General features: G+C 44.4%; 35 protein-coding genes (1 of these 35 running past the window's edge). 19 read left to right on the forward strand and 16 right to left on the reverse strand.

The annotated features are described in order from the left end of the window. Window positions 1-204 carry the end of a DUF4382 domain-containing protein gene (locus ACHUFW_RS13980; protein WP_394203959.1) on the forward strand. It extends 831 nt beyond the left edge of the window, so only the last 204 of its 1,035 coding nucleotides appear in the window; its start codon lies off the left edge, out of view; it ends in the stop codon at window positions 202-204. Window positions 205-395: 191 nt separating this feature from the next. On the opposite strand, the gene ACHUFW_RS13985 is transcribed toward ACHUFW_RS13980, so the two are convergent. From ACHUFW_RS13985 to zntR, 3 genes are all read right to left on the reverse strand, one after another. Further along, window positions 396-2,396 (reverse strand): multiheme c-type cytochrome, encoded by a 2,001-nt coding sequence (locus ACHUFW_RS13985; RefSeq protein WP_394203960.1) that lies wholly within the window; start codon window positions 2,394-2,396, stop codon window positions 396-398. Window positions 2,397-2,870: 474 nt separating this feature from the next. Further along, window positions 2,871-4,157, reverse strand: coding sequence for an SO_0444 family Cu/Zn efflux transporter (locus ACHUFW_RS13990; protein WP_394203961.1), 1,287 nt, complete (start codon window positions 4,155-4,157; stop codon window positions 2,871-2,873). Continuing rightward, a complete protein-coding gene (gene zntR / locus ACHUFW_RS13995) occupies window positions 4,157-4,639 on the reverse strand; it encodes a Zn(2+)-responsive transcriptional regulator (protein ID WP_394203962.1) in 483 nt (160 codons plus the stop codon). The genes ACHUFW_RS13990 and zntR overlap by 1 nt, the downstream gene beginning before the upstream one ends. A 714-nt stretch (window positions 4,640-5,353) precedes the next feature. Between zntR and purH the strand changes: the two genes are divergently transcribed. From purH to ACHUFW_RS14010, 3 genes are all read left to right on the forward strand, one after another. After that, window positions 5,354-6,943 carry a bifunctional phosphoribosylaminoimidazolecarboxamide formyltransferase/IMP cyclohydrolase gene (gene purH / locus ACHUFW_RS14000; RefSeq protein WP_394203963.1) on the forward strand — a complete coding sequence of 530 codons (1,590 nt, stop codon included), beginning with the start codon at window positions 5,354-5,356 and terminating at the stop codon, window positions 6,941-6,943. Window positions 6,944-7,119: 176 nt separating this feature from the next. Further along, on the forward strand, window positions 7,120-8,412 hold the full coding sequence (gene purD, locus ACHUFW_RS14005; protein WP_394203964.1) for a phosphoribosylamine--glycine ligase: 1,293 nt from the start codon (window positions 7,120-7,122) through the stop codon (window positions 8,410-8,412). 405 nt (window positions 8,413-8,817) lie between these two features. Next, window positions 8,818-9,570 (forward strand): SDR family oxidoreductase, encoded by a 753-nt coding sequence (locus ACHUFW_RS14010; protein ID WP_394203965.1) that lies wholly within the window; start codon window positions 8,818-8,820, stop codon window positions 9,568-9,570. A gap of 39 nt (window positions 9,571-9,609) precedes the next feature. Here the strand turns inward: ACHUFW_RS14010 and ACHUFW_RS14015 are convergent, their stop codons facing one another. Both ACHUFW_RS14015 and ACHUFW_RS14020 read right to left on the reverse strand, forming a co-directional pair. Further along, a complete protein-coding gene (locus ACHUFW_RS14015) occupies window positions 9,610-10,416 on the reverse strand; it encodes an SDR family oxidoreductase (RefSeq protein WP_394203966.1) in 807 nt (268 codons plus the stop codon). 109 nt (window positions 10,417-10,525) lie between these two features. Beyond that, window positions 10,526-13,114 (reverse strand): EAL domain-containing protein, encoded by a 2,589-nt coding sequence (locus ACHUFW_RS14020; protein WP_394203967.1) that lies wholly within the window; start codon window positions 13,112-13,114, stop codon window positions 10,526-10,528. 333 nt (window positions 13,115-13,447) lie between these two features. Between ACHUFW_RS14020 and ACHUFW_RS14025 the strand changes: the two genes are divergently transcribed. The 4 genes from ACHUFW_RS14025 (at window position 13,448) to ACHUFW_RS14040 (ending at window position 17,173) form a co-directional block, all read left to right on the forward strand. After that, on the forward strand, window positions 13,448-14,149 hold the full coding sequence (locus ACHUFW_RS14025) for a spondin domain-containing protein (protein WP_394203968.1): 702 nt from the start codon (window positions 13,448-13,450) through the stop codon (window positions 14,147-14,149). Window positions 14,150-14,159: 10 nt separating this feature from the next. Continuing rightward, the gene (locus ACHUFW_RS14030) at window positions 14,160-14,900 is read left to right on the forward strand and encodes a spondin domain-containing protein (protein ID WP_394203969.1); all 741 of its coding nucleotides are present in this window, start codon (window positions 14,160-14,162) and stop codon (window positions 14,898-14,900) included. 77 nt (window positions 14,901-14,977) lie between these two features. Further along, window positions 14,978-15,709 (forward strand): response regulator transcription factor, encoded by a 732-nt coding sequence (locus ACHUFW_RS14035; RefSeq protein WP_394203970.1) that lies wholly within the window; start codon window positions 14,978-14,980, stop codon window positions 15,707-15,709. Window positions 15,710-15,718: 9 nt separating this feature from the next. Further along, window positions 15,719-17,173, forward strand: coding sequence for a sensor histidine kinase (locus ACHUFW_RS14040; protein WP_394203971.1), 1,455 nt, complete (start codon window positions 15,719-15,721; stop codon window positions 17,171-17,173). A 113-nt stretch (window positions 17,174-17,286) separates the two neighbouring features. Here ACHUFW_RS14040 and hemE read toward each other — a convergent pair whose 3' ends face one another. Further along, window positions 17,287-18,351 (reverse strand): uroporphyrinogen decarboxylase, encoded by a 1,065-nt coding sequence (hemE, locus tag ACHUFW_RS14045; RefSeq protein ID WP_028773334.1) that lies wholly within the window; start codon window positions 18,349-18,351, stop codon window positions 17,287-17,289. A 662-nt stretch (window positions 18,352-19,013) separates the two neighbouring features. On the opposite strand from hemE, the gene rsd reads away from it, so the two are divergent. Beyond that, the gene (gene rsd / locus ACHUFW_RS14050; RefSeq protein ID WP_394203972.1) at window positions 19,014-19,481 is read left to right on the forward strand and encodes a sigma D regulator; all 468 of its coding nucleotides are present in this window, start codon (window positions 19,014-19,016) and stop codon (window positions 19,479-19,481) included. Between the two features lie 120 nt (window positions 19,482-19,601). On the opposite strand, the gene acnB is transcribed toward rsd, so the two are convergent. Then, window positions 19,602-22,199 (reverse strand): bifunctional aconitate hydratase 2/2-methylisocitrate dehydratase, encoded by a 2,598-nt coding sequence (gene acnB, locus ACHUFW_RS14055; RefSeq protein WP_394203973.1) that lies wholly within the window; start codon window positions 22,197-22,199, stop codon window positions 19,602-19,604. Window positions 22,200-22,591: 392 nt separating this feature from the next. On the opposite strand from acnB, the gene hxpB reads away from it, so the two are divergent. Then, the gene (gene hxpB, locus ACHUFW_RS14060; protein WP_394203974.1) at window positions 22,592-23,254 is read left to right on the forward strand and encodes a hexitol phosphatase HxpB; all 663 of its coding nucleotides are present in this window, start codon (window positions 22,592-22,594) and stop codon (window positions 23,252-23,254) included. Window positions 23,255-23,424: 170 nt separating this feature from the next. Here the strand turns inward: hxpB and ACHUFW_RS14065 are convergent, their stop codons facing one another. The 9 genes from ACHUFW_RS14065 to ampD form a co-directional block, all read right to left on the reverse strand. Further along, on the reverse strand, window positions 23,425-25,479 hold the full coding sequence (locus ACHUFW_RS14065; RefSeq protein WP_394203975.1) for a M13 family metallopeptidase: 2,055 nt from the start codon (window positions 25,477-25,479) through the stop codon (window positions 23,425-23,427). 85 nt (window positions 25,480-25,564) lie between these two features. Continuing rightward, a complete protein-coding gene (locus tag ACHUFW_RS14070) occupies window positions 25,565-27,781 on the reverse strand; it encodes a patatin-like phospholipase family protein (protein ID WP_394203976.1) in 2,217 nt (738 codons plus the stop codon). A gap of 57 nt (window positions 27,782-27,838) precedes the next feature. Further along, on the reverse strand, window positions 27,839-32,290 hold the full coding sequence (locus ACHUFW_RS14075) for an EAL domain-containing protein (RefSeq protein ID WP_394203977.1): 4,452 nt from the start codon (window positions 32,288-32,290) through the stop codon (window positions 27,839-27,841). A gap of 210 nt (window positions 32,291-32,500) precedes the next feature. Further along, a complete protein-coding gene (lpdA, locus tag ACHUFW_RS14080) occupies window positions 32,501-33,931 on the reverse strand; it encodes a dihydrolipoyl dehydrogenase (RefSeq protein ID WP_394203978.1) in 1,431 nt (476 codons plus the stop codon). Between the two features lie 139 nt (window positions 33,932-34,070). Further along, window positions 34,071-36,026, reverse strand: a complete 1,956-nt coding sequence (aceF, locus tag ACHUFW_RS14085) for a pyruvate dehydrogenase complex dihydrolipoyllysine-residue acetyltransferase (RefSeq protein WP_394203979.1) — start codon at window positions 36,024-36,026, stop codon at window positions 34,071-34,073. Between the two features lie 12 nt (window positions 36,027-36,038). Then, the gene (gene aceE / locus ACHUFW_RS14090; RefSeq protein WP_394203980.1) at window positions 36,039-38,705 is read right to left on the reverse strand and encodes a pyruvate dehydrogenase (acetyl-transferring), homodimeric type; all 2,667 of its coding nucleotides are present in this window, start codon (window positions 38,703-38,705) and stop codon (window positions 36,039-36,041) included. A gap of 70 nt (window positions 38,706-38,775) precedes the next feature. Further along, complete coding sequence (pdhR, locus tag ACHUFW_RS14095) at window positions 38,776-39,528, reverse strand: pyruvate dehydrogenase complex transcriptional repressor PdhR (RefSeq protein ID WP_394203981.1); 753 nt, start codon at window positions 39,526-39,528, stop codon at window positions 38,776-38,778. Between the two features lie 402 nt (window positions 39,529-39,930). Beyond that, complete coding sequence (gene ampE, locus ACHUFW_RS14100; protein ID WP_394203982.1) at window positions 39,931-40,782, reverse strand: beta-lactamase regulator AmpE; 852 nt, start codon at window positions 40,780-40,782, stop codon at window positions 39,931-39,933. Between the two features lie 505 nt (window positions 40,783-41,287). Continuing rightward, entirely contained in the window at window positions 41,288-41,827 is a 540-nt protein-coding gene (gene ampD, locus ACHUFW_RS14105) for a 1,6-anhydro-N-acetylmuramyl-L-alanine amidase AmpD (protein WP_394203994.1), read from the reverse strand. Between the two features lie 316 nt (window positions 41,828-42,143). Here ampD and nadC point away from each other — a divergent pair, with 316 nt between their 5' ends. The 9 genes from nadC to mutT all read left to right on the forward strand — a co-directional run bounded on the left by nadC (window position 42,144) and on the right by mutT (window position 50,633). Further along, window positions 42,144-43,028 (forward strand): carboxylating nicotinate-nucleotide diphosphorylase, encoded by an 885-nt coding sequence (gene nadC / locus ACHUFW_RS14110; RefSeq protein WP_394203983.1) that lies wholly within the window; start codon window positions 42,144-42,146, stop codon window positions 43,026-43,028. A gap of 1,087 nt (window positions 43,029-44,115) precedes the next feature. Further along, window positions 44,116-44,547 carry a type IV pilin protein gene (locus ACHUFW_RS14115; protein WP_394203984.1) on the forward strand — a complete coding sequence of 144 codons (432 nt, stop codon included), beginning with the start codon at window positions 44,116-44,118 and terminating at the stop codon, window positions 44,545-44,547. Between the two features lie 12 nt (window positions 44,548-44,559). Further along, the gene (pilB, locus tag ACHUFW_RS14120; protein WP_394203985.1) at window positions 44,560-46,266 is read left to right on the forward strand and encodes a type IV-A pilus assembly ATPase PilB; all 1,707 of its coding nucleotides are present in this window, start codon (window positions 44,560-44,562) and stop codon (window positions 46,264-46,266) included. Between the two features lie 109 nt (window positions 46,267-46,375). After that, window positions 46,376-47,635 carry a type II secretion system F family protein gene (locus tag ACHUFW_RS14125; RefSeq protein ID WP_394203986.1) on the forward strand — a complete coding sequence of 420 codons (1,260 nt, stop codon included), beginning with the start codon at window positions 46,376-46,378 and terminating at the stop codon, window positions 47,633-47,635. 68 nt (window positions 47,636-47,703) lie between these two features. Then, window positions 47,704-48,627: a prepilin peptidase gene (locus tag ACHUFW_RS14130; protein WP_394203987.1), complete on the forward strand. Its 924-nt coding sequence runs from the start codon at window positions 47,704-47,706 to the stop codon at window positions 48,625-48,627. Window positions 48,628-48,636: 9 nt separating this feature from the next. After that, the gene (gene coaE / locus ACHUFW_RS14135) at window positions 48,637-49,242 is read left to right on the forward strand and encodes a dephospho-CoA kinase (RefSeq protein WP_394203988.1); all 606 of its coding nucleotides are present in this window, start codon (window positions 48,637-48,639) and stop codon (window positions 49,240-49,242) included. Window positions 49,243-49,246: 4 nt separating this feature from the next. After that, a complete protein-coding gene (gene zapD, locus ACHUFW_RS14140) occupies window positions 49,247-49,981 on the forward strand; it encodes a cell division protein ZapD (RefSeq protein ID WP_394203989.1) in 735 nt (244 codons plus the stop codon). A gap of 41 nt (window positions 49,982-50,022) precedes the next feature. Then, complete coding sequence (gene yacG, locus ACHUFW_RS14145) at window positions 50,023-50,241, forward strand: DNA gyrase inhibitor YacG (protein WP_394203990.1); 219 nt, start codon at window positions 50,023-50,025, stop codon at window positions 50,239-50,241. Then, complete coding sequence (gene mutT, locus ACHUFW_RS14150) at window positions 50,238-50,633, forward strand: 8-oxo-dGTP diphosphatase MutT (RefSeq protein WP_394203991.1); 396 nt, start codon at window positions 50,238-50,240, stop codon at window positions 50,631-50,633. The genes yacG and mutT overlap by 4 nt, the downstream gene beginning before the upstream one ends. Window positions 50,634-51,032 lie beyond the last annotated feature (399 nt).

Raw genomic sequence — 51,032 nt, forward strand, 5'->3', positions numbered from 1 at the left:
GGCTATGAATTTGGTTTTGTCGTCGCCGACAGTTATGCCCTTGGCTACACCTGTGTGGCTCAAAACGATGATCCTGAGGCCCCCAATAGCCCCGATGATGAAGTTAATCCTTTCTTCATTCACATCGATGAGCAAGCAGTGATTGTCAACGAAGGCGAAACCACTGAGCGTCACTTTCCTCAGGCCTACGTGCCTAGCGCCTAGTCTTAGTGACACATACTAAATAAAAGGGAGCCTAGCTCCCTTTTATTGTCTAACTACACGACAAAAAAAGGCCCCGCAGGGCCTTTTACTACTGATGTTATCTTCATTGAGCCACGCCACTGTAATGACAGCCTGCAGGGTAGCCACACCTAGGAGCGCGACTCAATCAAGTTTCAGTTTTTGACGTCCAATTAACGCTCGAATACGTGGAACTTCTCAATACCGAAGGTCTTACCTTCAGCGTGACAAGTTGCACAAGACTCTGCGGTAGGTTGGGTATACCAAAGCTCTCCAGCGACTGCATCAATCTCACCACCATTTTGCTTCATGTGGTTCAACGCTTGCTCGTCATTGTGACACGCAAAACAGTTCGCCGTGATTGGGCTCGCCATGGTGTTACGTGCACCGCCATTGAAGGCGCGGGCGAGTAGATACTGGTTTGGCACTTCATATAGATCGATACCATCAGCGTGACAAGCAACACAGTTATCTGCGTTCAACTTAGTGGCAGAATTAGGGTTGCCATCTGGATCATTTGCGGTGCTGCCAACGCCCCAGTGCATACTATGTACCATAGGACCAAAGCCTGGTGCAGAGTTTTTCGCACTACGGTTTTGACCGTTGTTATGACACGCTACGCAATCTAGGCCACCCTGTTGATAACTGCCATTTTTATGATAGTTATTCTCACTATTGTGACATGTCGTACAACTATCGTTAGTTACCGCAAGACGACGGTCATAATCACTAACTACAGTAAAGCTTGGTGCTGTTGTATTGATGTCAATATCATAGAAGTTTGTTGATGTAACTTCTGAATAGGTCGTTAACGACACGCCCGTGTAACCTGCGGCATCGCCATCAACTTCACCTAGACCAAAGGTCACACGGCTACTAGCCATAAAGTTACCCGACTTAAAGTCAGTACCATCAGAGCCTTCAAATTCTAGAAGACCAGGGAAACAGACTGAGCGGCTACCATCTTCTCGCTCAACATATTGATCTGAACCACGACCAATTGCACGGCCAGTGATGGTGCTATGGTTGCTATCATAACCATGGATATAGGCACCCGCATAGGTCAAGGTCTTATCGGCATACAGGTCGGCAATATTGAGCTGTGTTTCAGTTTCATCAACCGTTGCGAACAACTTGATGTTGGTACACACGGCACCTGTTGCACCACCATCCCATGATACATTGGCATCCCAATATAGCGCTGAGGTTTCAGTATGGTGAGTTGCGCGAGTCTGTTGACGTTCGGTGATTTTGCTCACATTTGCGTGCATCTCACGAATATCAAACTCGTTGTAGCTGTTGATGTTCAACACTTCAGCAGAACCTGGAGCGTGACAATCAACACAACCATTACCCGTGATACTGGTGTTTCTTACTGGCTCTGCGTGACAGGTGTAACAGTTAGTTGGCTGGAAATCACGGTCAAACTTCTGGTGATTGATGTGGCCAATTTTCTGCAGAGTATTTCTGGCGTAGCCACCATTCTCATCGTTTCTTGAGGTGTTGTTGTGACAAACTAGGCAGCCTGCAACCAGATCAGTTTCACCATCAGTGTTGATCGCTGTATAGCTAGCATGACGACGAGTACCCGCCGCATAATCTACGTGACATGATTGACAGGTCGCCGTAGTGGTAGAGTGAATATTGTCAGCCTTGTTTACCACCAAAGGTAAACTGCGCGCGATACCGCTGTCTGATGCACCACCCACACGTAACCAAACAATACCTTCGTCACCAGCAGATACGTTTTCCATCGGCATCACAAAGCTATAGTTACCCGCTTCATTAAGCTCTAAAGATGCACCTTCTGGGTTGCTGTCACTCGTTGCATCGTAAGTTCCATAACCACCATTAGTTCCTTCGCCCGAACGACTAAGTGCAATGCCTTTGTCGGTATTCACAGCAAATTTAGCTTCCGCTTTTTGCAGTGCATCGATCACCAATCCATCTTCATTCAGTGCCTGAAATTCGAATGAAAGTTGGCCATCAGCGATCACATGATTAATCATCTCAATAGATGTTACAGTAGAGGTATCAACTGTAGGTGGCGGAGTTGGTGTACCTGGCGCACCATCCTCACCGTCCGCACCATCTTTACCATCACTACCACAACCTGTAAGGCCTATAGCCCCTGCAACTATCAAAGCTAAATAACGCTTATTTAAGCCTTTCATCGCCACTCCTAAATTCATCATTTTTATATGTACGATCTAACTCCCCCAATAATTACCTTATAAAAAAGAAGGAAATTAAATTGACCCCTTTGGCGATATAGTGAACTAAGTCATAAGAATAATGAAAAAGAAATCAGACAAAAAACATAACTAGAACAAATGCATAAACAAAAACAGTAAACCACAACACACATAAAACCATTTAGTAACCGCACAAGCATATTGAGAACACCTGTATCAATTAACGTACACTGAAGTCAAGCTGATCAAACCTGAAATGAACTCCATAACAAATTGAAATATAATAATAAACATGAACACCTAATTAAGCCCGGCTTAATTTAAGCTAACCTCGAACCTTGTCAAGCCGAAATTAACTTGATTAGGCTCGTTTAGTTAAAGATGTAATGAAAATATATCAAATAAAAAAAGCACCAACTTGGGTGCTCTTTTAGATCGATTCCTAAAAATTATTTACGAACAGCAATCGCGACGCCACCAACCTTTAGGCAGCTTTTCAAGCAAGACTTTTAACATTAATATTGCTAATACAATACCCGAACCATACACCACTAAATCCGGCAATAGATTATACTCTTCTCCCACTTGTGGCATCACCACAAAGCCAAAGGTATCGACTAAATAATTCACTATAATACCTGACACTAGCGCTACACCGAGCACGCCACCTAAATAACCATAAAGCGCGCGTTTGCCTAATTCTTTGGTCACCACCCCTAAGGTTGCAATATTCGTTGCAGGACCCGCCAGCATAAACACCAGTACCGCCCCAGGTGAAACACCAGCCAATAGCAGCCCTGCTGCAATTGGGGTTGATGCGGTTGCACAAATGTACATAGGTACAGAGATCAATACCATCACCAACATCGCAAGAATGCCATCGCCCCACTTCGCCATAAAATCACCTGGCACATAGGTTTGAACAAGTGCAGCGAAGAACAAACCAATCAACAACCAAATGGTGGTATCACGTACTAAATCCGTTGCTGCATAATGCAAACCTTTACCAATTCGAGCAACCACCGACGTGCCTTTTAGCTCACTGGCAATATCTTTGGTTGACTCACAGCAACTGTCTGCATCTTTACTTGGCGCTTTACTGCAACAAGAAGCCGCTGTCTCGCTGTGTTTGGTTGTGGTGCCCAATTTTAACGCTGTCGCATTACCTGCTTGAGCAGGCATCGCCATCATTGGCGTAGCGGGTGCTGGCTTAAAACTGCTTGTTTGTTTCGATGCACAGCAAGCGCTTTGCTTTGGTTTCTCCACCGGTTTGGTTTTACTGCAACATGATGATGATGATATTGTTGCCGCTCCGTCATCAGTATTGTGTTTCGCAGTGACAGGCGCATCATCTCTGCCAACTAATAAGCCAGCCACAATCGCACTGGTAATGGCTGCGATTGGACGCACTATGGCCATGAAGGGGCCGAGCAACACATAAGAGACACTCACCGAATCGATACCAGTTTCTGGTGTCGATACCAAAAAAGAAGTCGTGGCTGCTTTTGATGCTCCTGAGCGACGTAAGCCCACTGCCGCTGGAATCACACCACAACTACATAACGGTAAAGGCGCTCCCAGAACGGCTGCTTTAACGGTAGTTGTCACCCCGTGACCACCTAATTGCTTCTGCATCCACGCCATAGGGACAAACATTTTCAATAAGCCAGCGAGCACTAGCCCTAGCAGCAACCAAGGTGCTGATTCTAAAAATAGATGAACAAAATTACTTAATAACATTACAACACCTTCGTCTTACAACTGCTTTTATACTGCTCGTCACTATGTTGGTGAGCGTGATTTTCACAGCGAACTTGTTGGCTATTGGTTTCTAACGCTTCTAATATGGAGCAATGCTCAGCACTTTCAGGGCCACCACAACAAGCCTGAGACAAACTGCTTAGTGAGCGCCTAAAACGCTCAAGCTCAGCAATTTTCTGCTCAACATGTGCCAGCTTATCGTCCACCATGCCTTTAACATCTGCACATGCCCAATTGGCTTTATCTAGCTCAATGGACAGCAGCTCTGATATTTCCGACAGAGTAAAACCAACAGCTTTAGCCCGCAGAATAAACCGCAAACGGTCGGCATCACTGTCGGTATACATGCGGTATCCAGATTCAGTTCTTGATGACGGCGCCAATAACCCATGTTTTTCATAGAATCGTAAGGTATCGGTTTTCACTTCACAGGCTTTTGCTAATTCACCAATTCGAAACATACCCCTCAAATCCCCTATTACACTTGGCTTTATCGCCAAGATAGTGATTATACCAATCAGCATAAAGATGTGATCGCTCAGCGAGAGTTTAGCGCTTTTGCGACAAGGTCATTAAATGCTCCTCGATAACTGCTCCTGCGTTACTCTACCTCCTATATCCCTATAGTCGTGCATTAATGACATTCACCACATCTGACCTCCAGGGATGGAGGAAATGTCTTATGACTGTCTGGAACAGTCAAGACCATGTGGCTTGCAACGAATGAAGGACATAGTTACTCTACGTTCAAGTTCGTTTACACAGTATCAGAAGTGCTAAAACTCGCCCTTTGGGCTGCCTACTTCTTCGTTGAATAACTTCCCAACAGAGCCACTACTACTTAAGTTATTCGTCTCGAACTCGTTTGCCAAAAATAGCTCTGAGTAGATCACTTTCTTTTGCCGATTGGTATTAGTATAAACCTTAGAGTTTAATCAAAGGTCAAGCCTTATTATCAACAAAAAATCATCGCTGTGCCTGTTCGCATATGCGTATTGTGAAATCGCGCAGAAAAAAACAGCGTGAAAGGCATTTTTACGGTAAAATACGCGCGCCTCGATGGACGGGAATCAAAATTGAGGGACTTTTGGAAAGCAGAATAACCACTTATGCGAGATCATTTGTTCTGTTTTCCGAAAGATCCTTAAATATAACTACTGGACCCTGTACCCAAAATGAATAATGCCAGACCCATTCGTCGCGCGCTGTTAAGCGTTTCAGATAAAACCGGAATCCTTGAGTTTGCTAAAGCATTGCATGCCCAAGGCGTAGAACTGCTTTCTACTGGTGGCACCGCCCGCTTGTTGGCAGATAATGGTGTGCCTGTCATTGAAGTGTCGGACTACACTGGTCACCCAGAAATCATGGACGGTCGCGTCAAAACATTACACCCTAAAGTGCACGGTGGTATCCTTGCTCGCCGCGGTGTTGATGAAGCCGTGATGGAACAAAACAACATCAATCCAATCGACTTAGTCGCCGTCAACTTATATCCCTTTGCAGACACAGTCGCAAAAGAAGGTTGCACCTTAGCGGATGCCGTGGAAAACATCGATATCGGTGGCCCGACCATGGTGCGCTCAACGGCGAAAAACCATAAAGATACCACTATTATTGTTAATGCTAGCGATTACGACCGTGTTATCGCCGAAATGCAAGCCAATAACGGTAGTACCACATTGGAAACACGTTTCGATCTAGCGATTGCGGCATTTGAACATACCGCTGCCTATGATGGCATGATTGCCAACTACTTCGGCACTAAAGTTCCAGCGCATAGTAAAGATGAGTGCCATGAAGATTCTAAATTCCCACGCACTTACAATACCCAATTAGTCAAAAAGCAAGACTTGCGCTACGGTGAAAACAGCCACCAAACTGCAGCCTTCTATGTTGACACTAACCTTGATGAAGCCTCTGTGGCTACAGCGGTTCAGCTGCAAGGTAAAGCACTGTCATATAACAACATTGCAGATACTGATGCCGCACTAGAGTGCGTTAAGGAATTTGATGAGCCAGCGTGCGTTATCGTTAAGCATGCCAACCCTTGTGGTGTAGCCATTGGTAAAGATTTACTTGAAGCCTACAACCGTGCGTTCCAAACGGATCCGACTTCAGCTTTTGGTGGCATTATCGCCTTCAATGGTGAGCTTGATGCGGCAACAGCTAGTGCGATTGTTGAACGTCAGTTCGTTGAAGTCATTATAGCCCCAACTGTAAGCCAAGCGGCCCGCGACGTGGTTGCAGCTAAAGCCAATGTACGTCTACTTGAGTGCGGCCAGTGGAGCAACAAAACCACCAGCCTTGACTACAAGCGCGTTAATGGTGGTTTGTTGTTACAAGACCGTGACCAAGGTATGGTCGGACTGGACGATGTCAAAGTGGTATCGAAGCGTCAGCCAACCGAAGCAGAAATGAAAGATTTGATGTTCTGCTGGAAAGTCGCCAAGTTTGTAAAATCAAACGCGATTGTTTATGCCAAAAACAGCATGACTATCGGTGTTGGCGCAGGTCAAATGAGCCGAGTATATAGTGCTAAAGTGGCTGGAATTAAAGCCGCTGATGAAGGTTTAGAAGTACAGAACTCAGTAATGGCATCTGATGCTTTCTTCCCATTCCGCGACGGTATTGACGCCGCTGCTGCTGCAGGTATTAGCTGCATCATTCAGCCTGGTGGCTCTATCCGCGATGAGGAGATCATCGCCGCAGCTGACGAGCACGGTATGGCAATGGTATTTACTGGCATGCGCCACTTCCGCCATTAAATAGTAGACGCGAATTAAGTGGTAACCTGCTTCTTTCGCGCATAAACAAAATTGATTTTTAACGTTTAGAGCAAGCCATTTTTCCTAGACCAAAGAAAGCATGTTCACGTATCCCAATACATGAACATGCTTGATGTAAAGATAGGTAAAGTGGCGCAGCTATAAAAGGTAAAGATATGAAAGTATTAGTTATTGGTAGTGGCGGTCGCGAGCACGCGCTTGCTTGGAAAGCGGCACAATCAGCACAAGTTGACACAGTTTACGTCGCGCCAGGTAATGCAGGCACTTCGCTTGAACCTAAACTCGAAAATATCGACATCAAAGTCGAAGACACCGCAGCCCTTGTTGCTTTTGCCCAAGAGCAAGCGATTGCCATCACTATTGTGGGCCCAGAAGTGCCATTGGCACTGGGTGTTGTCGACGCATTTAACGAAGCTAAGCTACCTATCTTTGGCCCAACACAAGGGGCTGCGCAGCTAGAATCTTCAAAGGCCTTCACCAAGGACTTTTTAGCTCGCCATAATATCCCTACTGCGGCGTATTCAAACTTCACTGAAATTGCTCCAGCCAAAGCTTACGTGGCCGAAGTTACCGCCACTACTGGCTTCCCAATTGTGATTAAAGCTGATGGCCTAGCCGCTGGTAAAGGGGTCATCATTGCCGCTGACCAAGCACAAGCTGATGCAGCCATTGAAGATATGCTAGCAGGTAACCGCTTTGGTGATGCCGGTTCTCGCGTGGTCATTGAAGAGTTCCTTAAAGGTGAAGAAGCTAGCTTTATTGTCATGGTTGACGGTAAAAATATTCTTGCAATGGCTAGCAGCCAAGACCATAAGGCCCGCGACAATGGCGATCACGGTCCAAATACTGGTGGTATGGGCGCTTACTCTCCTGCACCTGTTGTTACCCAAGCCGTTCATGACTGGACTATTGAAAATGTCATTCGTCCAACCGTTGATGGAATGGCAGCTGAAGGCAATGTGTACACTGGATTCCTATACGCAGGCCTAATGATTGCACCAGATGGCAGCGCTAAAGTTCTGGAATACAACTGCCGCTTTGGTGACCCAGAAACTCAGCCTATCATGATGCGTCTGAAGTCGGATCTGGTTGAGCTATGCCTTGCTGCAACCCGTGGCGAGCTTGACAAAGTCACGGCTGAGTTCGACTCTCGTGCAGCTGTGGGTGTAGTTATGGCTGCTGGTGGTTATCCTGATGCATACCGCAAGCACGATGTTATTGATGGCCTAAGCTTAGGTAACAACGACGCTAAAGTATTCCACGCTGGTACCGCGATGCAAGACGGCCACGTAGTGACTAACGGCGGCCGTGTATTATGTGCTACAGCACTCGGTAATACCGTCACTGAAGCGCAGCAATCAGCATACGGACTTGTCGATGCTATCCACTGGGATGATGTGTACTTCCGTACCGATATTGCCTACCGCGCTATCGCTCGCGAAAGCTAAAAAATTAGCCACTTAAGCGACGACTTAAAGCCCAGCCAAGTGCTGGGCTTTTTGTTGCCTTAAGGGATACAGTTTGGCTACATTAATACCAATCGGCATAAGAAAGTGATCTACTCAGAGCTATTTTTGGCAAACTAGTTCGGGACGAACAACTTAAGTAATAGTGGTTCTATTGGGAAGTTATTCAACGAAGAAGTAGGCAGCCAAAAAAGCTCCCAAAGGGCGGGTTTTAGCACTTCTGATACTGTGTAAATGAACTTGAACGTAGAGTAACTATGCCCTTCATTCGTTGCCTTGTCTCAGAAGCACTAAACTCTCACTGAGCGATCACATCTTTATGCCGATTGGTATAAAGAGCTAAATAAACACAATGTTTCATTAAATTTAGTCACCCAAGGATAGCTAATGAACAAACAAAAAGTGGTGTTGATTACCGGCGCAGGTAGAGGCATTGGCGCAGCAACAGCTAAGCTTTTTGCTGGCAAGAACTATGCCGTTTGTATTAATTACAAAAGCAATGCCGAGGCCGCCAACACAGTTGCTGAAGAGATTATCCATAATGGTGGAAAATGCATTACAGTACAAGCAGATGTGGCTAGTGAACCTGAGGTAGTAAGACTATTTGAAACCATAGACAAGCAGTTGGGCCCTCTGTCTGTATTGGTCAATAATGCGGGTATATTGCGCCCCCAATCACGCCTAGAAGATATGACTGCTGACAGAGTTAACTCACTGCTCGTCAACAATGTCACTAGCTACTTTATTTGCAGCCGAGAAGCAGTTAAACGCATGTCGACCCGTCATGGTGGTAGTGGCGGCGCTATTGTTAATGTCTCATCGGGCGCAGCCCGTTCCGGTTCACCCAATGAATATATTGACTACGCTGCATCTAAAGGCGCCATAGATACCCTGACCAAAGGTTTGGCATTAGAAGTTGCAGCAGAAGGGATCAGAGTCAACTGCGTGCGTCCAGGGTTTATCTATACCGACATGCATGCCGATGGCGGCGAACCTGACCGCATAGAAAGGCTTAAGCCCATTATCCCCTTGCAACGTGGCGGCTATCCTGAGGAAGTCGCCGAAGCTATCTATTGGCTAGCATCTGATAAGTCCGCTTTTTCTACCGGCAATTATGTAGATATTACCGGTGGTATCTGACGCTATTAACTTATTGAAATCAAAATCTATAAGCTAACATCAATGCCCAGAGGCAATCGCCTTTCGGGCAATGTTGTCGATGAATTTCGGCGCAATAAGTCTAACCCAACGACCTAAACGACCACGTACTGAGGTGATCATGGTGCGGTGACGCTTTGCTATCACAGGTAACATCATTTGCGCGCAGGCATCTGCGGTCATTATTTTTGCTTCCTGCATCGGCGTTGCACCGAGTGGTTGACCTTGTCCATCTAACGCCCGCTTATGAATTTCAGAGACCACAAAATCGGGACAAATCGTAGTGACAGCAACATTGTCATCGGCCAGTTCGATGCGTAACGAATCAAAAAATCCCATCACCGCATGTTTTGAGGCGGCATACCCTGACCGCGTTGGCACACCGGTCAATCCAGCGACAGAAGCCACCACAACCACCTGTCCTTGTGAGGCTTTTAGACTAGGTAACGCGCAATGAGTCAACCGCGCAGGCGCAATATAGTTGACCTGCATAAGCTTATCTAAAATCGATAAGTCACTGAGTTCATCGAATCGCGACCACATGGTCATACCGGCATTATTAATCAAAATATCTAAACGACCGTACGTCGCCATGCAAGTATCAATCAATTGCTGGCACTGTGAGGTATCGGTAACGTCTGCAGAGCAAACCGTTGGCAAGGGGTAACCATTGGTTGCAATCTCGTTGGCTAACGAGTCGAGTCGCTGTTGATTACGGGCGGTGAGCAGCAACTGGCAACCTAAAGGTGCCATGGCTTTGGCTAATGCGCGTCCTATGCCTTCGGAAGCCCCGGTAATGATCACTACTTTGTCATGTAACTGCTGCATCGTTTAATCCCCTTCATGCGTCAAACTCACCCCAATGGGCTAACTTCACACAGGGATTGCTAAACTTCAAGCCTTAGCTAACTGATTGGAATAGTGACATCAATTGAATTTATGCAATCGCTTTAGCTGAGATAGGCACCACTTTCTTCTGATAAAGATCAAGGCTTTGCGGACGACCGATGGCATAACCTTGCGCATAGTTAATCCCAATCACATCGAGCTTATCAATGATCTCTTGATTCTCAACAAACTCAGCAACGGTCTCAATTCCCATTACGCGGCACACATCATGGATAGATTTTACGATAGCAAAGTCCTTGGCATTACTGGCAATGGTTTTTACAAAGCAGCCGTCGATTTTAACGTAATCGACTGGCAGCTCCCGCAAATATCCATATGACGCAAAGCCGCTACCAAAATCATCTAACGCGAACGCGAATCCGAGTTTACGAAGTCGATTAAGCATATCCATGGCACGGTTGCGATTTTGAATGGCACTGGTTTCGGTTATTTCAAAACAGATACAGCTACTGGGAATATCAAAACGTCTTAACTGCTCAGCGATATAGTCCACCATGCCTTCAGCGCCTAGACTATTGCCAGACAAATTAATCGAAAGACAATGATCAGCCCACAGATGTTCATTCAGCGACAACCATAAAAAGGTTTTTCGAATCACCTCTTTATCTACGTCAGTCATCAACTTAAAACGCTCAGCGGCGGCAATAAATTGTGCCGGAGACAATATCCGCCCACAAGGCTCTTGGATCCGCAATAAGATTTCCATGCGTCGCCGAGATGTTGAATCCTGCATACTTTTAATCGGCTGATAATAAAGTAACAACTCGTTGTGCTCGATAGCCTGGGCGATCCGTACCGCCCACTTGGGAGCATTTCGTTGGTAATTAAGATCTTTATCTTTGTCATCATAAAAATGGATTTGATTACAGCCTTTCTGCTTGGCTGCAATACAGGCAATATCGGCATCTTTGAGCAACTCTTTGGCATCAATAAATGGCGCTCTGGCTAATGCCACACCGGTACTAACGCCAACGCGATAATGACAACCTTGATACTCAAGCACTTGTAAGGTGATAGCATGGATGATCTGTTTGGCTAATTGGGCCACCTCAACGGCACTATGATTGCGCAATGCCAAGCCAAACTCATCACCACCTAACCTAGCCAATAATCCATCATCATCAACACAGGACTGAATGGCCTTGGCTACCATTTTCAGAATCTGATCACCGGCATTATGGCCGCATGAATCATTAATTAATTTAAATTGTTCCAAGTCGAAGTAACACAAGGCAACAGTCTGCGAGCCTTGACCAAAATCAGCTAACTTCTGTTCAAACGCGCAGCGATTAAGCAGTGAGGTCACAGGGTCGTAGCTCAAGCGGCGGCGCAGTTGACGGGTTAACAGCTCTTCTTGAGTGATATCTCTAAGCACAATCACCGTGCCAATAACAGCTTGTTGATGATCCCTAAGGTAGTTGATACTGCGCTCCATCACTTTAGGACCACCAGCAAGCACCTTTATTTTACTGACAATCGGTTTAGCCGGTTGTTGCCTTATGGCAAGAAAAATCGCTTGCTGTATATCGCTATCATCGCGAAGCAATGTCGCCATCGAGATGCCACATGCTTGTGCATTGGTGGTCGCCAGTAGTTGCTCCGCTTGACGATTGAGATAAACCACTTTGGCTTGGGTATTAGTAAGGATAACCGCTTCAGCAATCGATTCGAGTGTGGTTTTAGCGCGCTCTTTTTGCAGAAATATTCGCTCAAGTAGCCGATTGACACTGGCCGCCATCACAATGAGTTCGGCGCAGCCTTGGCCTTGTAATTGACGATAATGAGTGGCATTAGGGTCAATTTGATCAAGCTGCTGCATCAAATGTTTAAAGGGTCTAATAATACTCTTACGCAACCATCCATAGCCCAACACTAAAAGTAATATGCCGGCCGCTATGATCAGGTAAGTGACCCAATCATATTTAAGCTCGACTTGCTCAAAGGCGCTTTGTGCAAAGTCGACTTGTAAATGCAAAGTCTCTGTGGAAGTCAATAACGGTACACTAAGATCGGCAGCATAGCTGTGCTGCTTCTTACTGACTTTATCAACCGCCGGCCCAGCTAATAACGCAATATGATTAACTAAACCGGGTAGGCCATATTTTTGCAGCTGACTTGATGCGAGTTTACGCGCCATCAATACCGAGCTAGTACTGGAAATCGGTACGGCACTGACAATAAAGTCACGCTCTTCGCTGCGATATAATCCCGATTTTGGTGCTTGCAGACCGATAAGCTCAGCTGCAATTTCCTCTAATTGGTTAATTTGCAAATCGCTGTAGGCTGAAGAGAGTGCGGTTATTTCGTGGTTTTCATCAACAAGGTATAAACCAAATTGATCACCTAACTGGCTTTGCTGCCACGCCTGATCAAAACCCGCCCGCTGCTTGGAGGGAAGCTTGGCAATAGGCGCGGCATAAATTTGGGTAAGCAATGCAAGCTGACGAATATCACGTTGCAATTGCTCTTCAATATTTTGCAGCTCGGTATTAAAGGCATTAAGGCGTAACTCAGTAATGCGATGTTCAAACCAAAAGCTCAGTGCAGACGAAACCACCACGATTGCGGTTAGACAAAAGCAAACTACAAAAATGCCTAATTTTTTGCCAATGTGCATGTTAAATCATGGTGTCCTAAGTTAGCTGCTACGTCCCCACAGGTGTGAGGAGCCGCAAGCAAAATACAGCAAATACTCAAGGGTTAAAACCACTGAGATTCCGGCCGTTGCTTTAATAGGCAGTAGAGTATGATATTTGACACATTCCGCTTTGATATAGCGCATTAGTTAACTAGATTATGCTGGTTAACTATCGATTTTTAGACCTTTTTCGCAGAAAACTCGCCAAACGCAAAATGTGAAACTTTTGTTATAAATAGGACACAAATCGGTGAGATTGGTCGCGCACACTTAATCCTGTTCTCAAATAAAACATCAAACAGGAGCTCGACAATGAACCTTAAACCTCTATATGGTGCGATGGCCCTTAGTACGCTGATGACTTTCTCTACCGCAGCTGCTGAACTTGAAATCAGTCTAGTTAACCTCACCCATGGCAATCATTTTACGCCGGTACTCGTCGCTGCCCACAATAGCGATATTCAACTTTTCAATGCAGGAGAAATGGCAAGTCCCGCTTTACAGAAAATGGCTGAAGGCGGCGATATTGGTGATTTAGATATGGCAGTTGCCGACGCTGGCGGTGTCTCCATTGCCAATTTAGCTGGAGGCTTAATGGCTCCAGGGCAAAAAACTACCATGATGGCCTTCGACACCCAAACCATGACTCACTTATCTGTTGTTGCAATGGTGCTACCAACCAATGACGCTTTCATTGGCTTAAATAGCTGGGAAATCCCAACCACACCAGGCACCTACACAGTCAACATCAATGCTTATGATGCCGGCACTGAAGCTAATGACGAAATCATCAATGGTGGTGGTATGCCAGGGGTTCCGGGCATTCCTGCGGCGCCAGGTGGTGATGGCGGTGCTAACGGTAGCGGTGTAATGGATGCCAGCAGCAACGATAAAGTTCACGTCCATCCAGGTGTACTTGGTGATACTGATGTCAACGGCGGTATGAGTGATTTAGATAGTCGCGTTCACCGTTGGCTAAACCCGGTCGCTCGCCTGACTGTAACTGTGAAGTAGGAGAGTCATTATGATGCTTACAAACATAACAAGGCGTCCAATGCGCGTGATAATGCTAGCGGCAGCGATCGCCAGTTTATCAGCCTGTTCAGACAATGATAATCCAGCGCCAACTCCACAACCGGCACCCGCTCCAGCACCAGCGCCTGCTGTTGAATATAGCTTTGCGGTCACTGTCACTAACCTTACAGCCAATCAACCGCTTTCACCTGTTGCGGTGCTTGCAACAAGTAGTGACTACAAAGCATGGCAAACTGGCAGTATGGCAAGTACCGCTTTAGAAACACTTGCAGAGTCAGGGAGTAGCGCAGGTTATGAAGCTATGGAAGCCATTAACCAATTGGTTAACGGCACCGGTGTTATCATGCCTGGTATGAGCGAGACGGTAATGATTAACGTGCCAGAGGCGGATGTTGACTCACTGTCGGTGCTAACAATGTTAGTCAATACCAATGATGCATTCACTGGCCTAAACAGCTATTCAGTTAAAGCGTTAATGGTTGATGACTCGGTACGCATGACGGCTAACGCCTATGATGCGGGTACCGAAGCCAACAGTGAGTTCAAAGGCACCATTCCTGGGCCTGCTGATGGCGGAGAAGGCTTTAATGCTGAGCGTGATGATGTCGACTTTGTCTATATACATCCCGGTGTAATAACTGCAGATGATGGCCTAGCAGACTCAGTACTCAATAGCTCACATCGCTTTGATAACCCAGTAGTTAGTATTAGCATTAGCCGAACTGAATAGTAATTTGTTAAAAAAGTTCGTAATAAATATCGCCTAAGGTTGGTCTACTTCAACGTGATCAACTTTAGGAGTTCGATATGCAAACAGGAAATCTGGTATCGGCGACTCAATCCAAGCAAAAAATCTTGCTAGTAGAGGATGAGTTAGATCTAGCCGATCTTATTCAGCTGAACCTGACGTCACTCAACTACCAAGTCAATCACGCAGCAACCTTGAACCAAGCTCAAAAAATGATGGCTAAGCAGCATTATGATTTGCTCTTACTAGATAGAATGCTGCCAGATGGCGATGGCCTCACCTTATGCCAGCAGCTCTATCAGCAAGGGCAATTGCCTCCCTGTTTAGTGATCACCGCCAGAGACAGTGAAGCAGATGTGGTACTAGGACTTGAGTCCGGCGCGGACGACTATTTAGTCAAACCCTTTAGCGTCCTTGAACTTAGAGCAAGGGTCAAAGCAAGACTGCGACGCCAATTTGAGCAACAGGCTGAGCGACATTCTGAGCAGCTAACCTTTGAAAAGCTCACCATTGACTGTAACACCCGAGAAGTCATGGCAGACGACACCAGCCTAGAGCTGACAGCTCGCGAGTTTGATTTACTGCTATTTTTAGCCAGACATCCCAAGCAGGTATTTAGTCGTATGCAACTGCTAGAAGCGGTTTGGGGATACAGCTATTCTGGCTACGAGCACACCGTAAACAGCCACATCAACCGACTACGATCTAAGTTGTCTCGCGACCCATGGACTAAAGAGCTGGTTAAAACAGTCTGGGGCGTTGGCTATAAGTTCTCTCCTCCTGCACATTAAGAACCCACCATGAACAGTTTATTTGGACGCATACTCATCTCCGCAACAGTCACAGTGTTTATTCTGTGCATGGCATTGTGGCAATGGTTTACTCATAACCAAACTCGCAGCGCCCAACTGGTGCAGCAATCCTTGCATCAAGAGTTAGCCAGTCATATGGCACATATCAATCCGCTACTGTCTCAAGGAGTCACCTCCGATGCTGCATTAAAAGAAGCATTTCACGACTTTATGCTGCTAGGGCCAAGTTTCGAAATCTATACCCTAGACTTAAACGGAAACGTCATCGCCTACGATGCGAAAGAGGAAAAAATCAAACGGCAGCAGATCGATGTTGCGCCAATCCAGCAATTTTTAGCTGCTGCTAGTCTGCCGATTTTGAGCCAAGATCCTCGCTCAAATGACAATGACAAAATTTTTTCAGTAACAGAATTACAAACGCCCAGTGGCAACAAAACCGGTTATCTGTACGTTATTATTGGTGGTGAGCTATTTGACAGTTGGCAAAGCTTAACCAGCAAACAGCAACAGCTAACCCATTGGGCATCTGGCGCTGTGATTAGCTTTATCTTTGCAATGACCTTATTTGTATTGCTTATCCGCTATTTTACCCGTCCAACGGATCAACTGGCTAAACGACTACGTCAGCTAAGTAAAGATGGGCAACAAGCGATGCAGCTGACACAAAAAAAGCATGCACCGAAAGAGATTAAGGCTCTTACCGACGACATTAATCAACTCCTCAATCGCGTCCACCAGCAACACCGCGACCTTGCCAATCAGCAACAGGCAAGACAAGAGTTTATGTTGCACCTGTCCCATGACTTGAAAACACCACTGACCTCGCTACAAGGCTATATTGATACTTGGTTACTTCTACCCGAACACAAGCAAGACAGAGAGCTTATTGAGATTGCCGCCCGTTCTGGTGAACAATTGCAGCAATTGCTCAGTCAAATATTACAACTGACAGCACTAGAAAATGGCCAAATCCAAGTGCACAAACAAGTAGTGAACCTGCTACAACTGCTCAATGATTTAAAATTGCAGTTTGCTCCGCGGGCAACCAAACAAAATGTTGAACTCAACTTCAATGCCGATCCACAATTGATGATTAATAGCGATCCACAACTACTCACCCGAGTGCTGAATAACCTGATTGATAATGCCATTCGCTACACACCTAAGGGCGGTTTTATCAACATTAGTTTGACTCAACAACAAGAGCAGCTTTGGTTGCATATCAGCGATAATGGCTCGGGAATGCATAAACATGAACTCAATGCTCTGAAGCAGCTGTCGAGCAGTCAGGCAAGGCTTGAAAGTGCCGATAGCCTGCCACAACTTGGTGTCGGGCTGGCCATCGTTAGACAGCTTGTAGCCTTGCTCGAGTACGACATTCAGATTGATAGCAACCCTGGAAAAGGCAGTACCTTTAAGCTCGCGCTTGAATCCCTCAATTAGCACATACAAAAAAGCCCGCATTAGCGGGCCTTTATCAACAGAGGTTTGTTAAGGGGTCATGGTCAAATTGACTAAAGTATGCCCGAATAAAACAAACCTGCAGTCAGCATCAATTACTTGTGATACTTAGGCGATAACTCATGTACAGAGTTAATGAACGCACCAGCATGCTCTGGGTTAACATGTTGATGGATACCATGGCCTAGGTTAAATACATGGCCTGTACCTTCACCATAAGAAGATAGGATTTGATCCACTTCTTGATGGATGCGCTCTGGCGTACCATAAAGCACAGATGGGTCCATGTTACCTTGTAGTGCAACTTTCTCGCCCACACGACGACGTGCATCACCAATATCAACGGTCCAGTCTAGACCCAATGCATCACAGCCAGTTTCCGCCATCGCTTCTAGCCATAGACCGCCACCTTTAGTGAATAAGGTAACTGGTACTTGGCGACCGTCAGCATGACGAGTCAGACCATCAACGATTTTTTGCATATAGCGTAGAGAGAACTCACGGTAAGCATGGTGCGATAGCGCGCCCCCCCATGAATCGAAAATCATCAAAGACTGTGCACCATTAGCAACCTGTGCATTAAGGTAGGACGTCACTGAATCAGCTAGCTTATCTAGCAACATGTGCAATGTCGCTGGCTCTTCGTAAGCCATTTTTTTGATCTTTTCAAAAGTCTTGCTTGAACCACCTTCAACCATATAGGTTGCTAGTGTCCATGGAGAACCAGAGAAACCAATTAGTGGCACGTCACCTTTAAGCTCGCGACGAATAGTGCTAACGGCATCCATAACATATTTTAGTTCGATTTCTGGATCCGGTACGCATAGCTTTTTGATCGAATCAATGGTATCAGTTGGACGCTCAAAACGTGGGCCTTCACCTGTTTCAAAGTAAAGTCCAAGACCCATGGCATCAGGAATTGTCAGAATGTCTGAGAATAAGATAGCCGCATCAAGATCGTAGCGACGTAGAGGCTGCAAGGTCACTTCGCAAGCAAGTTCTTTGTTTTTACAAAGCGACATAAAGTCACCGGCTTCGGCACGCGTCGCTTTATATTCTGGAAGATAACGGCCGGCTTGGCGCATCATCCAAATAGGAGTTCTATCGACAGGCTGTTTTAATAACGCACGTAAATAACGATCATTCTTTAATTCTGCCATTTGGCTTTATTCCTAACTTGTTGTGATATCCGCATGGGTCGGTAGTTTAGCATTTGCGAGAATAAAGTAACCAGTGTCTATACATTTATGTGACAAAAGCCGCTGCATATTTGTTTGAAGACGATATACGACACAGTTTTTGCAAAATAGTGAGATTTATTGAGCAAAGCCAATAATATTTATGTGGGTATTTGTACGCAGATTGAAAGAAAAAAGTTGCACGGCTATGCAGCCTTTGGTATAAAAAGTCTGCGCTAGCAAGAACAATCAAGAAGCTCGTCGCATCGAGCCCGTAAAAACTTTCCTCGCCCAGCGATAGATTTCTATCGCTGGGCATTTTATTTTTTGCTCAATAAACAATACCTTAAAAGTATATCATCGCGGTCACTTTGTTAGCCATTACCACACAACAACGCAGTCACCACAACAAAACAGTCACTAAATCGCAAGTAAAGCTCAGTGCTAATAGAACCGTAACAGCCATCACTTAGCTTAAGAAAACACAAATATATCGTCACATCATGACATTTTGCTTACCTTACGGAGAAAACCACAGCCAGTTAAGACTAAAATATCAGCCATTAATAGACGAAAATGGTTGATCAAAGCCGCCGTTCTCACCTACATTAGAATCTAAGGACGATTACTTTATGGGGAAGATCATGCTCAGACAGTTAGAAAAGGTCGAACAGAAATGGGGCGGTGCGAACACACTGATTGATCAGTGGCTCAACCATCGTCGCAAACTATTGATTAAATACTGTCAAATTGCGGGCATTCCTCCATACGAGTCGACAGAAAACTCGCTGCCGGAAATCACCACAGTCAAAGCCTTTTGCGATGAGTTAATGGATTATGTCTCTGAAGGGCACTTTGAAGTTTATGATCGCGTCGTCACCGCCTGTGAGAAAAACGGTGAATCCAGTCAATCTTTTGCACAAAACTTAGTGCCAAAGATCAGCGAAACCACCGACATGGCACTGGACTTTAACGATAAATATACCGCAGCAGAAGATGATAAAGGCCTTTATCAACTAGATAAAGATTTGTCTTCGCTCGGTCATGCTATGGAAACCCGCTTTGAGCTTGAAGATAAGCTGCTAGAAGTGCTACACGCCAAGCACTCTTAATTTCGCTTAGTTTTTCATTGAGCTTAGCCACTCGCAGTCACTAACTGCTCAATCGATAACAAAAAGGCCAGCTACATAGCTGGCCTTTTTAGTTGGCATGTTAATCACAATCGTTGGCGATTACACCGCTGATTGGAAAATCACGTTATCCGCTTTGTCGGTGTACGACTTAATCTCATCAAAGTTCAAGTAACGATAAGTGTCAGCTGCGGTTGCATCTAACTCTTTAGCGTACTCTTGATACTCAGCAGGAGATGGTAAGCGTCCTAGCAATGCCGCGACGGCTGCAAGCTCTGCTGATGCAAGATAAACATTCGCACCTGTACCTAGACGATTGGGGAAGTTACGCGTTGAGGTAGAAACAACGGTTGAGTTCTCAGCAACACGGGCTTGGTTACCCATACACAGTGAACAACCAGGGATCTCAATACGTGCACCAACACGTCCAAAGATTGCGTAGTAACCTTCTTCAGTGAGTTGGTCTTTATCCATCTTGGTTGGCGGTGCAATCCAGAGACGCGTAGGCAGTGTCTTAGCAAACTTGTCTAGCATCTTACCGGTAGCACGGAAGTGACCGATATTCGTCATACAAGAACCAACGAATACTTCGTCGATCTTAGTATCAACGACGGATGAAAGTAGTACCGCATCATCAGGATCGTTTGGTGCGCAAAGGATTGGTTCTTTGATTTCATTCAAATCAATTTCAATCACTTCAGCATATTCTGCATCGCTGTCAGCTTCCATTAGCTCAGGGTTAGCAATCCACTCTTGCATCGCTTTAATACGACGCTCAATAGTACGGCGATCACCATAACCTTCACTGATCATCCACTTCAACATTACGATGTTAGAGTTTAGGTATTCAATGATTGGGGCCTTGTCTAGCTTGATTGTACAACCTGCAGCACTACGCTCAGCTGATGCATCAGAAAGCTCAAAAGCTTGCTCTACTTTCAGGTGCTCTAGACCTTCAATCTCAAGTACGCGACCAGAGAAAGCATTGATCTTGCCTTTCTTCTCAACAGTTAGCAGACCCATCTCAATGGCTTTATGAGGGATAGCATGTACTAGGTCACGTAGTGTGATACCTGGCTGCATTTCACCTTTAAAGCGCACAAGAATAGACTCTGGCATATCCAGTGGCATCACGCCTGTCGCAGCTGCGAAAGCAACAAGACCAGAACCTGCTGGGAATGAAATACCTAATGGGAAACGCGTATGCGAGTCACCACCTGTACCGACAGTATCAGGCAGTAGCATACGGTTTAACCAAGAGTGAATAACACCGTCACCTGGGCGTAGCGATACACCGCCACGATTCATAATGAAGTCAGGTAGTGTCTGATGAGTATTCACATCAACAGGCTTAGGATATGCAGCGGTGTGACAGAATGACTGCATGGTCAAATCTGCACTAAAACCAAGACACGCTAAATCTTTTAGCTCATCACGGGTCATTGGACCGGTAGTATCTTGTGAACCCACAGACGTCATCTTAGGCTCACAGTATTGGCCTGGACGAATACCTTGAACACCACAAGCTTTACCAACCATCTTCTGCGCTAAGGTATAACCTTTACCGGTATCAGCAACCGCGCCTGGGCGAACAAAGACCTCAGAAACACCTAGACTAAGAGTTTCACGTGCACGGTCCGTTAAGCCACGACCAATGATCAATGGAATACGACCACCAGCACGAACTTCATCTAGCAACACTTCAGTTTTTAGCTCAAAAGTAGAGATAACTTCATCAGTACCATTTAGCTTAACCACACCTTCATACGGATAGATGTCAATCACATCACCCATATTCATCTTGCTAACATCAAGCTCGATTGGCAGGGCACCAGCATCTTCCATAGTGTTGAAGAAGATTGGTGCAATTTTGCCACCCAAACAGAAACCGCCAGCACGCTTGTTAGGTACATTAGGGATATCATCACCCATGAACCATAGTACTGAGTTAGTGGCTGACTTACGTGATGAACCAGTACCAACAACGTCACCCACATAAACAAGTGGATGGCCTTTTTCTTTTAATGACTCAATTTCTTTAATCGGACCGATAACACCAGCTTCGTCAGGCACAATGCCATCACGAGCATTTTTCAACATCGCTAATGCGTGTAGTGGGATATCAGGACGAGACCAAGCATCTGGCGCTGGTGAAAGATCATCGGTGTTAGTTTCACCAGTGACTTTAAATACCGTTAGGGTCACTTTTTCAGTAAGCTTAGGACGGTTTAGGAACCAGTCCGCGTTTGCCCATGACTCAACTACCTGCTTCGCTGCAGCGTTACCTGCCTGCATTTTCTCTACCACATCATGGTAAGCATCAAACATCAATAACGTATTCGATAGCGCTTTAACTGCTAGCGGTGCTTTTGCGTCATCATCAAGCTGTGCAATCAAAGGCTCAATGTTATAACCGCCTTGCATCGTACCTAGTAGCTCAACTGCGCGCTCAGCAGAAAGGATAGGAGAAGTAACATCACCTTTCGCAACAGCATCTAAAAAGCCAGCTTTAACGTAAGCCGCTTCATCAACACCAGGCGGAATACGGTTTTCTAGCAGGTCAATAATGACCGCTTCTTCACCAGCAGGTGGATTTTTTACAAGTTCGACTAACTCGGCCACTTGATGAGCATCGAGTGGTTTAGGGACTACGCCCTCTGCAGCACGTTCTTCGACGTGTTTACGATATGCTTCTAGCACGGCAACATTCCTCTTTGTTTGGCGTTCTAACAGCGAAACTGCACATCTTCACATTTGAAGCTAACAGTCCGGCAGGCTCTACCCTTTTTTCTGGCTCGCATTATACACTAGCTTTGAAAAAGTATGAATCAGATCACACTCTTGCTGAACAAAATATCCTCATACGTCACAGGGATACTGTTTGAGCTTACTCTGTTGTTGTTTAAATTCTATTAGACATTCATCGAAAACCCTATAAACCAATGATAATTAATAGATTAAAATAATTTAATTCATTTCCTTTTCTCAACTTTGTTACTGATATAAGCTATATTTTTACAGTAAAATAAGCATTGAATGATGTGAATTTAGACTACTATTCATCTAGGTTATAATGAAGATAGGAAATGACTATGACTTCAAACGGAATCAAAGCCATCATTTTTGACATGGATGGCGTGCTCATCGATTCTGAACCTAGCTGGCAGCAGGCAGAATTTGAAACAATGCAAGCCTTAGGTTTACCACTCAGTTATGAAGACACCTTACAAACAACTGGGCTAAGAATTGATCAAGTTGTCAGCTACTGGTATCAACGCTATCCTTGGGCGAATTATGATAACGCGAATACTGCCAAAGCCATTGTAGATAAGGTCGTTGCGCAGATTAAGCAAAACGGCAGCGCAATGAAAGGGGTTGAAAATGCGCTCAATTATTGTAGGCAGCACCATTATCATATTGGGCTTGCCACATCCTCATCCACGGCAATTATTGAGGCTGTTTTAAACAAGCTACAGATTGGCCAGTATTTTAATGCCATCCAATCGGCCGAAGATTTACGCTATGGGAAACCTCACCCTGAAGTCTACCTCCTTTGTGCCCAACAATTAGGCATTGCTCCCCACCAATGCCTCGCTATTGAGGACTCCTTCAACGGCCTAATTGCGGCAAAAGCTGCCAATATGCAAACCTGTATCATTCCAGCCGCAGAGCAGGCACAACAAGCACGCTGGGTTCTCGCCGAACATCAGCTCGCCAATCTAGATCAATTAGCTGAGTTACTATTAGCTAATTGATCTAGGTCGGCCAGTGATCAATTAGCGATAAATTCAGCACGCTCAAAAGAAAAGCAGATCATCTATTCAGCACAATCACATCTTTATACTGAATAACATAAAGCCCACCATGAAAGGTGGGCTTTATTATTAAGGTACGAGTGCCAATTAGGCTTAGTAGCCGTAGCAGGCTACCAAATCTTCACCCTTTGCTCTGGTGCCAAGTACATTTTGTCAGACTCAGTGACACCAAAAGCATCATAAAATGCGGGAATATTCCTTGGTGTCCCCATAGCTCTGAAATGGCTAGGAGAGTGCGAGTCAGTCAATAAACGTCTTCCTAACTCTTCATCACGATAGTTACGACGCCAAACCTGTGACCAACCAATAAACACCCGTTGCTCGCCGGTAAAGCCTTCAATGACTGGCGCGGGCTGGCCATTTAAACTCAGTTGATATGAGCGCGCAGCCACAGTTAACCCACCAAGATCTCCAATGTTTTCACCTAAGGTCAAATCACCATTGACGAACTTGCCCGGAAGCGCTTCATATTGACTATATTGGGCTGATAGTTGGGCACCGCGTTTTTTAAACTCTTCTCGATCCTTATCAGACCACCAATTACGCAGATTACCATCACCATCGTATTTTGCGCCTTGGTCATCAAAACCGTGGCTAATTTCATGGCCAATTACGGCACCAATACCACCATAGTTGATGGCGTCATCAGCTTCCATGTTAAAAAATGGCGGTTGTAAGATCGCAGCAGGGAACACAATTTCATTCATCACCGGATTGTAATAGGCGTTGACCGTCTGTGGCGTCATGTACCATTCGGTGCGATCGATAGGTTTTCCTAACTTATCTTGCATCCTTTGATACTCAAATAAGGCGTATCGTTGGTAGTTACCGACTAAATCATTAGCCTCAATTTTTAGATTAGAATAATCTTTCCACTTGTCAGGGTAGCCAATTTTATAAGTGAATTTAGACAGCTTCTCTTGAGCAGCAACTTTGGTAGCCGGCGTCATCCACTCAAGTTCGTTGATACTGACCTCGAAACCTTTAATCAAATTTTGAATCAATTGCTCCATGCGGGCTTTAGCTTCAGGCTTAAAGTGCTGCTTAACGTATTCCTGACCAACCAACTCGCCAATCACTTGGTCTGCAGCATCCACCGCCTTTTTCCAGCGCGGTTTTTGTTCTTCTATTCCCATTAAGGTTTTACTATGGAAGCCAAAGTGGAGATCAACCATCTCTTTATTCAGCAACTCGGCATAGCTATCAACAAGGTGAAATGCCAAATAGTCCTGCCACTGTGCTACCGAAAATTCGGTAAACTTCTCACCAAACTTTGCTAGATACGATGGCTGACGCACAATGACATCTTCCACTTTCTCTATGTCGGCGCCGACAGCAAACTGCACAAAGTCAAAATTAACAACCAATTCTTGCAGCGCTTGCTTGCTCATCTTGTTGTAACTTTTATTGGCGTCACGAGACTCAACTCGGCTCCACTGACTGTCAGCAATGAAAGTTTCAATCTGCTCCACGCTATCAGCAGCCCGCTTTGAGTCGCCATAATTTGCGCTAGTAAGCAACTGCTCAACGTACGCGTTTAATGCATCTCGGTTGGCGACAAACTTTGCATCATCTTTTAAATAATAGTCTCTATCGGGCAGTGTTAACCCCGATTGATATAAATAAACGGCATATTCACTGGAGTTTTTGGCATCATTGTTGACGTAAAAGCCAAACGGCATGCTAGTGCCGCTTATCAGCATACTGCCCATTAATGTTGCAATATCATTGTGATCTTTGGCTAATGCTATTTCAGCCATCGCATCACTTAAAGGCGTCACACCCAGCTCTTCAACTAGGGTTTCATTCATATAGCTAGCATAAAAGTCGCCCACTTTTTGCTCGCTACTGCCAATGGCTTTATTGGGGGTTGCTGCAGCTTGCTCAATAATGGTTTTTAATGCTTGCTGACTTTGCTCGTACAAAACTGAAAAAGCGCCATAATTAGACTTATCAGCCGGTATGGGCGTATTAGCGAGCCAATGACCATTAACACTGTAATAAAAATCATCTTGATGGCGCACATTAGTATCAAAATTTTGCTTTTCAACGCCGGATACTTTGTCTGCAACCACTTGCGTAGTCTCGGTAGGCTCATTGCTACTGCAAGCGACTACCCCTAAGCTCAGGGCGATACCTATTGCTAATTTACTCGCTCGTTTCATTGTCACTCCCCCAATAATCCCTGTGATTGTTACCTATCGCCTATCCAGCAAAACAAGTTATACGCGGCTCAATAAGCGAATATGTTTACCAGTTTTTACCAACAAACAAAAAGATAGTGTACTCCCCATCATCCGTCCAACCGTAGCCAAGGGCCACTGGTCCTGCGCTGGTGTCAGTCCCCAAATACAAACTGCCGCCGTAAATCAAATCATCAATAGTAACACTATCGCGAAAATCCCAGACATTACCCGCCTCAAAACTGGCTCCCAAATACAATGGATAATCTGTCATACCTAATGCATCACGCCCCAAATCGTATTGGTAAATAACCGCACCAAACAATTTATGCGGACCAGCAAGTGCATCTTTATGATAGCCAGAGAGATTTAGGAACCCACCAAGCTGTGAAACATGCACTGAGGCGCCACTGTCCTTATCCACCGTGGCAAATGAGGCTTTACCGACAATGGCATGATTACCTAAATTGAGCGCACCTCGCCAATCAGCTTCTATCTGCATTGAGTTTTTCGATGGCTCTATCAAGCCAAACTGAGGAGAGTTTTCTCGTCGATAAAACAAGTTAACAGTAAAACGGTTGCCACTGGTTGGGAAACTGATACTGTCTAAATTATCGAAGCCAAATTTAAGGTAACCACCAACAGAATCGTAGTCTGGATCAATCAAAAAGAACTCATTTTCTAGGCTTCCTCGCTCAGCCGTCATCCCTAGCTCAATCATGCCCTCTTTGATAAAGTTATACCCAACACCGATATCTCCTCGATAGCTTGTCTCTTCCAGGAGTAAGACTTTGTTGTTGTTATCATAGATATTCCAATCTTTTCTCTCATAGCTCAATTGCACACGAGAATAGAAGCGCTGCTCGGTATCTAACGGTTGGTAGAATTCTGTAGATAAAAGCTTTTCATAGCCTAATTTCAACTCGTTACGCCACTCTCCCCCCAACTCAGTTAAGTTGGTCATGGTATAGGCCACATCCAGTGACACGTATGAATCTAAGCTAAAATCATCCTCCCAGCTAAAACCTAACTGAAAATAGTTTGGCCCCCATGACTTGCCCTTGGTTTCCACCGTCAAGACCCGCCCTTCGGGGGTATCGACAAACTCAGCATTAACCCGTTCAAACTTATCGAGGGAATACAACTGCGCGATACCCGCTTCGAGCTTCTCTGTGGTGACCACAGTGCCTTCATCAATGCCCAAGGTTTCCCGCAACAGGGTTTCACTGACATTGGCGTCACTATCAAATTTAATGGCAATCACTGGACGATTAATTTCATCAACCCAACGCTTACTGACTTGTTCTCTGTGGGCGATATAATTCTCATAGGAAGCCGATGTTGTTGACAGCGCTTGCAGTTTTTCCAGTTGAGCTAAGGCCGCTTCTTTACCTTGAGCATACGCCGCCGGCATAATCGAAAAGTCGGTGGTACTCATGGTGCCCACATCTGGACGAATAAGGATATCATCTTCAGACAGCAGCGCTTTCTGCCGGGTGGTACTGGCATTAGTCAACATCGTCGATAGCTGGTTTAACACCGCAATGGTACTACCTAACTCGTCACGTTTTACCAGTGATGAGCCGATATCCACTGCAATGACAATATCAGCGCCCATGGCTTTAACCACATCGACCGGCATATTGTTAGCGATACCACCATCAACGACAATCTTGCCTTCGTATTCCGCTGCCTGTAGTGCACCAGGTACTGACGCCGAAGCTTGCATCGCTTTCACAATGCTACCCTTATTCATCACCACAGGCAGACTGGTCTCTAAATCGGTTGCCACGGCACGATATGGAATGGCTAGCTCATCAAAATGACCAAATTGCTTAACCAGATCGGTAGAGCGCTGCAGTAAAGTGGACATAGTTTGCCCGCGCAGTAGACCGTTGGGCACTTTAACTTCGCCATCGCTATAGCCCACATTAATGGGGATATTAAACCGATCTCTATGCTGTTTTTCTCGGTAACTTAGTGCTTGTCTGGGAATGGTATCTGAGTATCCATCATTCCAATTCTCCCCCAACATGATCGCTTCAATTTCTGTCGCACTATAGCCAAGCGCATACATCCCGCCGACATACGCACCGATACTGGTGCCTGCGATGTAATCCACAGGAATACGATTTTCTTCCAGTACTTTTAATACCGCTACATGGGCTGAACCTTTGGCACCACCACCGCTAAGCGCTAAACCAATTTTAGGTCGCACTTCTTCAGCAAATAGTGAGGGGCTAATTATAGAGCTTGCTAAGAAAGCAATAAGTAGACGTCGCATAGGGTTCTTTTTATCAATGTGATACAAAACACAAACATTCTAGCAAAATAAAACCAATTACTTACCTTGTTGCACAATATAATCTTCAAACGCCGAAACGGGTAAAGGCTTGGCAAAATAATAGCCCTGAATTATGTAGCAGCCGCGGCTAAATACTTGCTCTAACTGCTCTTGAGTTTCTACGCCTTCTGCCACTACGGTTAGTTTCAGGTTTCTGGCTAATTCAATAATACTGCTGGCAATCGCTTGATCAGCCTCATTAGTGGCAATATCAATCAAGAATGAACGGTCAATTTTCAAGGTGCTAACATCAAAGTGACGTAAGTAAGCAAGTGATGAATAGCCGGTACCAAAATCATCAATTGCCACTTCAATACCGATATCTCGCAAGTCTTTAAGGTGTGACTGAGCAATTTGCAGCTCCTTCATTAGCACCCCTTCTGTTATCTCAAAACTGAGTAAACCCGGTGAAAGCTGAGTCTCTTGCAATACTTGCTGCACCCCATGGATAAAGTCAGGTTGCCTAAACTGTACCGCCGAAATATTAATAGACAGCTTAAACTCATCAACTAATAATTTGCTCCACTTAGCAGCTTGTTGACAGGCTTGGGCTAATACCCATCGATCAATATCGATAATCAAACCACATGATTCTGCGACTTTAATAAATATGTCGGGTCGCACGTACCCTTCTTGAGGATGCTTCCAACGCAAAAGCGCTTCCATGCCAATGACCTTGTCATCTTTTAAAATGTCGATTTGCGGCTGATAGTGCAATTCAAATTCATTACGCTCGATAGCTTTACGCAAGTCTGCTTCTAGCTTAAGGTGATAAAGGGCTTCACTATTACGCTCCGATGAGAAGTACTGAAAATTACCTCTCCCTTCTTCTTTGGCGTGATACATCGCCTGATCAGCATTTTTAATCAACTCCTCTGGTTGACGAGCATCATCAGGCCATAAGCTGACACCAATACTAGTAGAAATGTAAAATTCACGCCCATATAATTCAAACGGCTTTTCGATCTGTTGTAATAACTGCTCACACAAATGATTAATTTGATCTAGGCTATCAACCTTGTGCAAGAGTATGACAAATTCATCTCCACCAAAACGGCACAATGTATGCTCGTCAGTCACGCAGGATTGCAAGCGATTCGCAGCCTCAACCAGCAGTGCGTCCCCCATGCTATGACCGTAGGAATCATTAACATTTTTGAACCTATCCAGATCTAAAAATAGCAACGCTAAACGGCCACCATTACCTTGTGCTCGTTGAACCGCTTTGGTTAATCGGCTAGAGAACATCGAGCGATTGGTTAGTCCTGTTAACACGTCGTAATTGGCTAAACGGCGTAAGTCGGCCTCAGTTCGTTTCCGCTCTGTAATATCAGAAAATACCGCCACATAATGGGTAATATTGCCCTTTTGATCTAGCATGGTCGACAGATTCAACCATACGGGGCACGTTTGTTTATTGGCACAAATAAACTCCCGCTCTCCGGTCCACGAAACGCCTTGATTAAGCAAGGTCGCAACTTCATCACTTTGCTCTTCACCATCATTAACCAGTTGTGAAAAGCTCAGCTTGAGTAAGGCATGTTCAGTGAAACCTAAAATCAGTTGTGCCGCTTGATTAGAGACTTTAACTTGTTCCTTGGCATCTAAAATCAACACCCCTTCTGAGGTATTACCAAATGCCTGGGCAAGTAGTTTGGCATCATCTTCAAGTTGTCGTTTAGCGGTAATATCCGCATAGATACCCGCAACTTTGAGCACCTTACCACTTGATGAATCAAACACAATAGGCCTGCCCCTAACCCGAGTCCACCCCCAGCTTTTATCAGGCTTTCGATAGCGGTATTCTACATCAAACTTATCGTCGACCTTATTAAGCAAACGCCGCCATGCGGCAAACACATGGTCCTTATCCTCTGGGTGGATGGGTAGATTTTCCGCGTCTAAACTAATATTACCTGGTGTAGAACTAAAATGATCGGTTTGATTTTCGAGGGTAAATAACTGCGTATCACTGCGCCATTCCCATAGCTCTGAATCACTGCCTTTTAGTGACTGCCTAAGACGGACTTCGCTCTCAACTAATGCCCGATTTACCTTAATAAACGCCGAAAGCTGACGCTGCCTAGCAATAATAATAACCACACAAATAAATAATGAACCCAGTATGATTAAGGTCTTAAACCAAGCGGTTTTCCACCAGATTTGCTCAACAGCAAAAGCAAACACATAGGGCTCTTGCGCCCAAATACCATTTTGCTGACTCAGCACTTCTAGCAAATAGTTCCCCGCATTAAGCTCGGAAATGTTTACCTGAGACTGGCCCGATAACATGACAAACTCTTTATCGTTTTCTGCACCTTGTTCACGCAGTCGATATTTTAATACTAGTGGTTGGTCGTCAAGATAGTCCATGCCGGTGAGCTGAAAGCTAATCATACTGGCGTTTGGCGCCACTATGAGATTTTGTTGTGGCACTAAGTGTACGTCATTGAAGTCAGGATAAAAGATCGATACCGCTTCGAGAAACACGCCATCATGACTTAAGCGATTAGTCATCTTAGCGGGGTCTACCAACATCACGCCATCAGGCGTACCAACGTATAAGCCCATATCAGAGTGATAGAAATAAGCACCATCATTGAGCTCATCACCAAACAAGCCATCTTCCTCTTCAACTACTAATATCTCACCACTGGCTTTATGCTGACGAATAATCGCATTCAAGCAACCAATTAACCGATAATCTGTAGTTTGCTGAATGAAATAAACACTGCCGCAATCAACATTCCAACGCTCAGTTAAATTAACTGCTGTTTCGTCGGCGATGTCATACTCAAGTAATCCATTTGATGCCCCCACCCATAAAGTTTCTTCATCAATTGAATCAATATAGTTAACATCAACAAGCCGGCCAGGTTCATTAAAGACATTAAACTGCGAAATGAACTGACCTTGCTCATTAATAAAGCCAAACAAGCCGGCACCAGCTATCCATAACCTACCCTCTAAACCACGGTAGACATTGCGAATTTCGGGACTCTCATACGCCTGTGTAGGGCTGGCAAGTTTAAACGGCTGTAACTCTGGCTCACCATAATCCCAGAAATACAAACCACCAGTGGTTGCAAACCACCAACGCTGTGGCAATTTAGGATCATGGTAACTGGTATAAACCGCTTTATATTCCAGTGAATTACTTCCGCGACTCCATTGAGCAAATCTCTGAGTTTCAAATGTTTGACTGTTTACGATAAACAAGCCATTGGTGGTCGACAGTAGTAGGTGAGTTTCATCAACCGCATCTATTTTATAAATGCTGTCATTGAGGGCGATACCTTCAGGAATAATAGTCACACTGCCAGGTTGATCTTGCTTAACTCTAATTAAGCCATTATCAGTACCAAACCATAAATGCTCACCGTCAGCAAAAACTGACCATATCATCTCGTCACTGAGCTGATACGGTAGCGACTTAGAAAACTGCTCTAGTAAAAAGTCTGGGCGGTCTGTGATAACTGCCAGCGATTCACCGGAGCCACCAACCCAAATGACATTATTGCTGTCTATGGCAATATCATAAATATAATCAATATCAGCAATACTCTTTAGCTCATCACTAAAAATACTGAGCTTGCCTAATTCTCTATTCCACTTTAACAAGCCCTTACGACTCGCTAACCAATAATTACCCAGCTGATCTTGCCGAATTTTCGTCACATAATAAGGCACCTTACTGACTGGTTCGATAACTAACTTAGCCAAATTGAGCTGATATAAGCCATCACTCGACGTCACCCAAATGTAACCTGAATCATCCAAATACAAGGCTTTGATCATCCCCATGGAGTCATGCCATGGTAGGATCGACTCTAACTGCCCCTGCGCGTCACGCAATTGTAGCTGGTTGGTGTTGGCTACCAACATTTTACCTTGGGGTAAACTCAGCAATTGATACCAAGGTTGATCAGGCACCATTGGTAAATAACTGATATTCGATAAGCGTTGTTGAGGATAATCAAACTTAGCTAATTCACCATCTTCAAACAGCAATTGCCATTGTTTATCTGCACTTTTAGAAATAGCCAACAAGCCACGGGGTTTATGCTCAGGGGCTAACTCCGCACTGCCAAATTGAATAAACTTATCCTGAATAATGTCATACAAGTAAACATTGGAATAGTTGGCAACTAACAGGTACTCGGCGCTTAAGCGCTCAACGACATAAATGAATGGGTCGCTCAGTCTCTCTTTGCCCAATTCGGTGTCGATACGTCGAACTCGACTATTACTGACCCGATATAAGCCTTCTTCGGTGGCAACCCAAGTATAACCGTAATCATCAAACTCAATATCGTTAACCGTGGCATTAACTAGACCATCCCGTTCATCAAAAACTCTTTGGACAAGGTTAGAGGCTTGTAATGCATGAATAGGAAGCATTACAAGTAACAAGGTCAGCAGTAATTTATGAACTATTCTTATTATCATTTGGCTCTTAACTCATAAACTTATGATTAATGTAGCAGCTAGATAGACTAAATTCACCTGCTATGTTGCGCTATTTTTAGTCATAAGTAACAGTTTCATATTTATCCGCCTCCCTTTATCACAATGGCCACTATTTACGCACAGTTTTTCAGCACCAATCACATACAAAAAAAGCGCTCTAAGAGCGCTTTTTTCATCATCTAAAAGAAGTTATTTTTTCTTCTTTTTCGCTTTTGGATTTGGAAGGTCAGTGATTGAACCTTCATAAATCTCTGCAGCAAGTCCTACTGACTCATGTAATGTTGGATGAGCGTGAACAGTCAATGCTAAGTCTTCGGCATCACAACCCATTTCAATCGCTAGGCCAATTTCGCCCAGTAGTTCACCACCATTAACACCAACAATAGCGCCACCAATAACACGATGAGTTTCTTTGTCGAAAATCAGCTTAGTCATACCGTCTGAACAATCAGAGGCAATTGCACGACCACTTGCAGCCCAAGGGAAAGTCGCTGTCTCATAAGCAACACCTTGCTCTTTCGCTTCTTTCTCAGTTAGACCTACCCAAGCAACTTCAGGATCAGTATAAGCAATTGAAGGAATCACTTTTGGATCAAAGAAGTGCTTCATACCCGAGATAACTTCGGCAGCAACGTGACCTTCATGCACACCTTTGTGAGCCAACATCGGCTGACCAACAATATCTCCAATCGCAAAGATGTTTGCTACATTGGTACGCATTTGCTTATCAACATTGATGAAGCCACGCTCATCAATATTAACGCCAGCTTTATCTGCATCAATAAGCTTACCGTTTGGTGTACGACCAATTGCAACTAATACCGCGTCATAACGAACAGGCTCAGTTGGTGCTTTCTTGCCTTCCATCGAAACATAAATGCCGTCTTCTTTGGCTTCAACCGCAGTCACTTTAGTTTCAAGGATTAGATTAAACTTCTTCTTAATCTTCTTGGTGTAAACACGAACGATATCTTTATCAGCTGCAGGGATAACTTGATCAAACATCTCAACGACATCAATCTCACTGCCTAGCGAAGAGTAAACAGTACCCATTTCTAGACCAATGATACCACCGCCCATAACCAATAGCTTACCTGGCACTTCTTTCAGCTCTAGGGCATCGGTTGAGTCCCAAATACGTGGGTCTTCGTGTGGAATAAATGGCAATTGAATAGGACGTGAGCCTGCAGCAATAATCGCGTGCTCGAAGTGAATAACTTTAACGCCATCTTCACCCGCAACTTCAATGGTATTAGGACCAGTGAACTTACCAAATCCGTTTACCACATCGACTTTACGCATTTTAGACATGCCACCTAGGCCACCAGTCAACTGACCGATAACACTAGTTTTAAATTCACGTAGCTTATCTAAATCGATTTGTGGTTCACCAAATACCACACCATGGTTAGCAACAGCTTTCGCTTCTTCGATGACTTTAGATACGTGCAATAGCGCTTTTGATGGGATACAACCCACGTTCAAACATACACCACCAAGCGTGTTAAAACGCTCAACAATAACGGTATCTAAACCTAAATCTGCAGCACGAAAAGCGGCTGAATAGCCCGCAGGACCTGCACCTAAAACTACTACCTGAGTTTTGATTTCGTTACTCATGTTTTCCTCTATTCTTTCTCATTCCGTCGGGAATAGTGTCTGCCCAACGCTTTATGACGCCAGCTTTTTGTAAGGTGGCCGCATTTTAACCTGTCAGTCTTGTAAACAAAAGGCCACTCAACATGAGCAGCCTTCATCATTACAAAATAAGTGTACGTATGTCGGACAGCATACTTGACAGAGTCACGCTAAAGCGTGCTGCCATTGCGCCATCAATCACACGGTGATCATAAGATAATGATAATGGCAACATTAGCTTAGGCTCAAACTCTTTACCATTCCACTTAGGTTTAATCTCCGACTTAGAGACACCTAGAATCGCAACATCTGGGTAGTTAACGATAGGGGTAAATGCTGTACCGCCTATCCCACCAAGACTTGAGATGGTGAAACAGCTGCCTTGCATATCGGCCGCTTTTAGCTTGCCTTCACGCGCTTTAACTGAAATGTCCATCAACTCAGTAGACAGCTCATGAATGCCTTTCTTATCCACATCACGAATGACCGGTACTACCAAACCATTAGGCGTATCAACGGCAACACCAATATGGTAGTACTTCTTCTTAATCAGTGATTCACCATCAGCACTTAAACTCGCATTAAATACTGGGAACTGCTGTAAGGCTTTAGCCGCAGCTTTCATCATAAACACCAATGGGGTGATCTTAATACCCAGCTTTTGCTTGGCAGCCACTTCATTTTGTTGTTTACGGAACGCTTCAAGCTCAGTGATATCAGCTTCATCAAACTGGGTAACATGGGGAATCGTCACCCAGTTACGATGCAGATTAGGACCAGATATCTTCTGAATACGAGTTAGCGGTACTTCTTCCACTTCGCCAAACTTAGCAAAATCAACTTTCGGTGCCGCAATAACTTGTAACCCACCTTCGCCACTGCTCACACTGGTCGCTGCGGAGGCTTTCGGACGTGAAAGCTCATACTTGATAAACGCTTGTACGTCTTCCTTTAAGATACGGCCTTTACGACCTGTACCTTGAACGCGCGTTAAATCTGCGCCAAATTCACGAGCCAAGCGGCGCACAGCAGGTGACGCATGTACTGCGCCAGTTTTTGGAGCACTACCTGCATGGGGGTGATGCGGTACAGGTGGCTTAGATGCTGGCGCAGCTGTTGGCGCGGGGGCTGCAGGAGCACTTGCTTGAGGTACTGCTGGTGCTGGTGCAGCTGCTACTGGCGCTGCAGACTGTGTTTCAATAGTTGCAATCACGCTACCTTGAGACACTTTATCACCCACATTAACCGTGACAGAAACCAGTTTACCAGCAAAAGGTGCGGGTACTTCCATGGTCGCCTTGTCGGTTTCAAGGGTGATTAATCCAGCATCAACCTCAATGGTTTCACCTGCAGATACTAGCACTTCAATCACATCAACGTTTTCTGCATCACCAATATCTGGCACAGCAATTTCTTTAACTTCAGCGACAGCAGCTGGAGCCGCTACTGCACTTGGCGCAGGGGCAGCAGATTCTGCTGGAGCTGGTGTCGCCGACTCAGTTGCACTCGTTTCTAACATGAGCACTAATGAACCTTGTGACACTTTATCACCAACCGCAACTTTCAGCTCTTTAACCACACCAGCTGCTGGTGCAGGTACTTCCATGGTCGCTTTATCGGTTTCTAACGTGATTAAGCCGGTATCAACATCAATACTGTCACCCACGGCAACCAGTACTTCGATAACATCAACGTTTTCAGCATCACCGATATCCGGTACAGCTACTTCAATCACTGCCGCCGATGCTGCTGGAGCGGCAGCTGCTACAGGAGCTGGCGCAGCAACAGGCGCTTCAACCGCAGCAGGAGCGGCAGCTTCTGCTGGAGCTTGCTCTGCCGCCTCTGCGCTCATCATCGCAATAAGACTACCTTCAGAGACAGTGTCACCCACAGCCACTTTTAGCTCGGCAACTTTTCCGGCAAATGGCGCTGGAATATCCATTGTCGCTTTATCACTTTCAACAGTAATAATCGACTCTTCTGCATCGATGCTGTCGCCAACAGCAACACAGATTTCAATAACTTGTACTTCATCCCCACCGATATCAGGGACTAAAATTTCTTTTAATTCAGCCATTTTAATTCCCCTTTATGCGTATTGTGGGTTGATCTTATCAACGTCAATACCGTATTCAGCAATTGCCTTGCTGAGTACATCAACAGGTAACTCACCACGGTCGACCAATGATTTAAGTGATGCAATCACAATAAATTTAGCGTCGACTTCAAAGTGATGACGTAGGTTTTCACGGCTATCACTGCGACCGAAACCATCAGTACCAAGTACTTTATAGTCAGTTGGCATATAAGCTCTTAGCTGCTCACCATAAAGCTTCATGTAATCAGTCGCTGCAATAGCAGGCGCATCGCTAGCAATGACTTCACTGATATATGGCACTTTTGCTGTTTCGTTTGGATGCAGCATGTTGTAACGCTCAGCCGCTTGGCCGTCACGTGTTAGCTCATTGAAGCTAGTCACACTGAATACATCAGACGAGATACCAAAGTCTTTCGCTAGGGCTTGCGCTGCTTTACGAACTTGCTCAAGAATAGTGCCACAGCCCATCAGCTGTACTTTACCTTTACCACTACCAGCCACACTTTCCAGCTTGTAGATACCTTTAACGATACCTTCTTCGGCACCTTCTGGCATTGCAGGCTGTTCGTAGTTCTCGTTCATTGTCGTGATGTAATAGAACACATCTTCTTGGTCATCTCCGTACATGCGGCGAATACCATCTTGAACAACTACTGCAATTTCATAACCATACGTTGGGTCGTAAGAGACACAGTTCGGGATGGTGTTAGCCAAAATATGACTGTGACCGTCTTGGTGCTGTAGGCCTTCACCGTTAAGTGTTGTACGCCCAGACGTACCGCCCACCATGAATCCACGAGCACGCATATCGCCTGCCGCCCATGCCATATCACCAATACGTTGGAAACCAAACATAGAATAGTAGATATAGAATGGAATCATTGGCGTATCATTGACAGAGTAACTTGTCGCCGCAGAGACCCAAGATGACATTGCACCTAATTCGTTAATCCCTTCTTGCAATACTTGTCCAGACTTATCTTCACGATAGTAAGCCACTTGATCTGAATCTTGTGGAACATACTTTTGACCTTCGTGAGCATAAATACCCACTTGGCGGAACAAGCCTTCCATACCGAATGTACGGGCTTCATCTGGAATAATTGGCACAATGTTTTTGCCAATCTTTTTATCTTTCAGCAACGCAGTCAGAATACGAACAAATGACATGGTGCTAGAAATTTCACGGCCATTAGAGCCTTTTAGCACTGCATCAAAGATTTTCAATGAAGGTATATCAAGATCTTGTGAGAACTTCTCACGGCGCGCAGGCATAGCACCATGCAATGCTTCACGACGATCTTTTAGATACTTAACTTCTTCAGAGTCTGCACCTGGGTGGTAGAATGGAATATCTTCTAATTGATCATCTGGAATTGGAATATTGAAACGATCACGGAAGTAACGTACCGCGCCAATATCCATTTTCTTAACGTTATGAGCAATATTCTTACCTTCACCAGCGTCACCAAGACCATAGCCTTTTACTGTCTTAGCTAAGATTACCGTTGGACGACCTTTAGTGTTTTTCGCATGCTGCAGCGCTGCGTAAATTTTCACTGGATCATGACCACCACGGTTCAAACGCCAAATGTCATCATCTGACATGTTTGCAACCATCTCGGCTGTTTCTGGGTATTTACCGAAGAAGTGCTCACGGGTATATGCACCACCTTTAGCCTTACAGTTTTGGTACTCACCATCGACGGTTTCTTCCATCAACTGTAGCAGTTTACCACTGGTATCACGTGCTAATAGCGGATCCCAATAACGACCCCAAATGACTTTAACCGCTTCCCAACCTGCGCCACGGAACTCGCCTTCTAACTCTTGAATAATCTTACCGTTACCACGAACAGGGCCATCTAGACGTTGTAAGTTACAGTTAACAATGAAGACTAAGTTATCTAGCTCTTCTCGAGCAGCAAGGCCAATCGCACCCAAGGTTTCAGGCTCGTCACACTCACCGTCACCTAAGAAGCAATATACTGTTTGCTCAGAGCAGTCTTTCAAACCGCGGTCAGTTAAGTACTTCAAGAAGCGCGCTTGGTAAATCGCTTGAATCGGACCTAGGCCCATTGAAACGGTAGGGAACTGCCAGTAATCAGGTAGTAACTTCGGATGCGGATATGAAGGTAAGCCTTTACCGTCCACTTCTTGACGGAAGTTGTCCATCTGCTCTTCAGTTAAGCGTCCTTCTAGGAAAGAGCGAGAATAGATACCTGGAGCAATATGACCTTGGAAGTAAACTAAATCGCCACCATCTTTTTCGTTAGGCGCACGGAAAAAGTGGTTGAAACACACATCATATATCGTCGCACTTGAAGCGAAACTAGAAATGTGACCACCAAGCTCAAGATCTTTTTTCGAACCACGCAATACCATCGCCAACGCATTCCAACGAACGATAGCGCGAATACGACGCTCCATCTCTTGGTTACCTGGCATATGCGGCTCTTGACCCGCAGGAATAGTGTTTAAATAAGCGGTGGTTGCTTTATATGGAAGATGAGTTCCGTTACGACGTGCTTTATCAATTAGCTTTTCAAGTAAGTAGTGAGCACGTTCAGGCCCCTCTTGCTCCAAAACAGCTTGCAAAGAGTCAACCCACTCTTGGGTTTCCAACGGATCTAAATCTTGTAGCATATGTTCAGACATTTCGCAGTCCTTCCCTATATACAATAGTAATGTTATGAATTAATTATTAAAAACGCTGCCAGGCTATTGCCTATACACCGCTTTTCAAACGGCGCAGACTACGCTGCAACCTACTGTCTTCTTCCCTGACTGCTAGCATCACTTCCTCAATGTAACTTAAGTGTTCATTCGAGGCTTCGCGTGCAGCTTCTGGATCACGGCGAACAATAGCGGCCAATAACGCGCGGCGATGTTCATTTGCCATGGTGGAGGCATCGTCTCTGCGACTTAGCAACTCCAAATTCTGCGCTACGTTTTTATGCAGCACAGGCGATAAACTCAGTACTAGATGAAGCATGGCCACATTGTGTGAAGCTTCTGCCACTGCGCGATAAAATCGTACAATAGCTGCCGCTTGTTCTTCGATTTGCGTAGCCGATTCAACTTCTAGGATTTTTTGTTTGATATTTTGCATATCCGCGTCGGTCCCCCGAAGCGCCGCAAAATAGGCCATCATACCTTCGGTTGCATGACGAAATTCCAATAAGTCATATTGGCTTTCAGAATCACTATGCATTAGCTCTACGATAGGGTCGGCAAGGCTTTGCCATAATTGCTCTTTGACATAGGTACCACCACCTTGGCGGCGGAGTAATAACCCTTTGGCTTCAAGCTTTTGAATCGCTTCGCGTAAAGAAGGACGAGAGACTTCAAACTGGAGTGCCAGTTCACGTTCAGGAGGTAACTTTTGACCTGGCTGTAAACTGCCTTCTAATATCATCTGCTCCAATTGGTTCATGATGACATCGGAAATCTTTGGCTGGTTAATTTTGCTATAAGCCATATGGCCCTCAGCTCCTATTGTAAATTGGTCTTACCAATTTAATTGACTGAGCGCACTTTATCAAATCACATTTCGCTTGTCTAGTTTGTGATCTGCTTCATGTAAACTCACAATCTGTGAGGATAGCTTAATTTATTCAAAAAGGGGTCTGACCATTGAACCTAACTTTTTATCTAACGATATAGTAAACGACATAGTGAAGGTCAAACATTAAGTCGATATCACGACCACAAGGGAAAGTAGCGGCAACAAATAGCCGTTACTAGAAACCATAAACACCCAAGAGAACTGGAGTTGCAGAGCGACAACAAGTATGAAGGGTATAATGCCACGCTAAACAACAAATATAACCAAGGTTATCGCTAACTGCTTTAATACTGGTTCTACACCTCAATACTGTTTCTACAGCACGACACCAAAAATCGTGAGCAAAGATAATATCGTCACCAGTAAGATAAAGTTACGCTTACTCAGCAATAACAAGCTTAAGGTGGACTGCACACAAACCGGAGCGTTTGAAGTTTCAGAAACTGGCTCCGCAGCAATGGCAACTTCTGTAATGATCGTTTTAGCATCAGTACGCCAATTAAGTCCATGACGCAGCCACACACCATTCGCATTAGAAAACTGGCCACTCAATACATAACCAAAAGCAAAAAGCCGACTAGGTAGCCAATCTAACACCGCCAACAACTTAGCCACTAATGGTAGAGGCTCATTTTGCGCTTTTGCCAAGTCAGTAAAATAACGCACCGAACAGTAAAACACCGCGCCGGCGGGCCCGAGAAGAATAAGAAACAGCGCCACCGCGCCATAAAATCTGTAGTTAATCCAAGCAACAGTTTGGCCAACTTTAGCGCCTAAATCTTGCTCGCTCACCGCTTCAAGGGAGTGATGAGGATCTAATGCATCGGCAAATCGATAACATGCTTGACGATCACCACGACAAGCGGCCTGCATATAACGTTTAAAGGTTTTGCGCTGACTTAAATGGCTGAAACACAAAATCGCGACACATACCCAAACCAATAGGCTCAAAAAGCCGAACATAACGCCATTAACCGACCAGATAAGTACTTGAACGACAATCGCAGGAAATAGTAAGGCCAGTGCCATCATCACATCAGACGTTAACTGACGACGGCCAAAAAGCTGTTTTGTATATAAGGCAAGAATGGACTCCAACTGCCAAGCAGCAGGTAGTAGCTTTAATCGTTCCACCATAATGGCAACCAACAACGAAAATAACGCCATACAGCCCAATCCTCATTAATGAAATCAACTACTCACAGTGTACGGCTAATATGGCAGAACAACAAAACTATTTTGTGACAGCAGCACGTTATACCAATCGGCATAACGATGTGATCGCTCAGCGAGAGTTTAGCGCTTCTGAGACAAGGTCATTAAATGCTCCTCGGTAACTGCTCCTGCGTTACTCTACCTCCTATATCCCTATAGTCGTGCATTAATGACATTCACCACATCCATGTGGCTTGCAACGAATGAAGGGCATAGTGACTCTACGTTCAAGTTCGTTTACACAGTATCAGAAGTGCTAAAACTCGCCCTTTGGGCGCTTTTTTGGCTGCCTACTTCTTCGTTGAATAACTTCCCAATAGAACCACTATTACTTAAGTTATTCGTCTCGAACTAGTTTGCCAAAAATAGCTCTGAGTAGATCACTTTCTTATGCCGATTGGTATTATAGCAATGGTATTTTGTCATAATGCGTCACTGATTATGGCTAACCAGCAATTCACTCAAGCATCGCTAAATATCTTGGCCAATCAAAGCTTTCACCAGGATCAGTTTTTCTGCCTGGCGCAATATCACAATGCCCCACGACTTTAGTGGCATCCAGTTCAGGATAATAATCAAACAAAGCCTTAGTTAACTGACTGAGTACATGATATTGCACGTCTTCATAGGCCTGAGTATCTGTGCCTTCTAGCTCAATACCGATGGCGAAATCATTACACCCCGCGCGGCCTTGGTAGTTCGACACTCCAGCGTGCCAAGCACGATCGTCGCAACTGACATACTGCACCAATTCACCATCTCGGCGAATTAGAAAGTGAGCTGAAACCGTTAAACCAGCTAACTCATTAAAGCTGTCATCTGCATTAGTATCCAGACACCCTTGAAAAAGCTGGTCAATATAAGGCAGGCCAAAGCAGCCTGCTGGTAAACTGATATTATGAATCACTAACAAGCTGACTTCTTTATTAGGTCTATGGTTAAAGTGCGGTGAAACACACTGCCTGCATGACGTTACCCAACCTTGCTCTATCAACAGTTTTGTTTGCATAAACTCCAACTTGCTACTTTTTACATAGAATGGCTAAACCCATTCTATATAGTCAGCCTCAACGACTGATAAAAATCACCAATATAAACAACTAAGAAAAGGGACGAAGAAATAATTGCTGCGCAACATAAGACGCTAAAAAGAGAAAAAGACCACCCACCCCTAGAGCTATTGTGCGTGATATTTCATTTGTTAGCACCTGCTTTTTTGTAGCTGAATTTGCTACCATAATCAAAAGAGCTAGCACTCCAGGTCACCAAATAGACCGCCACGGAGTAGATGCATTAAGCAGAGGATAAATGAGATGCTAGAGAACGATATTCGACTTACTGTCAAAGCCGCATTAGAAGAAGACTTAGGTTATAGCGCTGACACCAATATAAGCAGTAAAGACAAATTAAAAGCTGACATCACAGCGCAGCTTATCCCTGCTGATAAACACGCTAATGCCAGTTTAATCACTCGTGAAGATGGCGTATTTTGTGGCAAAGCCTGGGCTGAGCAAGTATTTAATCAACTCGGTGGTGATGTTGCTTTACATTGGCATGTCGATGATGGTGATTTACTGGTTGCTAACCAGGTCCTATGTGAAATGTCTGGCCCAGCGCAAGCCATTTTAACCGGTGAGCGCACAGCAATGAACTTTATTCAAACGCTATCGGGCGTGGCGACCCTCACTAAGCATTATGTTGATCGAATTGCCGACACCCACACCAAACTGCTCGATACCCGCAAGACCATTCCAGGTTTACGTACAGCGCAAAAATACGCAGTCACCTGCGGTGGTGGCAAAAACCACCGCACCGGATTATTCGACGCTTTCCTGATTAAAGAAAACCATATTATGGCAGCGGGTTCGATTGGCAATGCGGTAAAAGCTGCAAGACAGTTAGATGCTAGCAAACCTGTAGAGGTGGAAGTAGAAAGCCTTGATGAGTTAAAACAAGCTATCGAAGCTGGATGTGACATCGTAATGTTGGACAATTTCGATATTACGATGATGCTAGATGCTGTAGAACTTAACCAAAGTTTCCAGGCTTCACAGCAAGTGAAATTGGAAGTATCTGGAAACGTGACGATAGAGACTATTGGCGATTTTGCCAAAACCGGTGTTGACTATATTTCAGTTGGCGCATTAACCAAGCACGTCAAAGCCCTCGATTTATCTCTAAGATTAAAATCTGAATAGTTACCGATAATACACTACATAATGTGGCTGCTCATATTCATTGCCAACATGTGAGCGGCCATATTGAACTTAGGTACTCCCTATCTATTCAGCTACTGTTTAATTAGAACTTATGGCACCTATTTAGTAAGCACTCTTTGAGTTAGCCTCATTATCTCGCTCGGCTATGTTATGAGACTAACAGCGTCCTTCCAATCAAGTTGCCACCCAATCAGGCAGCACAATTTGTTAACACATACTTCAGCATAGTCTGTTGTCGATGAATATTTAAACAGTTAAAAATCGTCTGAATATTGACACCCAAAGAATTTTTGCCAGTAAACCGATCATCGCCATAAAAATGTTAGAACTTTTTTAACAACTTTCAGCCTCTTTTAGACAAATTTACCAATAAATTAATACTTTGTTGCTTTTCGGTGTTCCAATTAAGTTAACTTTGTACTAACTTTGAACCTAGGCGAGATGGCCATTTCGGCCAACTCACCATGAAGGTAGACAGTTGTACTTTCATCTAATATCAGTGACTGAGAGTTTCTTTCACATTACTTTAACAATAATAATAGTAATCTCTGATTCAAACTCATCGCTTACAGCTGTTTTGCTTGCTCCCAAGTAAAGCTGAAGTTAAGCAATACAGATGTTAAAAATCACTGACTGATACCACGGTTTTTGCTACTGCAAATATCACCAAGTATCAATAAAAGATGAATTCACCCAGTGGTGCAGTTTGCCGAAAAGAACAAGGTCATCGAAGTGTCAATCTTACTATGGATAGGATAAAACACACTGCAAAGCAGATTCGAGTAACTTTGTTGAAACTTAGCTTTTAAAAAAAGCAGTTTTTAACAGCGGTTTTAAAAAGCAAAAGTTTTAAAAACCAAAAATTTTTTACTATAGTTATTTGATAGCGATAGCGACACAACCAAAGGATTTTCAGGCAGGAGCCACCTAGTTAATTAACTTTATATAAGCGGTAAGCTTAGAATTAATTAACCAGTTAGAGCATTGGACAATGCACCCGTGATGTCAATCACGAGTCATCCACTGTTACGTTGAGTCAACATACTGTCATACGGAGAGAGATAGCATGAAAGGTATTCAATTAAACAAGCAGATGAAAAACGCAAAGGGTTTCACCCTTATTGAATTAATGATCGTTGTGGCGATTATCGGTATTTTGGCAGCCATTGCATTGCCTGCGTATAAAGACTACGTGACTCAGGCGGACGGTAGTGCTTCTATGAAAGCAGTTACAGCTTTTTCTCAAAAAATTCAAGCATGTATCCAAACCGATATTGGTTGCTCAACTCTTGGTACGGAAATTGGTAAAAACAAAAAACTTGGAGTATCCGCAGCACCAGCATTAGATACAGCAACTACATTAACTTATACCGGAAGTAAATGTACCCTTGGCGCAGCTTTTGACGCTACTGGTGGAGTGACATTTACTTCTGCAGGTGTTGCAACCGCTGATACTGATTTATGTCAAAAAGGTGCTGGCGTTTACGTTGCCCCCTAGCAGTTAATTTTTATGCCAACAACAGGCTTACATTTAGGGCTTTCAACACTCTTTATCCGGAAAAAGCTGCTCACAGAAGAACAGCTTGCCGAATCTGTAGCCCTTTCGCGTAAAAATAGGCTGTCACTGGTCACAACTCTTGTGGCCAGTAAATTTCTTTCAGCGAGAACTATAGCTGAACTATGTTATGAAGAGTATGGAACACCTTTACTCGATCTTGATGAGTTTGATGTCCGTAGTATTCCAGAAGATTTTCTAAATAAAAAATTAATCGAAAAACATAAATGCTTACCACTGTTTAAACGTGGCAACCGTTTATATATTGGCACCTCAGATCCCACCAATATCGCCGCCTTAGAGGATTTTCAATTTAGCGCCGGCCTGCATGCCGAAGCCATATTGGTTGAAGATGACAAACTCAGCTCGGCACTCGAGAAAATACTCGAAGAAGATATCAGCGCACTGGATTTAGATGGCATTGATGATGCTTCGCTTGCTGATATTGAAGTTACTGACACCGATAAGCGGGAAGATGATCAAAAAACTGATGGTGACGATGCGCCAATTGTCATTTACATCAATAAAATCCTCACTGATGCGATTCGAAAAGGCGCATCGGATCTGCACTTTGAGCCATATGAAAAACGATATCGTATTCGATTTCGTATCGACGGAATCTTACATGAGGTCTCTGAGCCACCGGTCAACTTATCAGGAAGAATCTCAGCTCGACTAAAGGTGATGTCTAAACTCGATATCGCTGAACGCCGCGTGCCGCAAGATGGCCGCATTAAAATGAAACTGTCACGCACCAAATCTATCGATTTTCGTGTCAGTACCTTGCCCACCATCTGGGGCGAGAAAATCGTGATGCGTATTTTGGACTCATCTTCTGCGCAACTTGGTATTGAAAAGCTCGGTTACGAAGATGATCAGCGGGCACTATATGAAGAGATGCTCGCCAAACCTCAAGGTATGATTTTGGTAACCGGCCCTACCGGTTCAGGTAAAACTGTTTCCTTGTATACAGGTCTTAATATCCTCAATACCGAAGCCCGCAATATCTCCACCGCCGAAGACCCTGTGGAGATTAACCTTGAAGGCGTTAACCAAGTACATATTAATTTAAAAGCCGGATTAACCTTTGCCTCAGCATTGCGCTCATTTTTACGCCAAGATCCCGATGTCGTCATGGTAGGTGAGATTCGAGATTTAGAAACCGCAGAAATTGCCATTAAAGCAGCGCAAACCGGTCACTTAGTGTTATCGACACTGCATACTAACTCCTCCTCTGAAACCTTAACCCGTTTGGTCAATATGGGCGTCCCCGGCTACAACATTGCTAGCTCAGTTAACTTAATCATCGCCCAACGTTTGGCTCGGCGACTTTGCACTGAGTGTAAGCAGACAGAAGATGTGCCGCAACATGAGCTTGAAGTTTTGGGTTTTACCAATGAGCAAATCAGCCAAGGGTTTACTATATTTAAACCCAAAGGTTGTGATCACTGCTCTGGTGGCTATAAAGGTCGCGTTGGTATTTACGAAGTGATGAAGATGTCCGATGAAATTGCCCGCACCATTATGGAAGGCGGTAATTCTTTGCAAATAGCCAATCAAGCAAAGCAGCAAGGTATGCGTGATTTACGCGATTCCGGATTACTTAAAGTGATCCAGGGAGTCACCAGCATCGCAGAGATCAACCGCGTAACCAGTTTTTAGTAAACACGCTGTAAATGCATAAGTGAACAACACTTAATTTTTACAACTACTAGCTATATTCACAGTTTAGAAATTAAGAATTAAAAATAACTATCAGCAAGGATCCATCATGGCCACAGCTACCGCAACTAAAAAAACCAAAAAAGCGGCAAAAAACCAACCTAAAGTGGTCACTTATGAGTGGAAAGGTACTAACCGAGACGGCAAAAAAACCTCCGGAGAGCTGCGAGGTATCACGGTAGCTGAAATAAAAAGTCAACTCAAATCCCAAGGTGTTAATCCTAAGGTTGTTCGAAAGAAGGCATCTTCGCCTTTTAAGCTGAGCGACCCGAAAATCAAAGCAATGGACATTGCAATGATCACCCGTCAAATCGCTACCATGTTGGCCGCAGGTGTGCCGTTAGTCACCACCATCGAAATGTTAGGGCGCGGCCATGAAAAAGTTAAAATGCGTGAGCTGTTATCAACCATTTTAAATGAGGTGCAAGCAGGGATTCCTCTGTCCGATGCACTGCGTCCCCACAGGCAGTACTTTGATGATCTTTACATTGATTTAGTTGCCGCTGGCGAACACTCAGGTTCACTCGACGCGGTGTTTGATCGCATTGCAATGTATAGGGAGAAAGCCGAAGCGCTTAAGTCAAAAATTAAGAAAGCCATGTTCTATCCCACCGCGGTAGTGTTAGTTGCTATAAGTGTAACAGCACTTCTACTGATTTTTGTTGTACCCCAGTTTGAAGAGATTTTTGCTGGCTTTGGCGCCGAACTGCCTGCTTTCACCCAACTGGTAATAAGAATCTCTGAATGGCTACAAGCCTCGTGGTATCTGTTTTTAGCCGCTATCATTACCGGTGTTTTTGCATTTATAAGAACCCATCGCAACTCACAAAAGTTTCGCGACCAAGTTGATACCTTAATACTGAAAATACCGGCTGTTGGTCCGATATTACACAAAGCAGCAATGGCACGCTTTGCTCGCACATTAGCTACCACCTTTGCAGCGGGTGTACCGTTAATAGAAGGCTTAGAGTCCGCTGCTGGGGCGTCGGGCAATTATGTCTATCGCAGTGCACTATTAAAAGTTCGAGAAGAGGTCATGGCGGGTATGCAGATGAACGTTGCTATGCGTACAACCGGTATTTTTCCTGACATGCTGATTCAGATGGTGATGATTGGTGAAGAGTCCGGTGGCCTAGATGAGATGCTCAATAAAATTGCCAATATTTACGAGATGCAGGTCGATGATGCAGTAGACGGTTTATCGAGCTTGATTGAGCCTATTATGATGGTTGTGATCGGCACCATCGTTGGTGGCTTGATTGTAGCCATGTATCTTCCGATTTTCCAAATGGGTAAAGTGGTTGGCTAGTCAGAGCCTACTTTATTTATAATATTCATTCATGTAAATTTCGATAAAATAACTAACAAGAATTAAATATGACTGCGCTGTTTTCTCAATTCCAAGCCACAATGCTCGAATTACCTTGGCTATTCATTTTCCTGGCTTTCATCTTTTCAGCCACCATTGGCAGCTTTCTTAATGTGGTGATTCATCGATTACCGATCATGATGAAACGCGAATGGCAACAAGAGTGCAACCAGTACCTCAACGAATACCATAAAGACATCATTGCGCCCATTGCTGGAAAGTTAGATAAACCGCTTGATAACTACCCTGAAAAGTATAATTTGGTCGTTCCCGTCTCAGCTTGTCCAAAATGCAAAACCAATATTAAACCTTGGCATAATCTGCCTATTCTTGGCTGGCTACTCTTAAAAGGAAAGTGCGCAAGCTGTGACAGTAAAATTTCAGCGCGCTACCCGTTTTTTGAATTACTAACTGGCGCAATGGTTGCAACATTAGCCTGGCATTTTGGTCCTTCACTGCAGTTTTTACTGGCTGCCATACTAACTTTTTCACTAGTTGCGCTCACAGGCATCGACCTAGATGAAATGCTATTACCTGATCAAATCACTATGCCGCTACTTTGGCTAGGTTTAATTGTAAACTTGAACGGTATCTTTGTCCCAATTTCAGATTCACTGATTGGTGCTGTTGCTGGTTATTTAAGCCTATGGAGTGTTTATTGGCTGTTTAAAATAGTCACTGGCAAAGAAGGTATGGGTTATGGTGATTTTAAATTAATGGCCGTATTTGGTGCTTGGTTAGGTTGGCAGATGTTACCGCTTATCATCCTACTTTCTTCTCTAGTTGGAGCGGTCGTAGGCATAATGTTGATTATTTACAAGAAGCTCAACAGTGGTAATCCTATTCCTTTCGGCCCCTATATTGCTGTAGCTGGTTGGATTGCACTCATTTGGGGTGAGCCCATCGTCCATGCTTATTTGGCAACTTTATAAGAGTAGATAATGGCAAAGCTAATCGTAGGGTTAACCGGTGGGATTGGTAGCGGCAAAACCACTGTTGCCGAACTGTTTGCGGAAAAAGGCATTGAATTAGTTGATGCCGATATTGTTGCCAGAGAAGTGGTCGCTCCGGGTAGCTTAGGTTTACAAAAAATCAGCCAGCATTTTGGTGAAAATATACTACTTTCGAATGGTGAGTTAGATAGAAAAGCGTTGAGAGACCTAGTTTTCTCCCAACCAGAACAGCGGCATTGGTTAAATGAACTGTTACATCCCATGATCCGCAGTGAAATGCTACGACAACTAGATGAAACGTGTTCTAGCTATGCTATTTTGGTTGTACCCTTGCTATTTGAAAACGGTTTAGATAGGTTAGTCAATTACACTTTAGTGGTTGATATTTCACCACAAGAACAAATGAAGCGCGTCGCAGCCAGGGATGACGTAAGCGCAGAACAAGTGCAAAGAATAATAGATAGTCAGGCCTCTAGGTCAGATAAGCTATCAAAAGCTGATGATGTCATCGACAATCATGGAACCCAATCGGCATTGATACAACAAGTAGATAAACTACACCAAAAATATTTGCAAATAGCCGAAAACTTATAATGACATGACCCATCTAACCTACGAACAACCACTCAATGAAAAAACTCGTAGTTATTTGCGACTAGAATATCTTGCTCAGCAACTAGATACCAACCTTAGTCATGATCATCAACATCGTTGTTTTTACCCGTTATTCTCTTTATGCGAGCTCACAGAGCGATGCGATTACCGCAGCGAAATAATTAAGGATATCGATAAGCAATTACTCAACCTATCTAAATGGTTAAACTTACCCCATATCGATGCCGACAAAGCTGACGACTATATTCTCAAATTAAAGCTCGCAAGAGAGCGACTACTAAATTGCAATCGCCCCGGACAATCACTCAAACAAAATCGCTTTCTAGCCGCGTTAAGACAAAGATTTAATATGCCGGGCGCTTGCTGTAATTTTGACCTACCACAATTACATTATTGGTTAGCAAAACCTTGGGAAGCAAGACAGCAAGAGTACGCAGCTTGGGTATCAACTTTTGATTGCTTGCTCAACCCAATAAGACTTTTACTCGATTTAACCAGACAAACTACTCAATATCAGCAAGCCATAGCCGAAGCAGGCTTCTACCAAGGCGACAGCCCCCAAGCTTTATCGCTTATTCGCGTAAAAATAGATGCCGACCAAGGTTGTTATCCTACTATTAGCGGCCATAAGAATCGCTACGCAATTCACTTTGTCCAATTCGACCAACAAAAACATTCCGATCAAGCCATTAACTTTCAGTTGGCAACTTGTGGCTAAACTCAGTACCATACTTGCGCAACAACTTATCGGAAAATCGAATGCCAACACAAGTCAATTGTCCAACCTGTAATACCCCAGTTTTGTGGACACCAGAATCCAAATTTAAGCCTTTTTGTAGTGAAAGGTGCAAACTTATCGACCTAGGTGAATGGGCGGCTGAAAAGCATGCTATACCAGTCAAACCTGAGTTTGATGCAGAATCTCTCGACTCACTAGGCTATGACGAAGCTGACTTCTTTAAGGACGATAAACAATGAAACGAGTCCATGTCGCCGTAGCAGTCATACTCAGTAAAAGTAATCAGGTACTCATTGCCAAGCGTCATGCTCATCTGCATCAAGGTGGAAAATGGGAGTTTCCCGGTGGAAAAGTAGAAAATACTGAAAACACTGAAGCCGCCATCATCAGAGAGCTAAAAGAGGAAGTTGATCTTCAAGTGACTAGCTCAATGCCCTTCATGACGATCTCCCATGACTACAGTGATAAACAAGTATTACTTGATATTCATACTGTGACGAATTTCACTGGCGAAGCTAAAGGTAACGAAGGTCAACAGATAAAGTGGGTAACGATTACCGAGTTAGCTGCTATCGACTTTCCCGAGGCCAACAAAGCCATTGTCGCTAAGCTACAGCAACAATACCTCTAGCGTCCCCCCCCTTCCCCTAGTAGCGTAATTTATGCCCTAACAGAAGCGTTAGGGCGCTATAATGCCAATAACCATATGTAACCTGCCTATTAATACTTTCCCTTATTCCAAAGCATAGATCCCACTACGTCTGTCGATTCTATTTCTTGGTTAAATGATCATCTGGAAATCGGCCAACCACCCATATAGATGTTAGAAGTGCAAGTTATGCGCGGTTCGCCTAGCGAACACATGGGCTCAAAGAAGCTCTGCTATGAATGCAACCCATTCAGAAGCTTAGTAGCTTAGTGACTTGTTAAGAAGCTGGAGGCGAGGCACACGGCCTTTCATTGGCATCCTTGACCTCCTTAACATCCATGCCATCAAGGCATTTGTTAATCCTAAACATCAGAAGTGCCG

It is taken from the genome of Shewanella waksmanii, from assembly GCF_043643685.1.
In the GTDB taxonomy this organism is placed as follows: domain Bacteria; phylum Pseudomonadota; class Gammaproteobacteria; order Enterobacterales; family Shewanellaceae; genus Shewanella; species Shewanella waksmanii_A.

What these genes read in the sequence shown, in the direction of transcription:
- ACHUFW_RS13985 (WP_394203960.1), bottom strand. Translation starts at nt 2,396, where the DNA reads ATGAAAGGCTTAAATAAGCGTTATTTAGCTTTGATAGTTGCAGGGGCT.
- ACHUFW_RS13990 (WP_394203961.1), bottom strand. Translation starts at nt 4,157, where the DNA reads ATGTTATTAAGTAATTTTGTTCATCTATTTTTAGAATCAGCACCTTGG.
- zntR (WP_394203962.1), bottom strand. Translation starts at nt 4,639, where the DNA reads ATGTTTCGAATTGGTGAATTAGCAAAAGCCTGTGAAGTGAAAACCGAT.
- purH (WP_394203963.1), top strand. Translation starts at nt 5,354, where the DNA reads ATGAATAATGCCAGACCCATTCGTCGCGCGCTGTTAAGCGTTTCAGAT.
- purD (WP_394203964.1), top strand. Translation starts at nt 7,120, where the DNA reads ATGAAAGTATTAGTTATTGGTAGTGGCGGTCGCGAGCACGCGCTTGCT.
- ACHUFW_RS14010 (WP_394203965.1), top strand. Translation starts at nt 8,818, where the DNA reads ATGAACAAACAAAAAGTGGTGTTGATTACCGGCGCAGGTAGAGGCATT.
- ACHUFW_RS14015 (WP_394203966.1), bottom strand. Translation starts at nt 10,416, where the DNA reads ATGCAGCAGTTACATGACAAAGTAGTGATCATTACCGGGGCTTCCGAA.
- ACHUFW_RS14020 (WP_394203967.1), bottom strand. Translation starts at nt 13,114, where the DNA reads ATGCACATTGGCAAAAAATTAGGCATTTTTGTAGTTTGCTTTTGTCTA.
- ACHUFW_RS14025 (WP_394203968.1), top strand. Translation starts at nt 13,448, where the DNA reads ATGAACCTTAAACCTCTATATGGTGCGATGGCCCTTAGTACGCTGATG.
- ACHUFW_RS14030 (WP_394203969.1), top strand. Translation starts at nt 14,160, where the DNA reads ATGATGCTTACAAACATAACAAGGCGTCCAATGCGCGTGATAATGCTA.
- ACHUFW_RS14035 (WP_394203970.1), top strand. Translation starts at nt 14,978, where the DNA reads ATGCAAACAGGAAATCTGGTATCGGCGACTCAATCCAAGCAAAAAATC.
- ACHUFW_RS14040 (WP_394203971.1), top strand. Translation starts at nt 15,719, where the DNA reads ATGAACAGTTTATTTGGACGCATACTCATCTCCGCAACAGTCACAGTG.
- hemE (WP_028773334.1), bottom strand. Translation starts at nt 18,351, where the DNA reads ATGGCAGAATTAAAGAATGATCGTTATTTACGTGCGTTATTAAAACAG.
- rsd (WP_394203972.1), top strand. Translation starts at nt 19,014, where the DNA reads ATGCTCAGACAGTTAGAAAAGGTCGAACAGAAATGGGGCGGTGCGAAC.
- hxpB (WP_394203974.1), top strand. Translation starts at nt 22,592, where the DNA reads ATGACTTCAAACGGAATCAAAGCCATCATTTTTGACATGGATGGCGTG.
- ACHUFW_RS14065 (WP_394203975.1), bottom strand. Translation starts at nt 25,479, where the DNA reads ATGAAACGAGCGAGTAAATTAGCAATAGGTATCGCCCTGAGCTTAGGG.
- ACHUFW_RS14070 (WP_394203976.1), bottom strand. Translation starts at nt 27,781, where the DNA reads ATGCGACGTCTACTTATTGCTTTCTTAGCAAGCTCTATAATTAGCCCC.
- ACHUFW_RS14075 (WP_394203977.1), bottom strand. Translation starts at nt 32,290, where the DNA reads ATGATAATAAGAATAGTTCATAAATTACTGCTGACCTTGTTACTTGTA.
- lpdA (WP_394203978.1), bottom strand. Translation starts at nt 33,931, where the DNA reads ATGAGTAACGAAATCAAAACTCAGGTAGTAGTTTTAGGTGCAGGTCCT.
- aceF (WP_394203979.1), bottom strand. Translation starts at nt 36,026, where the DNA reads ATGGCTGAATTAAAAGAAATTTTAGTCCCTGATATCGGTGGGGATGAA.
- aceE (WP_394203980.1), bottom strand. Translation starts at nt 38,705, where the DNA reads ATGTCTGAACATATGCTACAAGATTTAGATCCGTTGGAAACCCAAGAG.
- pdhR (WP_394203981.1), bottom strand. Translation starts at nt 39,528, where the DNA reads ATGGCTTATAGCAAAATTAACCAGCCAAAGATTTCCGATGTCATCATG.
- ampE (WP_394203982.1), bottom strand. Translation starts at nt 40,782, where the DNA reads ATGGCGTTATTTTCGTTGTTGGTTGCCATTATGGTGGAACGATTAAAG.
- nadC (WP_394203983.1), top strand. Translation starts at nt 42,144, where the DNA reads ATGCTAGAGAACGATATTCGACTTACTGTCAAAGCCGCATTAGAAGAA.
- ACHUFW_RS14115 (WP_394203984.1), top strand. Translation starts at nt 44,116, where the DNA reads ATGAAAGGTATTCAATTAAACAAGCAGATGAAAAACGCAAAGGGTTTC.
- pilB (WP_394203985.1), top strand. Translation starts at nt 44,560, where the DNA reads ATGCCAACAACAGGCTTACATTTAGGGCTTTCAACACTCTTTATCCGG.
- ACHUFW_RS14125 (WP_394203986.1), top strand. Translation starts at nt 46,376, where the DNA reads ATGGCCACAGCTACCGCAACTAAAAAAACCAAAAAAGCGGCAAAAAAC.
- ACHUFW_RS14130 (WP_394203987.1), top strand. Translation starts at nt 47,704, where the DNA reads ATGACTGCGCTGTTTTCTCAATTCCAAGCCACAATGCTCGAATTACCT.
- coaE (WP_394203988.1), top strand. Translation starts at nt 48,637, where the DNA reads ATGGCAAAGCTAATCGTAGGGTTAACCGGTGGGATTGGTAGCGGCAAA.
- zapD (WP_394203989.1), top strand. Translation starts at nt 49,247, where the DNA reads ATGACCCATCTAACCTACGAACAACCACTCAATGAAAAAACTCGTAGT.
- yacG (WP_394203990.1), top strand. Translation starts at nt 50,023, where the DNA reads ATGCCAACACAAGTCAATTGTCCAACCTGTAATACCCCAGTTTTGTGG.
- mutT (WP_394203991.1), top strand. Translation starts at nt 50,238, where the DNA reads ATGAAACGAGTCCATGTCGCCGTAGCAGTCATACTCAGTAAAAGTAAT.